The 57,371-nt window shown below is 55.4% G+C and carries 59 protein-coding genes, 4 tRNA genes and 1 rRNA gene (1 of these 64 running past the window's edge); 9 read left to right on the top strand and 55 right to left on the bottom strand.

Features of this window, described 5'->3' with window-relative positions; translation table 11 throughout:
* The 4 genes from AO242_RS07200 to AO242_RS07185 form a co-directional block, all read left to right on the top strand.
* Window positions 1-628, top strand: partial view of an ABC transporter ATP-binding protein gene (locus AO242_RS07200; RefSeq protein ID WP_099268186.1) — the 3' portion only. It extends 83 nt beyond the left edge of the window; the window shows 628 of its 711 coding nt (coding positions 84-711); the start codon falls outside the window, past its left edge; it ends in the stop codon at window positions 626-628.
* 1 nt (window position 629) lies between these two features.
* Complete coding sequence (locus AO242_RS07195) at window positions 630-1,895, top strand: ABC transporter permease (RefSeq protein WP_027901692.1); 1,266 nt, start codon at window positions 630-632, stop codon at window positions 1,893-1,895.
* Window positions 1,896-1,906: 11 nt separating this feature from the next.
* Window positions 1,907-2,428 carry a DUF3299 domain-containing protein gene (locus AO242_RS07190; protein ID WP_099268185.1) on the top strand — a complete coding sequence of 174 codons (522 nt, stop codon included), beginning with the start codon at window positions 1,907-1,909 and terminating at the stop codon, window positions 2,426-2,428.
* 257 nt (window positions 2,429-2,685) lie between these two features.
* Window positions 2,686-3,372, top strand: coding sequence for an OmpW/AlkL family protein (locus tag AO242_RS07185; protein WP_099268184.1), 687 nt, complete (start codon window positions 2,686-2,688; stop codon window positions 3,370-3,372).
* A gap of 203 nt (window positions 3,373-3,575) precedes the next feature.
* Here the strand turns inward: AO242_RS07185 and AO242_RS07180 are convergent, their stop codons facing one another.
* Window positions 3,576-4,505 (bottom strand): NAD-dependent epimerase/dehydratase family protein, encoded by a 930-nt coding sequence (locus AO242_RS07180; RefSeq protein WP_099268183.1) that lies wholly within the window; start codon window positions 4,503-4,505, stop codon window positions 3,576-3,578.
* Window positions 4,498-5,382, bottom strand: a complete 885-nt coding sequence (locus AO242_RS07175) for a sugar nucleotide-binding protein (protein WP_049827086.1) — start codon at window positions 5,380-5,382, stop codon at window positions 4,498-4,500. The genes AO242_RS07180 and AO242_RS07175 overlap by 8 nt, the downstream gene beginning before the upstream one ends.
* A gap of 286 nt (window positions 5,383-5,668) precedes the next feature.
* Between AO242_RS07175 and AO242_RS07170 the strand changes: the two genes are divergently transcribed.
* Window positions 5,669-9,991: a DNA glycosylase AlkZ-like family protein gene (locus AO242_RS07170; protein WP_099268182.1), complete on the top strand. Its 4,323-nt coding sequence runs from the start codon at window positions 5,669-5,671 to the stop codon at window positions 9,989-9,991.
* A gap of 303 nt (window positions 9,992-10,294) precedes the next feature.
* Here the strand turns inward: AO242_RS07170 and AO242_RS07165 are convergent, their stop codons facing one another.
* Entirely contained in the window at window positions 10,295-12,433 is a 2,139-nt protein-coding gene (locus AO242_RS07165) for a mechanosensitive ion channel family protein (protein ID WP_099268233.1), read from the bottom strand.
* Window positions 12,434-12,662: 229 nt separating this feature from the next.
* On the opposite strand from AO242_RS07165, the gene AO242_RS07160 reads away from it, so the two are divergent.
* The 3 genes from AO242_RS07160 to AO242_RS07150 are packed head-to-tail and all read left to right on the top strand — an operon-like array spanning window position 12,663 to window position 16,161.
* Window positions 12,663-15,014: an FdhF/YdeP family oxidoreductase gene (locus AO242_RS07160; protein WP_099268181.1), complete on the top strand. Its 2,352-nt coding sequence runs from the start codon at window positions 12,663-12,665 to the stop codon at window positions 15,012-15,014.
* Window positions 15,015-15,058: 44 nt separating this feature from the next.
* Complete coding sequence (locus AO242_RS07155; protein WP_099268180.1) at window positions 15,059-15,652, top strand: TetR/AcrR family transcriptional regulator; 594 nt, start codon at window positions 15,059-15,061, stop codon at window positions 15,650-15,652.
* 29 nt (window positions 15,653-15,681) lie between these two features.
* Window positions 15,682-16,161, top strand: a complete 480-nt coding sequence (locus AO242_RS07150) for a nuclear transport factor 2 family protein (RefSeq protein WP_099268179.1) — start codon at window positions 15,682-15,684, stop codon at window positions 16,159-16,161.
* A 212-nt stretch (window positions 16,162-16,373) separates the two neighbouring features.
* Here AO242_RS07150 and AO242_RS07145 read toward each other — a convergent pair whose 3' ends face one another.
* Window positions 16,374-16,910: a single-stranded DNA-binding protein gene (locus AO242_RS07145; RefSeq protein WP_027898315.1), complete on the bottom strand. Its 537-nt coding sequence runs from the start codon at window positions 16,908-16,910 to the stop codon at window positions 16,374-16,376.
* Between the two features lie 9 nt (window positions 16,911-16,919).
* The gene (locus AO242_RS07140; RefSeq protein WP_027898314.1) at window positions 16,920-18,314 is read right to left on the bottom strand and encodes an MFS transporter; all 1,395 of its coding nucleotides are present in this window, start codon (window positions 18,312-18,314) and stop codon (window positions 16,920-16,922) included.
* 191 nt (window positions 18,315-18,505) lie between these two features.
* On the opposite strand from AO242_RS07140, the gene uvrA reads away from it, so the two are divergent.
* Complete coding sequence (gene uvrA / locus AO242_RS07135) at window positions 18,506-21,340, top strand: excinuclease ABC subunit UvrA (RefSeq protein ID WP_099268178.1); 2,835 nt, start codon at window positions 18,506-18,508, stop codon at window positions 21,338-21,340.
* A gap of 95 nt (window positions 21,341-21,435) precedes the next feature.
* Here uvrA and bfr read toward each other — a convergent pair whose 3' ends face one another.
* From bfr to rrf, 50 genes are all read right to left on the bottom strand, one after another.
* Window positions 21,436-21,900, bottom strand: coding sequence for a bacterioferritin (gene bfr / locus AO242_RS07130; RefSeq protein WP_027898312.1), 465 nt, complete (start codon window positions 21,898-21,900; stop codon window positions 21,436-21,438).
* A gap of 154 nt (window positions 21,901-22,054) precedes the next feature.
* A complete protein-coding gene (locus AO242_RS07125) occupies window positions 22,055-23,503 on the bottom strand; it encodes a catalase (RefSeq protein WP_099268177.1) in 1,449 nt (482 codons plus the stop codon).
* Between the two features lie 181 nt (window positions 23,504-23,684).
* Entirely contained in the window at window positions 23,685-24,071 is a 387-nt protein-coding gene (gene rplQ, locus AO242_RS07120; protein ID WP_008145500.1) for a 50S ribosomal protein L17, read from the bottom strand.
* A gap of 42 nt (window positions 24,072-24,113) precedes the next feature.
* Window positions 24,114-25,115, bottom strand: a complete 1,002-nt coding sequence (locus AO242_RS07115; RefSeq protein WP_003176403.1) for a DNA-directed RNA polymerase subunit alpha — start codon at window positions 25,113-25,115, stop codon at window positions 24,114-24,116.
* 22 nt (window positions 25,116-25,137) lie between these two features.
* Complete coding sequence (gene rpsD, locus AO242_RS07110) at window positions 25,138-25,758, bottom strand: 30S ribosomal protein S4 (RefSeq protein WP_025262045.1); 621 nt, start codon at window positions 25,756-25,758, stop codon at window positions 25,138-25,140.
* An 18-nt stretch (window positions 25,759-25,776) separates the two neighbouring features.
* Window positions 25,777-26,166, bottom strand: coding sequence for a 30S ribosomal protein S11 (gene rpsK, locus AO242_RS07105; protein WP_002555466.1), 390 nt, complete (start codon window positions 26,164-26,166; stop codon window positions 25,777-25,779).
* Between the two features lie 30 nt (window positions 26,167-26,196).
* A complete protein-coding gene (gene rpsM / locus AO242_RS07100) occupies window positions 26,197-26,553 on the bottom strand; it encodes a 30S ribosomal protein S13 (protein ID WP_027898310.1) in 357 nt (118 codons plus the stop codon).
* A gap of 130 nt (window positions 26,554-26,683) precedes the next feature.
* A complete protein-coding gene (gene rpmJ / locus AO242_RS07095; protein ID WP_002555468.1) occupies window positions 26,684-26,800 on the bottom strand; it encodes a 50S ribosomal protein L36 in 117 nt (38 codons plus the stop codon).
* Between the two features lie 28 nt (window positions 26,801-26,828).
* The gene (secY, locus tag AO242_RS07090) at window positions 26,829-28,157 is read right to left on the bottom strand and encodes a preprotein translocase subunit SecY (protein ID WP_027898309.1); all 1,329 of its coding nucleotides are present in this window, start codon (window positions 28,155-28,157) and stop codon (window positions 26,829-26,831) included.
* Window positions 28,158-28,592, bottom strand: a complete 435-nt coding sequence (gene rplO, locus AO242_RS07085; RefSeq protein WP_027898308.1) for a 50S ribosomal protein L15 — start codon at window positions 28,590-28,592, stop codon at window positions 28,158-28,160. It lies immediately after the preceding gene.
* A 3-nt stretch (window positions 28,593-28,595) separates the two neighbouring features.
* A complete protein-coding gene (gene rpmD, locus AO242_RS07080; RefSeq protein WP_003186033.1) occupies window positions 28,596-28,772 on the bottom strand; it encodes a 50S ribosomal protein L30 in 177 nt (58 codons plus the stop codon).
* A gap of 2 nt (window positions 28,773-28,774) precedes the next feature.
* Window positions 28,775-29,275, bottom strand: a complete 501-nt coding sequence (rpsE, locus tag AO242_RS07075; RefSeq protein ID WP_003186035.1) for a 30S ribosomal protein S5 — start codon at window positions 29,273-29,275, stop codon at window positions 28,775-28,777.
* A gap of 3 nt (window positions 29,276-29,278) precedes the next feature.
* The gene (gene rplR, locus AO242_RS07070; protein WP_027898307.1) at window positions 29,279-29,629 is read right to left on the bottom strand and encodes a 50S ribosomal protein L18; all 351 of its coding nucleotides are present in this window, start codon (window positions 29,627-29,629) and stop codon (window positions 29,279-29,281) included.
* Window positions 29,630-29,639: 10 nt separating this feature from the next.
* Window positions 29,640-30,173, bottom strand: coding sequence for a 50S ribosomal protein L6 (gene rplF / locus AO242_RS07065; RefSeq protein ID WP_027898306.1), 534 nt, complete (start codon window positions 30,171-30,173; stop codon window positions 29,640-29,642).
* A 12-nt stretch (window positions 30,174-30,185) separates the two neighbouring features.
* Complete coding sequence (gene rpsH, locus AO242_RS07060) at window positions 30,186-30,578, bottom strand: 30S ribosomal protein S8 (RefSeq protein ID WP_027898305.1); 393 nt, start codon at window positions 30,576-30,578, stop codon at window positions 30,186-30,188.
* A gap of 213 nt (window positions 30,579-30,791) precedes the next feature.
* Window positions 30,792-31,097, bottom strand: coding sequence for a 30S ribosomal protein S14 (gene rpsN, locus AO242_RS07055; protein WP_027898304.1), 306 nt, complete (start codon window positions 31,095-31,097; stop codon window positions 30,792-30,794).
* A 13-nt stretch (window positions 31,098-31,110) separates the two neighbouring features.
* Window positions 31,111-31,650 carry a 50S ribosomal protein L5 gene (gene rplE, locus AO242_RS07050; RefSeq protein ID WP_004883677.1) on the bottom strand — a complete coding sequence of 180 codons (540 nt, stop codon included), beginning with the start codon at window positions 31,648-31,650 and terminating at the stop codon, window positions 31,111-31,113.
* A 20-nt stretch (window positions 31,651-31,670) separates the two neighbouring features.
* A complete protein-coding gene (gene rplX, locus AO242_RS07045; protein ID WP_002555478.1) occupies window positions 31,671-31,985 on the bottom strand; it encodes a 50S ribosomal protein L24 in 315 nt (104 codons plus the stop codon).
* 11 nt (window positions 31,986-31,996) lie between these two features.
* Window positions 31,997-32,365 (bottom strand): 50S ribosomal protein L14, encoded by a 369-nt coding sequence (gene rplN / locus AO242_RS07040; RefSeq protein ID WP_002555479.1) that lies wholly within the window; start codon window positions 32,363-32,365, stop codon window positions 31,997-31,999.
* A gap of 23 nt (window positions 32,366-32,388) precedes the next feature.
* Entirely contained in the window at window positions 32,389-32,655 is a 267-nt protein-coding gene (rpsQ, locus tag AO242_RS07035; RefSeq protein ID WP_002555480.1) for a 30S ribosomal protein S17, read from the bottom strand.
* A 2-nt stretch (window positions 32,656-32,657) separates the two neighbouring features.
* Window positions 32,658-32,849, bottom strand: coding sequence for a 50S ribosomal protein L29 (gene rpmC, locus AO242_RS07030; protein WP_002555481.1), 192 nt, complete (start codon window positions 32,847-32,849; stop codon window positions 32,658-32,660).
* Entirely contained in the window at window positions 32,849-33,262 is a 414-nt protein-coding gene (rplP, locus tag AO242_RS07025; protein ID WP_027898303.1) for a 50S ribosomal protein L16, read from the bottom strand. The genes rpmC and rplP overlap by 1 nt, the downstream gene beginning before the upstream one ends.
* Before the next feature lie 12 nt (window positions 33,263-33,274).
* Window positions 33,275-33,961, bottom strand: a complete 687-nt coding sequence (rpsC, locus tag AO242_RS07020; RefSeq protein WP_003176422.1) for a 30S ribosomal protein S3 — start codon at window positions 33,959-33,961, stop codon at window positions 33,275-33,277.
* A gap of 13 nt (window positions 33,962-33,974) precedes the next feature.
* Window positions 33,975-34,307, bottom strand: coding sequence for a 50S ribosomal protein L22 (gene rplV, locus AO242_RS07015; RefSeq protein WP_027898302.1), 333 nt, complete (start codon window positions 34,305-34,307; stop codon window positions 33,975-33,977).
* A gap of 13 nt (window positions 34,308-34,320) precedes the next feature.
* Window positions 34,321-34,596 carry a 30S ribosomal protein S19 gene (rpsS, locus tag AO242_RS07010; RefSeq protein WP_002555486.1) on the bottom strand — a complete coding sequence of 92 codons (276 nt, stop codon included), beginning with the start codon at window positions 34,594-34,596 and terminating at the stop codon, window positions 34,321-34,323.
* A gap of 16 nt (window positions 34,597-34,612) precedes the next feature.
* Window positions 34,613-35,437 (bottom strand): 50S ribosomal protein L2, encoded by an 825-nt coding sequence (rplB, locus tag AO242_RS07005; RefSeq protein WP_003317104.1) that lies wholly within the window; start codon window positions 35,435-35,437, stop codon window positions 34,613-34,615.
* Window positions 35,438-35,451: 14 nt separating this feature from the next.
* Entirely contained in the window at window positions 35,452-35,751 is a 300-nt protein-coding gene (rplW, locus tag AO242_RS07000; RefSeq protein ID WP_002555488.1) for a 50S ribosomal protein L23, read from the bottom strand.
* The gene (rplD, locus tag AO242_RS06995) at window positions 35,748-36,350 is read right to left on the bottom strand and encodes a 50S ribosomal protein L4 (RefSeq protein WP_020290705.1); all 603 of its coding nucleotides are present in this window, start codon (window positions 36,348-36,350) and stop codon (window positions 35,748-35,750) included. Before rplD ends, rplW begins: the two co-directional genes overlap by 4 nt.
* Window positions 36,351-36,362: 12 nt before the next feature.
* A complete protein-coding gene (rplC, locus tag AO242_RS06990) occupies window positions 36,363-36,998 on the bottom strand; it encodes a 50S ribosomal protein L3 (RefSeq protein WP_027898301.1) in 636 nt (211 codons plus the stop codon).
* Between the two features lie 81 nt (window positions 36,999-37,079).
* On the bottom strand, window positions 37,080-37,391 hold the full coding sequence (rpsJ, locus tag AO242_RS06985; protein ID WP_003186070.1) for a 30S ribosomal protein S10: 312 nt from the start codon (window positions 37,389-37,391) through the stop codon (window positions 37,080-37,082).
* Window positions 37,392-37,531: 140 nt separating this feature from the next.
* Window positions 37,532-38,725, bottom strand: coding sequence for an elongation factor Tu (gene tuf / locus AO242_RS06980; protein WP_027898300.1), 1,194 nt, complete (start codon window positions 38,723-38,725; stop codon window positions 37,532-37,534).
* Window positions 38,726-38,757: 32 nt separating this feature from the next.
* Window positions 38,758-40,860 carry an elongation factor G gene (gene fusA / locus AO242_RS06975; protein WP_027898299.1) on the bottom strand — a complete coding sequence of 701 codons (2,103 nt, stop codon included), beginning with the start codon at window positions 40,858-40,860 and terminating at the stop codon, window positions 38,758-38,760.
* A 30-nt stretch (window positions 40,861-40,890) separates the two neighbouring features.
* The gene (gene rpsG / locus AO242_RS06970; RefSeq protein WP_002555493.1) at window positions 40,891-41,361 is read right to left on the bottom strand and encodes a 30S ribosomal protein S7; all 471 of its coding nucleotides are present in this window, start codon (window positions 41,359-41,361) and stop codon (window positions 40,891-40,893) included.
* 122 nt (window positions 41,362-41,483) lie between these two features.
* Window positions 41,484-41,855 (bottom strand): 30S ribosomal protein S12, encoded by a 372-nt coding sequence (gene rpsL, locus AO242_RS06965; protein WP_002555494.1) that lies wholly within the window; start codon window positions 41,853-41,855, stop codon window positions 41,484-41,486.
* Between the two features lie 204 nt (window positions 41,856-42,059).
* Window positions 42,060-46,259 (bottom strand): DNA-directed RNA polymerase subunit beta', encoded by a 4,200-nt coding sequence (rpoC, locus tag AO242_RS06960; protein ID WP_027898298.1) that lies wholly within the window; start codon window positions 46,257-46,259, stop codon window positions 42,060-42,062.
* Between the two features lie 63 nt (window positions 46,260-46,322).
* The gene (gene rpoB, locus AO242_RS06955) at window positions 46,323-50,396 is read right to left on the bottom strand and encodes a DNA-directed RNA polymerase subunit beta (protein ID WP_027898297.1); all 4,074 of its coding nucleotides are present in this window, start codon (window positions 50,394-50,396) and stop codon (window positions 46,323-46,325) included.
* A gap of 219 nt (window positions 50,397-50,615) precedes the next feature.
* A complete protein-coding gene (gene rplL, locus AO242_RS06950; RefSeq protein WP_027898296.1) occupies window positions 50,616-50,981 on the bottom strand; it encodes a 50S ribosomal protein L7/L12 in 366 nt (121 codons plus the stop codon).
* A gap of 78 nt (window positions 50,982-51,059) precedes the next feature.
* The gene (rplJ, locus tag AO242_RS06945; RefSeq protein WP_027898295.1) at window positions 51,060-51,560 is read right to left on the bottom strand and encodes a 50S ribosomal protein L10; all 501 of its coding nucleotides are present in this window, start codon (window positions 51,558-51,560) and stop codon (window positions 51,060-51,062) included.
* A 195-nt stretch (window positions 51,561-51,755) separates the two neighbouring features.
* Window positions 51,756-52,451, bottom strand: a complete 696-nt coding sequence (rplA, locus tag AO242_RS06940) for a 50S ribosomal protein L1 (protein WP_032626524.1) — start codon at window positions 52,449-52,451, stop codon at window positions 51,756-51,758.
* Window positions 52,451-52,882 carry a 50S ribosomal protein L11 gene (gene rplK / locus AO242_RS06935; RefSeq protein WP_020290713.1) on the bottom strand — a complete coding sequence of 144 codons (432 nt, stop codon included), beginning with the start codon at window positions 52,880-52,882 and terminating at the stop codon, window positions 52,451-52,453. The genes rplA and rplK overlap by 1 nt, the downstream gene beginning before the upstream one ends.
* 118 nt (window positions 52,883-53,000) lie before the next feature.
* Complete coding sequence (gene nusG / locus AO242_RS06930; protein ID WP_020290714.1) at window positions 53,001-53,534, bottom strand: transcription termination/antitermination protein NusG; 534 nt, start codon at window positions 53,532-53,534, stop codon at window positions 53,001-53,003.
* Window positions 53,535-53,543: 9 nt separating this feature from the next.
* Window positions 53,544-53,912 carry a preprotein translocase subunit SecE gene (gene secE / locus AO242_RS06925; protein ID WP_027898161.1) on the bottom strand — a complete coding sequence of 123 codons (369 nt, stop codon included), beginning with the start codon at window positions 53,910-53,912 and terminating at the stop codon, window positions 53,544-53,546.
* A gap of 46 nt (window positions 53,913-53,958) precedes the next feature.
* Window positions 53,959-54,034 (bottom strand) — tRNA-Trp (locus AO242_RS06920).
* 177 nt (window positions 54,035-54,211) lie between these two features.
* Window positions 54,212-54,287 (bottom strand) — tRNA-Thr (locus AO242_RS06915).
* Window positions 54,288-54,312: 25 nt separating this feature from the next.
* Window positions 54,313-54,386, bottom strand: a tRNA-Gly gene (locus AO242_RS06910).
* Between the two features lie 25 nt (window positions 54,387-54,411).
* Window positions 54,412-54,496, bottom strand: a tRNA-Tyr gene (locus AO242_RS06905).
* 143 nt (window positions 54,497-54,639) lie between these two features.
* Window positions 54,640-55,077 carry a hypothetical protein gene (locus AO242_RS29635; protein WP_099268176.1) on the bottom strand — a complete coding sequence of 146 codons (438 nt, stop codon included), beginning with the start codon at window positions 55,075-55,077 and terminating at the stop codon, window positions 54,640-54,642.
* A 7-nt stretch (window positions 55,078-55,084) separates the two neighbouring features.
* A complete protein-coding gene (locus tag AO242_RS06895) occupies window positions 55,085-55,834 on the bottom strand; it encodes a pantothenate kinase (protein WP_099268175.1) in 750 nt (249 codons plus the stop codon).
* A complete protein-coding gene (gene birA / locus AO242_RS06890; protein ID WP_099268174.1) occupies window positions 55,824-56,786 on the bottom strand; it encodes a bifunctional biotin--[acetyl-CoA-carboxylase] ligase/biotin operon repressor BirA in 963 nt (320 codons plus the stop codon). The genes AO242_RS06895 and birA overlap by 11 nt, the downstream gene beginning before the upstream one ends.
* 454 nt (window positions 56,787-57,240) lie before the next feature.
* Window positions 57,241-57,356 (bottom strand): 5S ribosomal RNA (rrf, locus tag AO242_RS06885).
* Window positions 57,357-57,371 lie beyond the last annotated feature (15 nt).

Below are 57,371 nucleotides of genomic sequence, written 5' to 3'. Positions count from 1 at the left end.
CCTGGAACCGGGCGAAACACTGTTCCTCAAAGGCCCCAGCGGCAGTGGCAAGACAACGCTGCTGGGTTTGCTGGGCGGCGTGCAGAAACCCAATCGCGGCAGCATTCGCCTGCTGGGTCAGGAGCTCACCGAACTATCATCCGGTGAGCGTGATCGTTTTCGCGTCAATCACACCGGCTATATCTTCCAGCAGTTCAACCTGCTGCCGTTTCTCTCGGTGCGTGAAAACGTCGAGTTGCCGTGTCACTTCTCCAAAGTCCGCGCCGAACGTGCGAAACAGCGCCACGGCAGCGTAGAAAATGCCGCCGTTACACTGTTGGCTCATCTGGGTTTGAAAGACCCGGAGATGCTCAGTCGCCGCGCCGACTCACTGTCCATCGGCCAACAACAAAGGGTGGCAGCCGCACGAGCGTTGATCGGTCAGCCCGAATTGGTGATCGCGGACGAACCGACCTCCGCGCTGGATACCGACGCACGGGAAGCGTTCATCAAGTTGTTGTTCGCCGAATGCCGCGAAGCAGGCAGTAGCCTGTTGTTCGTCAGCCACGACCAGAGCCTGGCACCGCTGTTCGACCGCAGTCTGTCGTTGTCCGAACTCAATCGCGCCGCCGTCGCCGCAGAGGTTTGAGATGTATTTGTTTCGCCTAGCCATGGCCAGTCTGGCTAACCGTCGTTTCACCGCCTTCCTTACCGCATTCGCCATTGCCTTGTCGGTCTGCCTGTTGCTGGCGGTGGAGCGCGTGCGTACCGAAGCCCGCGCCAGTTTCGCCAGCACCATCAGCGGCACGGATTTGATCGTCGGCGCTCGCTCCGGCTCGATCAATCTGTTGCTGTATTCGGTGTTCCGTATCGGTAATGCAACCAACAATATTCGCTGGGACAGCTTTGAAGAAATCGCCCAAAGCAAACAAGTGAAATGGGCCATCCCGATTTCCCTGGGTGACTCCCATCGCGGTTATCGAGTGATGGGTACCAACGAAAACTACTTCGAGCATTACCAGTTTGGCCGCCAGCAACACCTGGAACTGGCACAAGGTCGGGCCTTTGCGACAGACCCCTTTGAAGTGGTGCTCGGCGCCGAAGTGGCCGATGCCTTGAAATACAAACTCGGCGACAAGCTGGTGCTGGCCCATGGCGTAGCGGCGATCAGTCTGGTCAAACACGACGACAAACCGTTTACCGTGGTCGGTATTCTCAAGCGTACCGGCACGCCAGTGGATCGCACGTTACACATCAGCCTCGGCGGCATGGAAGCGATCCATATTGACTGGCAAAACGGCGCGCCCGCTCACGGCAACGGACGCATTTCTGCTGATCAGGCGCGCAATATGGACCTGACGCCCAAAGCAATTACCGCGTTCATGCTGGGCTTGAACAGCAAGATCGCCACCTTCTCGATGCAGCGCCAGATCAATGAATTCCGCGGCGAGCCGTTGCTGGCGATCCTGCCGGGCGTGGCCCTTCAGGAACTGTGGAGCCTGATGGGTACGGCCGAAAAAGCCTTGTTCGTGATTTCGCTGTTCGTGGTCCTGACCGGTTTGATCGGCATGCTCACGGCCATTCTTACAAGCCTTAACGAGCGACGCAGAGAGATGGCAATTCTGCGCTCAGTGGGCGCCCGCCCCTGGCACATCGCAACGTTGCTGATCATGGAAGCCTTCGCCCTGGCACTCGCGGGAGTGGTCAGTGGCATGGTCCTGTTATACGTCGGCATCGCTTCTGCACAAGGCTATGTACAGAGCAATTACGGCCTGTTCCTGCCGCTTTCGCTGCCCAGCGAATATGAATGGACGCTACTCGGTGGCATTCTGGCTGCCGCGTTGTTGATGGGTGTTGTGCCTGCGTGGCGCGCCTATCGGCAGTCGTTGGCTGATGGCTTGTCGATTCGTTTATGAGGACGTTGAACATGCGGCGCCTGTTGTTGGTTTTGCTGTTGTCAGTCAGCTCACCGTTGTGGGCGGCCGAGCCGAAGGTGCTGACCTGGGAACAAATGATCCCGCCGGATGCGCCAAAAATCGCGCCGATCACTGCGCCCATTCATGACCTGTCGAAACTGTCCGATGCGCTGTCAGTGGAGTCAGCGCCCGCCGCGCATCAACAATCGCCCCACGCCCCAGTGGTCAAGGCGCTGGATGGCCAGAATGTGCGCTTGCCGGGTTATATCGTGCCGCTGGAAGTCAGCGAAGAAGGCCGCGTCACAGAGTTTCTGCTGGTGCCGTACTTTGGCGCGTGCATCCACGTGCCGCCACCGCCTTCGAATCAGATCGTGCATGTCACCAGCGAGCTGGGCGTGAAGGTCGAAGAGCTTTATCAGCCGTACTGGATCGAAGGTCCAATGCAGGTCAAAGCCTCGACCAGCGAGTTGGCCGACGCGGGCTACAGCATGGAGGCAGACAAGATCCTGGTTTACGAGCTGCCCGATAATTAGGCCTACCTGCGGGGGAGTTTGCCTTTAAATTCGCGCAATCCCGTGGGACAGGATTCAGCTGGGAAAGCAGGACTCCTGACAAAGCAGATGCAGCGGATGTGCCGGCCCTTTCGCGAACAAGTTCGCTCCTACCGGTTGGGCACAAAAGATCGTTTCAGGGGGCTTCATTGCGATTTCATTGAGCTGTGTCAAAGCCTTGGTTCAGACGCTCCGTACCATTGGCGACAGACAACTTGAATCGCCTTTTTGGAGCCCTCATGAACAAGACCCTGCTCAGCGCTTCCCTCTTCGCGCTGGCGCTCAGCGCCCCTTTCGCCGCTCAGGCTTATGAGGCGGGTGATTTCATCGTGCGTGCCGGTGTCGCGCACGTTGAACCAAATGAAGACAGCGGTGAGGTGAAACTCGACGGCACCAAAGTCTCCGGCACCAAGGCGACTGTTGATGGTGAGAACCAGCTTGGTCTGACGTTCGGCTACATGATTACCCCGCACGTGGGTATCGAATTGCTGGCGGCAACACCTTTCAGCCACACCGTTTCGGTCAAAGGTCTGGGCCCGGGCCTGGATGGCAAACTGGCAGATGTTAAGCAGTTACCGCCGACTCTGTCGCTGCAGTACTACCCGATGGAAGCGTCGTCGAAGTTCCAGCCCTACGCGGGTGTCGGCATCAACTACACCATGTTCTTTGACACCGACCTGACTGGCAATCGTAAAAGCCAGGGCTTCAGCAACCTGAAGATGAAAGACTCCGTCGGCCTGGCTGCACAAGTCGGCATGGACTACTTGCTGACCGACAACATTTTGGTTAACGCCTCAGTCTGGTATGTGGACATCGACACTGAAGCGACTGTCGACGGCCCTTCAGCCCTGAGCGTTGGCAAAACCAAAGTGAGTGTGGACATTGATCCGTGGGTTTATATGGTGGGTGTGGGTTACAAGTTCTAGGACGCTGACGCTGAGCCTGGACGTCGCGAACGCTGTACCCGTAGGACCGGCTTTAGCCGGGAGGGCATTGTCTCGGATGGAGGATATATTGCGAATGTACTGGCCCTCTCCCGGCTAAAGCCGGTCCTACAGGTGATGTGTTTACAGCCAAATATGCACCCACAAAAAAAGCACCTCACGGGTGCTTTTTTTGTGGGTCTGGATCAGCGACCGAGCAGTTTCGCCAGACCGACTTTCAACGGCGTCGGCTCATCCAGGGTAAACCGCTCCAGCAGGCGCTGATTGTTCGCTCGTGAGTGGCGGATGTCGCCGGAACGCGCGGTTTGATACGTCACTTGTGGCTGTTTGCCCACGACGTCTGCCAATGCCGCCAGCAACTGGTTCAACGATGTGGTCTGGTTCAGACCCACATTGACCGCACCCGACTCGACCTGCGGCAGATCCAGTGCTTGAGTCAGCAACTTGACCACGTCGCCCACGTAGAAGAAATCCCGTGTTTGTTCGCCATCGCCAAACACAGCGATGGGCAGGCCTTTTTCTGCACGCTCGGCAAAGATACTGATCACACCCGAGTATGGCGAGGAAGGATCCTGGCGCGGGCCAAAGATGTTGAAGAAACGAAAGATAGCCGGCTCCAGACCATGCTGGCGGCCGTAGAAGTCGAGGTAGTGCTCGCTGGACAGCTTGTCCGAGGCATAAGGCGTCAACGGCGCTTTGGGCGTGTCTTCGCTGATAGCTTCGCCCTCGCCATTGTTCCCATAGATCGCAGCACTGGAGGCAAAAACTACGCGCTTGATACCGGCCTCGCGCATGGCTTCACATACGTTCAACGTGCCGATGAAATTGCTTTGATGCGTACGCACCGGGTCGTCCACCGACGCTTGCACCGAAGCAACAGCTGCCAGATGCACAACCGCTTTGCAGCCTAGCGCAGCGCGCTTCACCAGATCGGCATCGGCAACATCACCCTCGATCAATTCGATACGGGGATTATCCAACGCAAGGTTGCTGCGCTTGCCGGTGGAAAGGTCATCGAGAATGCGCACCGAATGCCCTTGGGCCAGTAGTGCATCGGCCAGATGCGAGCCAATGAAACCGGCACCGCCGGTGATCAGGACGGGAAGATCAGACATGGCGGTAATAACGATCCAGAAGACTCGGCAACCCGGCACGCCATGCACGAGGTTTGACGCCGAAGGTATGAAGGATTTTCTTGCAGGCCAGCACGCCATGTTGAGGCTCGTCCGCTGCATCGGGACGTGCAGCGTGGGCCTGCGCAGTTGGTGACTCTATGGCCAGCGGATGCAACAAGCGGGCTTCGGTGAGAATCGCCTGCCCCAGCGCCAGCGGCGTCGTGGCCTCATGACCGGCGTAGTGGTAAGTACCCCACAACGGCGCTTCACAATCGAGCTGTTTGAGGACAGCAATCATGACCCGCGCGGCATCGTCTACGGGCGTCGGGTTGCCACGTCGGTCGTCGGCCATCAGCAGCTCTTGCGTCGATTCGGCGCGCTTGAGAAAACGCCCCAACACACCCTCGGCACTGTCATCGAGTAGCCAGCCGAAACGCAGCAGCAGGTGCTGCGGGCAGGTAGCTCGAACACTTTGCTCGATACGCAAGAGTGCCTGGCCACGTGCGCCCAACGGCACCGGCTCGTCTTTTTCACTGTAGGCCGTCGCCCGCGAACCATCAAACACCCGATAGCTGGAAGGCTGCAGTAACACAATGTTGTGATGCTGGCACAGCTCGGCGAGGCGCTCGACAGAGCGTTCCTGACTGGACAGGCGCGCGTCGCTTACGGATTCCGCCTGAAACCAGTCGAAATAGTAGGCAAGATTGATCAAGGCATCGGGGCGGGTGTCATCAAGCAGTTGCGTCAGACTCGCTGCATCCCATCCGTCTTGCGGTGGACGCGGTGCCAGGAAGCCAATGTCTTCCTCTGCACCCAGACGAATCAGCGCCTGCCCGAGGGCATTCCCGCCGCCCAACAGCATAAGGCGCATTCGCATAGAGTCAGCAGGCTCGGTATCAAATTCAGTTGAAATATTATGTGTAAAACGCCTGCAAACATATCACGTCGGCGCTTAACCCCCAACCGTTGAGGGCTGTGGGATTTTTCCTTTAGCTCCGCCCGACTCGTAGGACCGACTTTAGCCGGGAGGACTTCGGCACATCCACCCGATTTTCGTTGTCAACAAACCAGCTCTCCCGGCTAAAGCCGGTCCTACGGGCGGGCAGGCCTACACCGATCAAAGGCGCTTGCATCTTCCCCGTGCCACCCTCATTAATTTGCCCATGAACCTCCCGCTTATTCCCGACCCGGCACTCGACGGTTTTCATCCGGCGGTCAGTGCCTGGTTCCGCAATACCTTCCCCGCGGTGACGCCCGCGCAGGCGCAGGCGTGGCCGTTGATCAAGGCCCGGCGCTCGACGCTGATTGCCGCGCCCACCGGCTCCGGGAAAACCCTGACGGCGTTTCTGGCTGTGCTTGATGATCTCGTGCATCGAGGCCTTGAGCACGGCGGCGAGTTACCCGAGCAGACCTTCGTGGTTTACGTCTCGCCGCTCAAGGCCTTATCGAACGACATTCAGATCAATCTGCAAAACCCGCTGGCAGGCATCACGGAACAATTACAGCGCATGAATCTGCCGCCGTTGCGTATCAGCACTGCCGTGCGAACCGGGGATACGCCGCAGAAAGATCGCGCCGCCATGCGCAAGACCGCGCCGCACATTCTGGTGACTACGCCAGAATCGCTTTACGTATTGCTCGGCTCCGACTCTGGCAGACGCATGCTGGCCAGCACGCGCACGGTAATTGTCGACGAGATCCACGCCATCGCGGCCAGCAAGCGCGGCAGCCACCTGGCGCTGACACTGGAGCGGCTGCAAGCCCTGTGCAGCGAACCGTTGCTGCGCATCGGATTATCGGCGACGCAAAAACCCATCGAGCAGGTGTCGCGCTTTCTGGTGGGCGCGGACCCGATAGAGCGTCCGTGCACCATCGTCGATATCGGCCATGCACGGCCGCGGGACCTGGGGATCGAAGTACCGCCCGTGCCCTTGGGGCCGGTCATGTCCAATGATGTCTGGGAGCTGGTGTACGACCGCCTTGCCGAATTGGCACGTGAGCACCGGACCACGCTGATTTTCGTCAACACCCGGCGCATGGCTGAACGCATGGCGCGACACTTGAGTGATCGCCTGAGCCGAGAAGCAGTGGCTGCGCATCATGGCAGCCTTGCCAAGGAGCAACGGCTCGATTCCGAGCAACGCCTCAAACGCGGCGATTTGCAGGTGCTGATTGCGACGGCATCCCTTGAGCTGGGCATCGATATCGGCGATGTGGATCTGGTGTGTCAGATCGCTTCGCCGCGCTCCATCTCCGCCTTTCTGCAACGGGTCGGACGCTCCGGGCACCACGTCGGTGGCACGCCCAAAGGTCGGCTGTTTGCGACCTCCCGCGACGACCTGATCGAATGCGCCGCGCTTCTCGATTGCGTGCGGCGTGGCGAGCTGGATATTTTGCAGATCCCCAAAGCGCCGCTGGACGTGCTCGCACAGCAGATCGTCGCTGAAGTCAGCTTGCAGGAATGGCACGAAGACGCGCTGCTGGGAATGTTTCGTCGAGCGTCGCCCTACGCCGGGCTGGACGCTGATCACTATCAGGCATTGTTGAGTATGTTGGCCGAAGGCTATAGCGGAAGTCAGGGCGTGCGCGGCGCTTACCTGCATCGCGATGCCATGACCCGCACCTTACGGGGTCGACGAGGCAGCAAGCTGACCGCTGTCACCAGTGGCGGCACGATTCCGGATAACGCCGACTACAGTGTGATTCTCGAGCCGCAGGCGCTGAACATTGGCACCGTCAACGAGGACTTCGCGATCGAAAGCATCGCCGGGGACATCTTCCAGCTGGGTAACACGTCGTACCGCATCCTGCGCATCGAGAGCGGCCGCGTAAGGGTTGAAGACGCCCAAGGCCAGCCGCCCAACATTCCATTCTGGATGGGCGAAGCACCGGGCAGAAGCGATGAATTGTCGTTTGCCGTGGCACGCCTGCAAGGTCAGATTGACGAACTGTTAGGCGCCCACCCCGGCGATCTACAGCCTTGCACTGACTGGTTGATCGACACACTCGGGCTGAATCTGGCGAGTGCCGAGCAACTGGTGGATTACCTGGCGCGGACTCGCTCGGTACTGACTGCGTTGCCGTCGCAAGACACATTGATCATGGAACGGTTTTTCGACGAGTCCGGCGGTACGCAACTGATCATCCATACGCCGTTCGGCAGCCGACTTAACCGTGCCTGGGGCCTGGCGTTACGCAAACGCTTCTGCCGCACGTTCAATTTCGAGCTTCAAGCCGCCGCCAGCGAAGACGCGATTGTGCTGTCGCTGTCCACCAGCCATAGCTTCGAACTGGATGAAGTCTGGCGTTATCTGAACGCCAACACAGCGGAACATCTGCTGATTCAGGCCGTACTCGATGCGCCGCTGTTCGGCGTGCGCTGGCGCTGGAATGCCGGGACCGCGTTGGCGCTGCCGCGCTACACCGGCGGACGTAAAGTCGCGCCACAATTGCAGCGCATGAAAAGCGAAGACCTGATCGCAACGGTTTTCCCCGATCAGATCGCCTGCCTGGAAAACATCGTCGGCGAACGTGAAGTGCCGAACCATCCATTGGTGGAGCAAACCCTCGACGATTGCCTGCACGAAGCGATGGACACTGAAGGATGGCTGAAGCTGCTGCGGCGCATGGAACAGGGCGAAGTCCGGCTGATTGCGCGCGACCTGCCCGCACCGTCACCGCTGGCCGCCGAAATTCTCAACGCGCGGCCCTACGCCTTTCTCGACGACGCCCCCTTGGAGGAGCGTCGCACTCAAGCCGTGCTCAATCGGCGCTGGAGTGATCCGCAATCTTCGGACGATCTCGGCGCGCTGGATGCCGACGCTATTGCCGCAGTCAACGAAGAAGCCTGGCCTCAACCACAGAACATCGACGAGATGCATGAAGCGTTGATGAGCCTGAGTTGTGTCAGCAACACGGAGGCCGGCGCGAATGGGAGTTGGCTGAAATGGCTGGAATCCTTGGCCCGTTCCGGCCGCGCCACGTGTTTCGAGGTCGGCGCCGATGAGGGGTTGTGGGTGCCTTTGGAACGCCTCACATGCCTGCGGGCCATTTATCCACAGTCGAACATGCACCCACCGTTAAGTGCCCTGCCCGGCTTCGATGATGCATGGGACGCCGATGAGGCGATCGTTGAAGTGGTGCGCGCCCGCTTGAGCGGCTTTGGCCCGATGCCAACGCAGGACATCGCCGAGCCGTTGGCGTTGAGCGCCAGCAGCGTGGCTCAGGCGCTGGCTCGGCTGGAAAGCGAAGGCTACGTGCTGCGCGGACGCTTCAGCCCCGGAGCCACTGAGGACCAGTGGTGCGAACGGCATTTGCTGGCGAGGATTCATCGCTACACCGTCAAGCGACTGCGCCGGGAAATCGAGCCGGTATCATTACAAGACTTCATGCGCTTTCTATTCGACTGGCAGCATTTGTCCACAGCCACGCGCAGCCAGGGCCGAGCAGCGCTGCCGGAAATCATCAGTCAACTTGAGGGCTTCAGCGCTGCCGCCGGGGCTTGGGACAGCGACTTGCTGTCGGCCCGGATCAAGGATTACTCGTCACTCTGGCTCGATGAAATCTGCCGCTCGGGCAAGGTCGTCTGGACGCGACTGGCCGCCCACACTAAAACCGGCGCGGTGGCGTTGCGCAGCACTCCGATTGTTTTGCTGCCCCGCAGCCAGGTCAGCTTATGGAGCGGCTTGACCGAGCAGCCAGAGCCCGACGAGTTGTCGCCCAAGGCGCAGAAAGTACATGCGGCACTGACCCAGCAAGGCGCGATGTTTTTTGATGAACTGGTGAGCGAAGCGCATTTGCTACGCGCGGAACTTGAAATCGCGCTGCAAGAGTTGGTGGCTGCCGGGTTGGTGAATGCCGACAGCTTTGCCGGGCTCCGCGCCTTGATCACTCCGGCCAGCAAGCGCTCGGCGCACACCAGCCGACGTAATCGCGGAGCGTTTATTGGCGGCATGGACGATGCCGGGCGTTGGGCGTTACTGAAGCGTTCGACGCGTCCGGCCACTGTCGCCAGCAAGCGCCCACAACCTGTAGACCCGCAAGTGCTGGAGCATGTCGCGATGACTCTGTTGCGCCGGTATGGCGTGGTGTTCTGGCGATTACTGGAACGCGAAGCCGACTGGCTGCCAAGCTGGCGGGAATTGCTACGCACCTTTCATCGGCTTGAAGCACGGGGTGAAATCCGCGGCGGGCGCTTCGTCAGTGGTCTGGCGGGCGAGCAATTCGCACTGCCTGAAGCCATCCCGGTGCTGCGCGAGATTCGCAAACGTCCACTGGACGGCAGCCTGATCAGCCTGAGCGCCGTTGATCCGCTGAATCTGCAAGGCACGCTGCTGCCAGGCAGTAAAGTGCCCGCGCTGGTGGGCAATCGGCTGGTGTATCGCGATGGGATTCCGGCTGCAGCAGTGATTGCGGGCAAACCCCAGTATTGGCTGGAGCTGGAACCGGAAGCGATGGCGCAGGTGCGGGACAGGTTGTTGCGCTGACTTTGAAAAGCACCGATTCCCTGTGGGAGATTCTATGTTGGCCTGCAAGCTTGCTCATGCGCTATTGACCTTGTAGGACCGGCTTTAGCCGGGAGGGCAGTATTTCTGGCGATGGATTTTTAGCCGATGTACTGACGTCCTCCCGGCTAAAGCCGGTCCTACAGGCGGGTCGGCTAAAGCCGGTCCTACGAGGGGGCGCAGGAACTGTGGGAGCCGGGCTTGCCCGCGATGAAGAATGACTCGTCAGGCAGCTGCTCCGCGGCGCCTCGATCGCGAGCAAGCTCTGCTCCCACCAGTCAGAAGTCAGCCGGGTTTCACGGGCGGGCTCTCCGAGCCATCAACGTTCACCACATTGCCTTTGCCCGACGCGGGTTGCGCATCTCTGTCGACAGAAAGCTGCTGTACATGCCCCGCATTCGGGCTGATCACCGTCTGTGGATAAGTTTGCGCGAAGCGAACGTCATCGGATTTATCCACAAGCTTTTTCAAACGCTCGTTGAACGCACGGCCAACGGCGTACTGCCCGCCTGAAGAGGTCCGGAACTGCGCCGTGAGCACCACGCCGTTGAGGTCCATGCGATCCACACCGAAAACTTCCAGCGGCCCTTGCAGATTGCCCTTGAGCAGGATGTCTTCGCTGATTGACTGGCCGGCTTCACGAATCAGGGACAGCGCGCTGTCGATGTCGGAATCGTAGGTGAACTGCACCGAGAAGAACGCGTAAGCAAATTGCCGGGACTGGTTAGTCACTGCCTTTATCTGGCCGAACGGCACAGAATGTACAAAGCCTTTGCCGTCACGCAGACGCACGGTGCGAATAGTCAGGCTTTCAACCGTTCCCGAATGGCCGGTGCTGAGTACCACCCAGTCGCCAATGGAGAAGGTGTCTTCAATGATGATGAACAGACCGGTGATGACATCCTGCACCAATTGCTGAGAGCCAAAACCAATCGCCAGGCCGACCACCCCCGCACCCGCCAGCAGTGGCGCGACGTTGATGCCCAGGTTGGCCATGGTGGTGATGGCGCAGATCACCACCAAAATGATTTTTATCGCATTACGCAACAGCGGCAGAATCGTCTTGATTCGCGTACTCGGCTGACGAGACGACCGATGATTGATCGGAGTTTTCAGTGCTTCCTGAATCGCGGTGTCGAGCACCACCCACAGCATCCAGGTGACCATGAAGATCAGACCAATGCTGCTCAGCGATTCACCGATGGCTCGTCCCAGGCTGTTGCTCTGGGCAAACTCGAACAGCGAAAAACCCCAGATCTGACCGAGGATCTCGATAAACGCGACCGCCAGAACAATCCGCGTCAGCCCGTGGGCCAGATTCAGCAACCGCGCCTTGTAGATATGCCCACCACGCCCTTCAACCGTCGTGGGTTTGAACAGGTGCTGGAAAACCGTACTCAAAAACACCGTAGCAATCAGCAATACCGTTGTGAACAACGCGCAACGCAAAGCCTTCTGACTGTCTTCCCCTGCACCAATCAGATTCACCGCGGAAACCAGAATCATCAGCAGAATCGGCAGATACCAAAGGTTTGAGAACACCTTCAGAGACTCTTGCAGTGCGGGTCGTGCCAGGCGGCTGCTTAGCGAGCGATTGCGTATGAGATGCGCGATAGGGCGACGCACCTTGATTACCAACATGCAGAACACGACTGATGCAAACAGCCCGGTAAACACCGCAACGCTGGTAGTGACGTTGTTGCCAATCTGGCGAGCGATCTGCGGGCTGGTCAAGGCGTCGCTGAGGGCCGCCATAAACCCGATAACAAACAGCGGCTTCGGGCTGAAGCGGCGAATCATTCGCACCGCAGCACGCTTGTGCCCGTAGTTGAACATGACGATCACGCACAACAACACTGACGTGGAGACGATGCCGCTACTGGTGGAGTAAGCCAGACACAGCGCCAACGCACGCCCCACCGAAGCCGTCAGGAAGTGACTGGCGTATAGGGTCAGAGGCAGGCTGATCAACGCGGGCAAGGTGTAGGGCAATACATAGCCAAGCAACGCCTGACTGCGTTCACGTACCTGGAAAAACGGGCGGCGGCTGAGGCGCATGGCGACGAAACTGCCGAGCGTAGTCAATGCGGCGAAAGCGCCGATCCACACCACCGAGAGCATCAGGAAGTCGCCGACAACGCCCCACTTGGAACGCGAGGTCGGCTTGTTGACCAGCTTGTCCAGCTCATCGGCCGCCCGGTCTGCGCGCAGGCGCCAGCTGTCGAGCAGTCGGCCATCCAGCGACAGGGTTTCCTGCACATCATCAATGCTGGAACTGAGGACGCCAAGCAAACCGCCCTGCACGAGAATTTCCGGTGCAGCAGGTGTCTCGGGAGTATCAGGTGCTGCATCTGCAGACGCAGCAGGAGCGGCAGCCGCTTGCTCGGCAGCCTGCACGTTAAAGCTGCCAGCAACGAGCAGCATGCAAAGCAGGACGATGGACTTGAAGTTCAACAAAACGCGGGGCACTCCTCGATGGTCAGGGCTCTGTCTGTCAGGCAATAGGAACTGATTCGTATACGGCGGACAAGTTCGGTTTTCGCCTGCCAATCCAATGACAACCACTGGAGAAAGCACAGCGAACCTTCCATAGGCCCCCACGTCAGAGTTGCATAAGACGTTCAGCGCGGCTGTTCGGCAAGAGGAAACCCTGATGCTCATTCATCCCCGGACACGCTATAAACCTTACAAAATGGCAGCAGGAGGTTGGGGCTCCGCCATGTCGGTCATGAGTATTCTCTGGCGTGAACAGACACTGCTCAAAGGGACGGGTGCGCTGACCCGGCAAAACAAGCCGGGAGGCTTCGCCTGTGTCAGCTGTGCGTGGGCCAAACCCGGCAAACCTCACGCGCTGGAGTTCTGCGAAAACGGAGCAAAAGCCACAGCCTGGGAATTGACCTCACTGAAAACCGGCCCTGAGTTCTTTGCCCACCACTCAGTCACAGAGCTGCTGCAATTGCCCGATTACGACCTCGAGCAGAATGGCCGCCTGACCCACCCGATGCGCTACGACCCCAAAACTGACCATTACCGCGAAACCACTTGGGAGCAGGCTTATCTCGAGATAGGCACGCAGCTAAAAAACCTGGACCCGGATAGCGTCGCGTTTTATGCCTCAGGGCGCGCCTCCCTTGAAACCTCCTTCATGTACCAGCTCTTCGCCAGAGCTTACGGGACAAACAACCTGCCAGACAGCTCCAACATGTGCCACGAAAGCACCTCGGTGGGATTGCAGGAAAGCATTGGCGTCCCCGTAGGGACTGTGACGCTAGAGGACTTCAAGCAGACCGAGTGCATCTTTTTCTTTGGGCAGAATGTAGGCAGCAACAGCCCGCGCATGCTTCATGATCTGCAAGAGGCACGCAGTCGAAATGTGCCGATCATCACGTTCAACCCCATCCGGGAACGAGGACTGGAACGCTTCGTCAATCCGCAATCACCTGTCCAGATGCTCGGTCCAGACTCGACAGTGATCAGCACCCAGTACCATCAGGTAGCAATAGGCGGTGACATTGCAGCCGTCATGGGCATAGCCAAGGCATTGCTGGAAATCGACAAGACCGCACTGATCAAGGGCGAGCCTCCAGTGATTGATCAAACGTTCATCGGCCAACATACCGAAGGCTTCGCCGAATTTATCAATACGGTACGTAACTGCGGATGGGACACCCTGAAGGAACGCTCGGGGCTCACTCGTGAGGCCATGGAGGCGGCGGCGACGGTTTATGCCGCCAGCGAACGGACCATCGTTGTTTACGGAATGGGCATCACTCAACACCGTAAAGGGGTTGAAGCCGTACAGATGCTGGTCAACCTGCTGATGCTGCGCGGTAACATCGGCAAACCCGGTGCTGGTATCTGTCCGGTGCGCGGTCATTCCAATGTGCAAGGTCAGCGAACCGTCGGCATCACTGAAGACCCAGGCAAGGTGCCTGTGGATAACATTGAGAAGTCGTTCGGGTTTCAGGTCCCGAAAAACAAAGGGCGTGCGACCGTGGAAACCTGCGAAGGCATCGTTGACGGCAGCGTGCGCGGTTTCATCGGTCTGGGCGGTAATTTTCTCCGGGCGATTCCCGACACCTCACGCATGGAACCTGCCTGGAAAAATCTGCAACTGAGCGTACAAATTGCCACCAAGCTCAACCGCACCCACCTGGTTACGGCGAAAAACACTTGGCTGCTACCGTGCCTCGGCAAGATTGAAATCGACCGCCAGAACGGTCACGCACAAAGCTATAGCACAGAAGACAGCACTGGCTGCATTCATGGCTGGAAAGGCACCAGCGAACCGGCGAGCGAACAATTGCGCGCCGAGACCGCGATCATTGCGGGCCTGGCCGAAGCGACACTGACGGGAACCGAGCACATAGACTGGGATGCCTGGCGCAGTGACTACAGCAAGATTCGCCAGGCCATCGCGACCGTGTACCCGGAAATTTTTCATGATATGGAAACCCGGATGTGGCAAACCGGTGGCTTTCATAAACCGATCCCGGCCATTCAGCGTGAATGGAAAACCGAGAGCGGGCGTGCCCATTTCATCACTCCACAATCCCTTGATGAAGACAGTGACGTCAGCCCGGGATCTGATTTCCATGATGTTCTGCAACTGATGACGCTACGCAGCAATGACCAATTCAACACCACGATCTATGGCTATGAAGATCGCTTTCGGGGCGTCAGCGGTACACGTTCGGTGATTTTCATGAATCGTAACGACATCGTACGGCTCGGCTTTACCGCAGGTGATTGGGTATTGCTAAAGACAGCGGTAGAACCGGAAACACCGCGAGAAGCCGGGCCAATGCAAATCATCGCTTATGACATTCCCGAAGGATGCAGCGCGGCGTATTACCCGGAATGCAATCCGTTAGTGCCGCTTTGGCACTACGCAGAACGGAGTAAGGTCCCCGCCGCCAAATCCATCCCAATCACCCTTATCCGTGCAGAGCCAGACTCTGTGCAACGCAAACGGGCGATCCCGAAAACTGATCAGGTGGTTTAAGGGATACGTTTGACAGGGTAGAACGATCGTTCTACCCTTCGACCATGAATAAGACATCGACCACCGCTGTTCAGGACAAAATCCTGCAAACCGCCGAGCAACTGATCTACACCAACGGGATTCATGCCATGGGCATGGACTTGCTGGTGCGTACTTCCGGCGTGGCGCGCAAAAGCATCTACCGATATTACGCGACCAAGGAAGACGTGGCCGTGAACGCGCTTAGCGCGCGCGATGTTCGCTGGATGCATTGGTTTCGCACTGAGACCGATAAGGCCACGAGCCCTGAAGCGCGCATTCTGGAAATGTTCACCGTGCTCAAAGGCTGGTTTGAATCGGAAGGCTTTCGTGGCTGCGCATTTATCAATACGGCGGGTGAGATCGGCGACGCTGAAGATCCAATCCGTCAGTTGGCAAAAGCCCACAAACAGAAGCTTTTTGATTACGCACTGGAGCTCTGCCAGCAATTGAACATCGAACAGCCCGATGTGCTGGCCAAACAACTGCTGATCCTGATCGACGGCGCCATCACCCTTGCCTTGGTCATGGGCGACCACAATGCCGCCGACAGCGCCCGCGACATGGCGCAATTGCTCTTGAATGCCTTAACGAAAAAGCCTGCGCCCACTGCAAGCTGATCCCCCACTGTCCGTCCAGAGGTTTTGCCATGTCACCCAGCACTGAAACCCGCCCGCCTTTGCCGCCCTTCACTCGGGAGTCCGCCATCCAAAAAGTCCGCTTGGCCGAAGATGGCTGGAATGGTCGCGATCCCGAAAAAGTCGCATTGGCCTACACACTGGATACTAAATGGCGCAACCGCACAGAGTTCGCGACTAACCGGGACGAAGCCAAAGCCTTCCTGACTCGCAAATGGGCGAAGGAGCTGGACTACCGGCTGATCAAAGAATTATGGGCCTTCACCGATAACCGTATCGCCGTGCGCTACGCCTACGAATGGCACGATGACTCGGGCAACTGGTTCCGCTCATACGGCAACGAAAACTGGGAGTTCGACGTGAATGGCCTGATGGCCAACCGCTTCGCCTGCATCAACGACATGCCGATCAAAGAGTCGGAGCGCAAGTTCCACTGGCCGCTGGGTCGGCGTCCGGATGATCATCCGGGGTTGTCGGAGTTGGGGTTGTAACAGAAAGCTCCGTTGCCCATGGCACCGCGCTGACTCTCCGCAAACATTGGACCTGTAGGAGCTGCCGAAAGCTGCGAAGTTATCCTGAGACTGTCTGAATCGCAGCCATCGGCAGCTCCTACAACGTGCAATCTGTCATATGCACGCCCAACAAAAAGCCCGCAACGAATGAACGCTGCAGGCTTTTTCGTCAGCCAGACGAAGCGAGTTGGTTAGAACGGAATATCGTCATCAAAGCTGTCGAAATCGGCGGCCGGCTGTGGCGCTTGCTGCTGCGGAGCAGGACGGGATTCGCGCTGTGGCTGTTGCTGTGGCGCGGACTGCTGTGGACGCGATTGCTGAGGACGTGGAGCGGAATTCTGATAATTGCCGCCACCTTGCCCTTGAGGAGCGCCGTCGTTTTGTGGACGGCCGCCCAGCAGTTGCATGGTGCCTTGCATGTCGACGACGATTTCAGTCGTGTAACGCTTGATACCGTCTTTTTCCCACTCGCGGGTCTGCAGCTTGCCTTCGATGTAGACCTGGGAACCCTTGCGCAGGTATTCGCCAGCGATTTCGGCGACTTTGCCGAACATCGACACACGGTGCCATTCAGTCTTTTCGACTTTCTGACCGGTCTGTTTGTCAGTCCACTGTTCGCTGGTCGCCAGACTCAGGTTGGTCACGGCATTACCGTTAGGCAGGTAGCGAACTTCGGGATCCTGGCCGCATGTGCCGACCAATATAACTTTGTTAACCCCACGGGCCATAACGTTCTCCTAGGCTTCGCACGCTTGGGTGGCTGGGTTGACCATCCGTTCCAGAGACGCGCGATCCAATAGTTTTGTATCCAATTTGATATAGATGGCTGCCTCTTCGGCAACCACCACTGCATCCGTTACGCCTTCCACGGCCTTCAGTCTGTCCGCCAGGCCCGCATCACGCAGGGCTTCAGGCGACAAGGGCAGACGCAGGCTCGTCACGTAAGGCGGTTCACGCATGGTCACTGCAACCGCTAGCCAGATGGCGGCCATCGCAGCACCACCAAGGAACACCACGTCGAGCCCGCCATGCTGGAACAACCAGCCGCCGAGTATCCCACCTGCGGCCGAACCAAGGAACTGGCTGGTGGAATAAACCCCCATCGCCGTACCTTTTCCGCCAGCCGGTGAAACTTTGCTGATCAATGACGGCAAAGACGCTTCCAGCAGGTTGAACGCGACGAAGAATACCACTGTCCCGATGACCAGTGCTCGTAACGTGTTCCCAAACTCCCAGAAGAATAGTTCAGTGAGCATCAATACGGTGACTGCACCGATGAGCACACGCTTCATCTGACGCTTTTTCTCACCATAAATAATGAATGGGATCATTGCGAAAAATGAAATCAGCAGTGCCGTGAGATAGACCCACCAGTGCTCTTCCTTGGGCAAACCGGCTTTTGTCACCAGTGCCAGCGGCAAGGCCACAAAGCTTGACATGAGCATCGCGTGCAACACGAAGATACCCAAATCCAGTCGAAGAAGATCAGGATGACGCAAGGTCGGCCCTAACGCCTGACGTGCTACTCCCGATTCGCGGTGCTGCAAGGTGACGGTATTTTTCGGCACCACGAACGCAACAATGAAAATCCCCACCAAGGCCATCGCACCGGTTGCGAGAAACAGACCGGACAAGCCAAAGGCGCTGGTCAGGATCGGCCCGACCACCATGGCGATCGCAAACGAAAGACCAATAGTCATGCCGATCATGGCCATTGCCTTGGTGCGATGCTGCTCCCGGGTCAGATCCGAGAGCAAGGCCATGACCGCTGCGGAGATGGCACCGGCACCCTGCAGAATACGCCCGGCAATGATGCCCCAGATCGAATCTGCACTCGCTGCCAGGACGCTGCCCAAGGCGAAAATGATCAAGCCGAAATAGATAACCGGACGCCGTCCGATACGGTCGGAAATAATCCCGAAGGGAATCTGCAGGAACGCCTGAGTCAGGCCATAAGCGCCGATTGCGAGGCCGATCAACGCCGGGCTGGCTCCCGCCAGGTCCATGCCATAGGTCGCAAGCACAGGCAGGACCATGAACATGCCAAGCATGCGAAACGCAAATACCAGCGCAAGACCGCCTGCTGCGCGGGTCTCGCCGCCGCTCATTCTCTCGCTGTGGGGATCGTGCATGGAAAAACCTCGTGTGAACCGGCGGCGATTCTACCAGTCCCATCGATTGACGGGGTATATCGCGACGCTATGACACGCCTAGATGACACAGTCTTCATTTACGGCTAAGACAGCTATTCATATAGTGTGCATCCATCCAGTGTTTTTTCCGTATACTCCTACGTTTTCGACGCCCGCCGTGCGAGGCCATTTTGGACAAGATCCTGATTCGTGGGGCTCGAACCCACAACCTGAAGAACATTGACCTGACCCTGCCACGCGACAAGCTGATCGTCATTACCGGGCTTTCCGGTTCTGGCAAGTCATCGCTGGCATTCGACACCCTGTACGCCGAAGGGCAACGGCGCTATGTCGAATCGCTTTCCGCGTATGCCCGGCAATTCCTTTCCATGATGGAAAAGCCGGACGTCGATACCATCGAAGGCCTGTCGCCGGCCATTTCCATCGAGCAGAAATCGACTTCACACAACCCGCGTTCGACCGTGGGCACGATCACCGAGATCTACGACTACCTGCGCCTGCTTTATGCTCGCGTTGGTCAGCCTCGCTGCCCGGATCACGACATTCCGCTGGAAGCGCAAACCGTCAGCCAGATGGTTGACCTGGTAATGGCGCAACCTGAGGGCAGCAAATTGATGCTGCTGGCCCCGGTGATCCGTGAGCGCAAGGGCGAGCACTTGTCAGTGTTCGAAGAGCTGCGCGCACAAGGCTTCGTCCGCGCCCGGGTAGATGGCCGTCTGTGCGAACTCGATGAGCTGCCAAAGCTTGATAAGCAGAAGAAGCATTCCATCGATGTGGTTGTCGACCGTTTCAAGGTGCGTGCCGATCTGCAACAGCGTTTGGCGGAGTCTTTTGAGACAGCGCTGAAACTGGCTGACGGTATCGCCTGGGTTGCGCCAATGGATGACGAGCCCGGGGAAGAGATGATTTTCTCTGCCCGCTTCGCCTGTCCGATCTGCGGCCACGCCATCAGCGAACTGGAACCCAAACTGTTTTCCTTCAACAACCCGGCCGGCGCATGTCCGACATGCGATGGCTTGGGCGTTAAGCAGTTTTTCGACATCAAGCGTCTGGTAAACGCAGAGCTAACCCTGGCTGAAGGCGCTATACGCGGCTGGGACAGGCGCAACGTGTATTACTTCCAGATGCTCGGTTCGCTGGCCAAACACTACGATTTCAGCCTGGAAGTACCGTTCAAGGAACTGCCAGGTGATATTCAGAAAACCTTGCTCAATGGCAGCGGCTCACAGAATGTCGACTTCCGCTATTTGAACGATCGGGGTGACATCGTCAAACGCGCCCACCCGTTCGAAGGCATCGTGCCCAACCTGGAGCGTCGCTACCGGGAGACCGAATCGGCGACTGTGCGCGAAGAGCTGGCCAAGTTTCTCGGCACGCAGCCCTGCCCGGATTGCCGCGGTACACGCCTGCGTCGCGAAGCCCGTCACGTTTGGGTTGGCGAGAAGACGCTGCCTGCCGTTACGAACATGCCAATCGGTGATGCGACCGACTATTTCGGTGAGCTGAAGCTGACGGGACGTCGCGGTGAAATTGCTGACAAGATTCTTAAAGAGATCCGCGAGCGTCTCGAGTTCCTCGTCAACGTCGGTCTTGATTACCTGACGCTGGATCGCAGCGCTGACACGCTCTCGGGCGGTGAAGCGCAGCGTATCCGGCTCGCCAGCCAGATTGGCGCGGGTCTCGTCGGTGTCATGTACATCCTCGACGAACCCTCGATTGGCCTGCACCAGCGGGACAATGACCGGTTGCTGGGCACCCTCAAGCACCTGCGTGACATCGGCAACACGGTGATCGTGGTCGAGCACGATGAAGATGCGATTCGCCTTGCAGACTATGTGGTCGACATCGGCCCAGGCGCTGGCGTGCATGGCGGGCACATTGTCGCCGAGGGAACGCCGGACGAGGTCATGGCGCACCCTGACTCGCTCACGGGCAAGTACCTGTCAGGTCGGGTGAAGATCGCCGTCCCGGCCAAACGCACACCCCGCAATAAGAAGCTGTCACTGACCCTCAAGGGTGCTCGCGGCAACAACTTGCGCAACGTTGATCTGGAAATCCCCATTGGCTTGCTGACCTGCGTGACCGGTGTTTCAGGTTCGGGCAAATCGACGCTGATCAACAACACGCTGTTCCCGCTCAGTGCAACCGCACTGAACGGCGCCACGACGCTGGAAGCTGCGACCCACGACAGCATCAAAGGTCTGGAACATCTGGACAAGGTCGTGGACATCGATCAAAGCCCGATTGGTCGTACCCCTCGCTCCAACCCGGCAACTTACACCGGTCTGTTCACGCCGATTCGCGAGCTGTTCTCAGGGGTACCTGAGTCGCGCTCCCGCGGATACGGACCAGGGCGTTTCTCTTTCAACGTCAAGGGCGGCCGCTGCGAGGCGTGTCAGGGTGATGGCCTGATCAAGGTCGAGATGCACTTCCTGCCGGATATCTACGTACCGTGCGATGTGTGCAAGAGCAAGCGCTACAACCGCGAAACCCTTGAGATCAAATACAAGGGCAAGAGCATTCACGAAGTGCTTGAAATGACCATCGAAGAAGCACGCGAGTTCTTCGATGCGGTTCCAGCGCTGGCGCGCAAGCTACAGACCCTGATGGATGTGGGCCTGTCTTACATCAAGCTGGGTCAATCTGCGACTACGTTGTCTGGCGGCGAAGCTCAACGGGTGAAGCTGTCTCGCGAGCTGTCCAAGCGCGATACCGGCAAAACGCTGTATATCCTTGATGAGCCGACCACAGGCCTGCACTTCGCAGATATCCAACAACTGCTGGACGTTCTGCATCGTTTACGCGACCACGGTAATACCGTGGTGGTCATCGAGCACAACCTTGATGTGATCAAGACTGCCGACTGGCTTGTGGACCTTGGTCCGGAAGGCGGCTCCAAAGGCGGACAGATCATTGCCGTAGGTACGCCGGAGCAGGTGTCTGAAATGGAGCAATCCTACACAGGTCACTATCTCAAGCCTCTGCTGCTCAGGGACAAAGCCTGACATTGTCAGGCCGCTAGAATCAAAAAGCCCCTGTCACGTAAAAGTGCAGGGGCTTTTTTATGCGGCTTGTTTATACGGCTTGACTTGCCTACGAATCAGAATTGCGACTGCAGGTAGTTTTCCAGGCCGATGGTCTTGATCAGACCCAACTGCTTTTCGAGCCAGTAGGTGTGATCTTCTTCGGTATCGTTCAACTGAACACGGAGGATTTCACGCGTTACATAATCCTTGTGCAGCTCGCAGAGCTCAATGCCCTTGCACAGCGCAGCACGGACCTTGTACTCAAGACGCAGATCAGCAGCAAACATCTCTGGGACCGTAGTACCGACATCTAGATCGTCCGGACGCATGCGCGGAGTGCCTTCGAGCATCAAGATACGACGCATCAGAGCATCGGCGTGCTGTGCCTCTTCTTCCATCTCGTGATTGATACGTTCGTAGAGCTTGGTGAAGCCCCAGTCTTCGTACATACGCGAATGAACGAAATATTGGTCACGCGCTGCCAATTCGCCCACCAGCAGCGTATTGAGATAATCGATTACTTCCGGGTGGCCTAGCATCGCCCACGTCTCCTGCCTGAAAGTGCATAGTCTGAACCAACCGCTTGCGAAGGTCACTGTCCAAAGTGATAAAAATCGACAAAAAGCAGCGAAAAATCGGTGATCAGATACGAAAAACCGCCCAAATGAGGGCGGTTCCGTTTATCACTTAGACTTACATCAGCGATACGCCCAACGCTTTCGCAATACCCTCGCCGTAAGCAGCATCGGCTTTGTAGAAATGCTGCAACTGACGCTGCACGACATCGCTAGAAACATCGGCCATCGTGCCTGCAATATTGTTGATCAACAGTGCTTTCTGGTCGGCACTCATCAGGTTGAACAACTTGCCCGCCTGGCTGTAGTAATCGCCATCTTCACGATGATCATAACGATCAGCTGCGCCGCTAAGGGCCAGCGATGGCTCAGCATAATGCGGAGCCTGCTTCGGTGCATCTGAGTAGCTGTTAGGCTCGTAGTTTGGCCCTGAACCACCGTTAGTACCGAAAGCCATCGCACCATCACGCTGGTAGCTATGAACCGGATTCCGGGGTGCGTTGATTGGCAAGTGCTGGTGATTGGTGCCCACCCGGTAGCGGTGCGCATCGGCGTATGCGAAAACGCGCCCTTGCAGCATGCGATCCGGAGACAGGCCTACACCCGGAACCATGTTGCTTGGACCAAATGCCGCTTGTTCAACTTCAGCAAAATAGTTAAGCGGGTTGCGATTGAGCTCGATCTCACCGACTTCGATCAGCGGGTACTCTTTCTGCGACCAGGTTTTGGTCACGTCGAAAGGATTCTCGTGATGGGCTGCCGCTTGAGCTTCGGTCATCAATTGAATGCAGACGGTCCACTTCGGGAAGTCGCCTTGTTCAATGGCGGTGAACAAGTCCCGTTGAGCGTAATCAGGATCCGTTCCCGCAATGCGCGCAGCATCGGCCGGCGTAAGGTTCTTGATGCCTTGCTGGGTCTTGTAGTGCCATTTAACCCAGTGACGCTCACCAGCAGCGCTGATCAGGCTGTAAGTGTGGCTACCGAAGCCGTGCATGTGGCGATAACCATCCGGGATACCGCGATCTGAAAACAGGATGGTGACCTGGTGCAGCGCCTCAGGGGAATGAGACCAGAAGTCCCACATCATTTGCGCATTCTTCAGGTTGGTCTGCGGCTGGCGTTTTTGCGTGTGGATAAAGTCCGGGAATTTCAGCGGGTCACGGATAAAGAAAACCGGTGTGTTGTTGCCAACGATGTCCCAGTTGCCTTCTTCTGTGTAGAACTTCAGTGCGAAACCACGAGGATCGCGCTCAGTGTCAGCAGAACCACGTTCACCACCGACAGTAGAGAAGCGCAGAAAAATCGGGGTCTGTTTACCCACGGTATTGAACAGATTAGCACTGGTGTATTGGGTGATATCGCGGGTGAGAGTAAAGGTGCCGTGAGCGCCAGAACCTTTCGCGTGCACACGACGCTCAGGGATGTTTTCACGATTGAAGTGGGCAAGCTTCTCAATCAGATGAAAATCATCAAGCAGTAACGGGCCACGAGGACCAGCGGAACGGGAATTCTGGTTATCTGCTACAGGTGCGCCGCTGGCGGTGGTGAGAGTCTTGGGCTGGCTCATTAATAATTCCTCTGGCATAAACGACCGGCTAATCGGCATGGCAGGGATTATTGTCCACTTCTGTTACACAGCGAAATTTATTAAATCTTAGTCTTCGATAGTCACAGACAATACGAAATCACCGAATCCTGAAAACAAAAAACCGGGCACTAGGCCCGGTTCTTCGTTTCAGACTGACGTCTTACTCAGCGGATACAGCTTCGCCGCCAGCAGGACGATCAACCAGCTCGACATACGCCATTGGCGCGTTGTCGCCAGTGCGGAAACCGCACTTCAGGATGCGCAGATAGCCACCCTCGCGGGTTGCATAACGCTTGCCCAGATCGTTGAACAGCTTACCAACGATTGCTTTCGAACGAGTACGGTCGAAAGCCAGACGGCGGTTAGCCAGACTGTCTGTTTTAGCCAAAGTGATCAGCGGCTCAGCAACGCGACGCAGTTCTTTAGCTTTCGGCAATGTAGTTTTGATCAGCTCGTGCTCGAACAGCGACACCGCCATGTTTTGAAACATGGCCTTACGGTGGGAGCTAGTCCGGCTCAGGTGACGACCACTTTTACGATGACGCATGGTTCATTCCTTACCAAACACAACGTTCGGTGATTACGACGATCAGGCAGTCGCCTTGTCGTCCTTCTTAAGACTTGCCGGCGGCCAGTTGTCGAGGCGCATGCCGAGGGACAGACCACGGGAGGCCAGGACGTCCTTGATCTCAGTCAAGGATTTCTTGCCAAGGTTTGGAGTCTTCAACAGTTCTACTTCGGTGCGCTGAATCAGGTCGCCGATGTAGTAAATGTTCTCCGCCTTGAGGCAGTTGGCCGAACGTACAGTCAATTCCAAATCGTCAACCGGACGGAGCAGGATCGGATCGATCTCGTCTTCCTGTTCGATTACCACTGGCTCACTGTCACCTTTGAGGTCGACGAACGCAGCCAACTGCTGTTGCAGAATGGTTGCAGCGCGGCGGATAGCCTCTTCAGGATCCAGAGTACCGTTGGTTTCCAGATCAATAACCAGCTTGTCCAGGTTAGTACGCTGCTCGACACGGGCGTTTTCCACCACGTATGCGATACGGCGAACCGGGCTGAACGAAGAGTCAAGCTGCAAGCGACCAATGCTGCGGCTTTCATCTTCATCGCTCTGACGCGAGTCTGCCGGTTCATAACCACGACCACGAGCTACGGTGAGCTTCATGTTCAGGGCGCCGTTAGACGCCAGGTTAGCGATTACGTGATCGGGGTTAACGATCTCGACATCATGATCCAGCTGAATATCGGCAGCGGTAACCACCCCCGAACCCTTCTTCGACAAGGTCAGCGTAACTTCGTCTCGACCGTGCAGCTTGATAGCCAGACCTTTAAGGTTCAACAGGATTTCAATTACATCTTCCTGTACACCTTCGATGGCGCTGTACTCATGGAGTACACCGTCAATCTCGGCCTCGACTACTGCACAGCCGGGCATGGAGGACAACAGGATGCGGCGCAGCGCGTTGCCCAGGGTATGGCCAAAACCACGCTCGAGAGGCTCGAGAGTAATCTTGGCGCGGGTTGGACTGACAACCTGCACATCAATGTGGCGGGGTGTCAGGAACTCATTTACCGAAATCTGCATGGATGCACCTATTTTCTAGCCCTTACTTGGAGTAGAGCTCGACAATCAGGCTTTCGTTGATGTCGGCGGACAGATCACTGCGAGCTGGAACGTTCTTGAAAACGCCCGATTTCTTCTCAGTGTCTACTTCTACCCATTCTACGCGGCCACGTTGGGCACACAGATCGAGAGCCTGGACGATGCGCAGTTGGTTCTTGGCTTTCTCGCGGATAGCAACCACGTCACCGGCACGAACCTGATACGACGGAACGTTTACGGTTTTGCCGTTCACGCTGATCGACTTGTGCGAAACCAATTGACGGGATTCAGCACGAGTCGAGCCGAAGCCCATACGGTATACAACGTTATCCAGACGGCATTCGAGCAGTTGCAGCAGGTTCTCACCAGTAGCGCCTTTCTTGCCGGCAGCTTCTTTGTAGTAACCGCTGAATTGACGCTCGAGTACGCCATAGATACGACGAACTTTTTGTTTCTCACGCAGCTGGGTGCCGTAGTCGGACTGACGGCCACGGCGCTGGCCGTGGATACCTGGAGCTGCTTCGATGTTGCACTTGGATTCGATCGCGCGAACGCCGCTCTTCAGAAAGAGATCGGTGCCTTCACGACGAGCAAGCTTGCATTTTGGACCAATGTAACGAGCCATTTTCTACAGTCTCCTGGATTACACGCGGCGCTTCTTCGGCGGACGGCACCCGTTGTGCGGGATTGGCGTCACGTCGGTGATGCTGGCGATCTTATAGCCACAGCCGTTCAATGCACGGACAGCAGACTCACGACCTGGACCTGGACCTTTGACGTTAACGTCGAGGTTCTTCAGACCATATTCCAGCGCAGCTTGACCAGCACGTTCAGCAGCTACTTGAGCAGCGAACGGCGTGGACTTGCGAGAACCGCGGAAACCCGAACCGCCGGAGGTAGCCCAGGACAGCGCGTTACCTTGACGATCGGTGATGGTGACGATTGTGTTGTTAAAAGAAGCGTGGATGTGGGCGATGCCATCAACCACCGTCTTTTTAACTTTTTTACGAGGACGAGCAGCAGGTTTTGCCATGACTAAATTCCTGTCGTTGCGCTAATGCGATTACTTGCGGATCGGCTTACGCGGACCTTTGCGAGTACGCGCGTTAGTCTTGGTACGCTGACCGCGTACTGGAAGACCACGACGATGGCGCAGACCGCGGTAGCAGCCCAAGTCCATCAAGCGCTTGATTTTCATGTTGATTTCGCGACGCAGGTCACCTTCAGTGGTGAACTTCGCCACTTCGCCACGCAGTAGTTCAATCTGCTCGTCGCTCAGATCTTTGATCTTTGCCGCTGGGTTAACCCCAGTGGTTGCACAGATCTTGTGTGCAGTGGTGCGACCAACACCATAGATGTAGGTCAGCGAGATAACAGTATGCTTGTTATCTGGAATGTTAACGCCTGCAATACGGGCCATTCAGTGGGACTCCAATTGACAGCTACCTACGCCCCGGAAGCCAAGAAATAGGGCGCGAGATAATATCGCTGTAATAACAAATAATCAACCCAGCAGCGCACTAGCTGCTGGGCTTAAGCACAGATCACACTCAGCCTTGGCGCTGTTTGTGACGTGGTTCCGCGCTGCAAATTACTCGAACAACACCTTCGCGGCGAATAATCTTGCAGTTGCGGCACAGCTTTTTCACCGATGCACGAACTTTCATTACCAGCTCCTCGAACCTTATGGGTACATCAGCGCAACATGCCGCTGCCGTAGCCCTTCAGGTTGGCTTTCTTCATCAGGGATTCGTACTGGTGCGAAACGAGGTGCGATTGTACTTGGGACATGAAGTCCATCACAACCACTACCACGATCAGCAACGAGGTCCCGCCAAGGTAGAACGGTACGTTTGCTGCAACCACCAGGAACTGGGGCAGCAAGCAGACGGCCGTCATATATAGAGCACCGAACATGGTCAAGCGGGTCAGAACGCCATCAATATAGCGCGCAGACTGCTCACCTGGACGGATACCCGGAATAAAGGCACCGGACTTCTTCAGGTTTTCCGCTACGTCTTTCGGATTGAACATCAACGCCGTATAGAAGAAGCAGAAGAAAATAATCCCTGCACTAAACAGCAGAATATTCAACGGCTGACCAGGAGCGATCGACTGCGAGATGTCCTGCAACCAGCCCATACCTTCAGACTGACCAAACCAGGCACCCAACGACGCCGGAAACAGCAAAATGCTGCTCGCGAAAATAGCTGGAATAACGCCAGCCATGTTCACTTTCAGCGGCAAGTGGCTAGTCTGCGCAGCAAAAACCTTACGGCCCTGCTGACGCTTGGCGTAGTGAACAGCAATACGACGCTGACCACGCTCAATGAACACCACGAAACCGATAATCGCTACTGCCAGCAAACCGATAGCAACCAGGGCGAAGATATTGATGTCACCCATGCGAGCAGACTCGAAAGACTGCCCGATTGCTCTCGGAAGACCGGCGACGATACCTGCGAAGATCAACATCGAGATACCGTTACCAACACCGCGCTCGGTAATCTGCTCGCCTAGCCACATCATGAACATCGCACCAGCCACAAAGGTGGTGACAGCAACGAAGTGGAAGCCTATGTCTGCAGAGAACGCGACGCCCTGACCGGCCAGGCCAACGGACATGCCGATAGCTTGAACCAAGGCCAGGACAACGGTGCCGTAGCGGGTGTACTGGCTGATCTTGCGACGGCCAGCTTCCCCTTCCTTCTTCAACTGCTCCAGCTGTGGGCTGACGGCTGTCATTAATTGCATGATGATCGATGCCGAAATGTACGGCATGATCCCCAGTGCAAAAATGCTCATCCGCTCCAGCGCACCGCCGGAAAACATGTTGAACAAGCTAAGAATGGTCCCCTCATTCTGTCGAAACAGGTCTGCGAGTCGCTCCGGGTTAATACCTGGAACCGGGATGTGTGCGCCTATTCGGTAGACGATAATCGCCAGGAACAGAAAACGCAGACGAGCCCAGAGTTCAGACATACCGCCTTTGCCGAGCGCAGAGAGAGCACCTTGCTTAGCCATTTATTCCTCGAACTTGCCGCCAGCTGCTTCGATAGCCGCACGCGCACCTTTGGTGGCTGCGATACCTTTGATGGTGACAGCGCGATTAACTTCGCCGGACAGCATGATTTTCACACGCTGTACGTTTTGGTTGATCACGTTGGCATCCTTCAGGGACTGCACAGTTACAACGTCGCCTTCCACTTTAGCCAGCTCGGACAAACGCACTTCTGCGCGATCCATGGCCTTCAGGGAAACGAAGCCGAATTTTGGCAGGCGACGATGCAGCGGCTGTTGGCCGCCTTCAAAGCCCGGAGCAATAGTGCCACCGGAGCGGGAGGTTTGACCTTTGTGGCCACGGCCACCAGTCTTACCCAAACCACTACCGATACCACGGCCCGGACGATGCTTTTCGCGACGGGAACCCGGCGCTGGACTCAGATCATTGAGTTTCATCGATTAACCCTCGACTCGCAGCATGTAGTAAGCCTTGTTGATCATCCCGCGATTCTCAGGAGTATCCAGCACTTCTACAGTGTGACCGATGCGACGCAGACCCAGACCTTTAACACACAGTTTGTGGTTAGGAATGCGACCGGTCATGCTTTTGATCAGCGTTACTTTAACGGTAGCCATGATCAGAAGATCTCCTTGACACTTTTGCCGCGCTTGGCAGCAATAGACTCAGGAGATTGCATAGCTTTCAAACCCTTGAAAGTGGCGTGAACCACGTTTACAGGGTTAGTCGAGCCGTAGCACTTGGCCAATACGTTCTGAACACCAGCAACTTCCAACACTGCGCGCATAGCGCCGCCAGCGATGATACCGGTACCTTCAGAGGCAGGCTGCATGTACACCTTCGAAGCGCCATGGGCAGACTTCATTGCGTACTGCAGAGTAGTGCCATTCAGATCAACCTGGATCATGTTGCGGCGAGCAGCTTCCATCGCCTTCTGGATCGCAGCAGGCACTTCACGTGACTTGCCACGGCCAAAACCAACACGCCCTTTACCATCACCAACCACGGTCAACGCGGTGAAAGTGAAGATACGGCCGCCTTTTACAGTCTTTGCAACGCGGTTAACTTGAACCAGCTTCTCAATGTAGCCTTCGTCGCGTTTTTGGTCGTTATTTGACATAACTTAGAACTCCAGCCCGCCTTCACGAGCAGCATCAGCCAGCGCCTTGACGCGGCCGTGGTACTTGAAGCCAGAACGGTCGAAAGCCACTTGTGATACGCCGGCGGCTTTCGCACGCTCAGCAACCAGCTGGCCAACCTTAGTGGCCGCGTCGATGTTGCCAGTGGCACCATCACGCAGTTCTTTGTCCAAAGTCGAGGCGCTCGCCAGGACTTTGCTGCCGTCGGCCGAAATGACCTGGGCATAAATGTGCTGCGAAGAGCGGTGCACGCAGAGACGCACGACTTCTAGCTCGTGCATTTTCAGGCGTGCTTTGCGAGCGCGACGCAGTCGGGTAACTTTTTTGACGGTCATTTGCTATGCCCTACTTCTTCTTGGCTTCTTTACGGCGGACGACTTCGTCTGCGTAACGCACACCTTTGCCTTTGTACGGCTCAGGACGGCGGAAGTCGCGGATCTCAGCGGCCACTTGACCAACCAACTGCTTGTCGATACCTCGGATGAAGATATCGGTCTGGTTGGGAGTCTCAGCGGTGATGCCTTCCGGCAGGTCGTAATCCACTGGGTGCGAGAAGCCAAGAGCCAGGTTCAGCACTGTGCCTTTTGCTTGCGCTTTGTAACCAACACCGACCAGCTGGAGCTTACGCTCGAAGCCTTGGCTTACGCCCTGGACCATGTTGTTAACCAGTGCACGAGTGGTGCCGGCCATTGCGCGAGTCTGTTGATCGCCATTGCGAGCAGCGAAACGCAGCTCACCAGCTTCTTCAACAATCTCAACGGACGAATGGATGTTCAGATCTAGAGTGCCTTTGGCGCCCTTCACCGAAAGCTGCTGGCCGACGAGTTTAACTTCGACGCCTGCTGGCAACTTAACGGGGTTCTTAGCTACGCGTGACATGCTTATCCCCCCTTAGAACACTGTGCAAAGCACTTCGCCGCCGACACCGGCAGCGCGCGCAGCACGATCCGTCATCACACCTTTGCTGGTGGAGACGATAGACACACCGAGACCGCCACGAACTTTTGGCAGATCATCGACGGACTTGTACTGACGCAGGCCTGGACGGCTTACGCGCTTCACTTCTTCGATGACTGGACGGCCTTCGAAGTACTTCAGCTCGATAGACAACAGCGGTTTTGTTTCGCTGCTGATCTGATAACCCGCAATGTAACCTTCGTCTTTCAGGACTTTGGCTACAGCAACCTTCACAGTGGAAGATGGCATGCTTACGACGGGCTTTTCAGCCATCTGGGCATTACGGATACGAGTTAGCATGTCCGCTAACGGGTCCTGCATACTCATGGGCTAGACGCTCCTAATACAAAATAATTAGCCTTGCGGCTACAGCTTATCGCCGAGAATTCCGGGCAAATGAAAAACACGGGCTCAGGCGAGCCGGCAATTCTAGGCGTACCCCGGAAATGAATCAAGCCCCAATAGGGGCTTGATTCAAATTCAGGCTTGATTCCGACCAATCGCTTGCACGATAAGCCGGAACTTCGCGTGAAAGGCGTATTACCAGCTGGCTTTAACCAGACCTGGCACATCACCACGCATTGCAGCTTCACGCAGCTTGTTACGGCCAAGGCCGAACTTGCGGTAAACGCCGTGCGGACGACCAGTGATGCGGCAGCGGTTACGCATGCGCGAAGCGCTAGCGTCACGTGGCTGCTTCTGCAGAGCTACGGTAGCTTCCCAACGCGCTTCTGGACTTGCGTTCAGATCAACGATGATTGCTTTGAGCGCTGCACGCTTGGTGGCGTACTTGGCAACGGTGAGCTGACGCTTCAGCTCACGGTTCTTCATGCTCTTCTTGGCCATTTTCCTACTCCAATCAGTTGCGGAACGGGAATTTGAAAGCACGCAGCAGAGCGCGGCCTTCGTCATCGTTCTTGGCAGTGGTGGTCAGGGTAATGTCCAGACCGCGGAGAGCATCGATCTTGTCGTAATCGATTTCCGGGAAAATGATCTGCTCTTTTACGCCCATGCTGTAGTTACCACGACCATCGAAGGACTTGGCATTCAGGCCGCGGAAGTCGCGAACCCGAGGCAGGGAGATCGAAAGCAGACGATCCAGGAATTCATACATACGATCGCGGCGCAGAGTCACTTTGACGCCGATCGGCCAACCTTCACGGACTTTAAAGCCAGCGATGGATTTCCGAGCGTAAGTCACAACGACTTTTTGACCGGTGATCTTTTCCAGGTCAGCAACAGCGTGCTCGATGACTTTTTTGTCGCCGATCGCTTCGCCCAGACCCATGTTCAGGGTGATTTTGGTAACGCGCGGAACTTCCATCACGTTCGCGAGCTTAAGTTCTTCCTTAAGCTTCGGAGCGATTTCCTTCCGGTAAATCTCTTTTAGTCGTGCCATGGTCTTCTACCTAGCAGTGTTCAAGCATCAACCGCTTTTTGGGTCGACTTGAAGACACGAATTTTCTTGCCATCTTCAACTTTGAAACCAACGCGGTCAGCCTTGTTGGTTGCGCCATTGAAAATAGCGACGTTAGAAGCGTGCAGTGGCGCTTCTTTCTCGACGATACCGCCCTGTACGCCCGACATCGGGTTTGGCTTGGTATGACGCTTTACCAAGTTGATCCCACCAACGACCAGACGGTCGTCAGCGAGAACCTTGAGCACCTTACCGCGCTTACCTTTGTCTTTGCCGGCGATCACGATGATCTCGTCGTCACGACGAATCTTTTGCATGTCGGATCTCCTTACAGCACTTCTGGGGCGAGCGAGACGATCTTCATGAACTTCTCAGTACGAAGTTCACGGGTCACTGGCCCAAAGATACGGGTGCCGATCGGCTCTTGCTTGTTGTTCAAAAGAACAGCAGCGTTGCCATCAAAGCGGATGATGGAGCCGTCAGCACGACGAACGCCATGGCGAGTGCGGACTACAACAGCAGTCATCACTTGGCCTTTTTTCACCTTACCGCGAGGAATTGCTTCCTTGACGGTAACTTTGATGATGTCACCGATACCAGCGTAACGACGATGGGAGCCACCCAGCACCTTGATGCACATAACGCGGCGTGCGCCGCTGTTATCGGCCACATCGAGCATGGATTGAGTCTGAATCATATAATTTCTCCGACCCCTAGTCCTTAGACTTCCACAGCGCGTTCGAGAATATCAACCAGTGCCCAAGACTTGGTCTTGGCTACAGGACGAGTTTCACGAATCGTGACTTTGTCGCCGATGTGGCATTGATTGGTTTCGTCGTGCGCGTGCAGCTTAGTCGAACGCTTAACATATTTACCGTAGATCGGGTGCTTAACGCGACGCTCGATCAGAACGGTGATGGTCTTGTCCATCTTGTCGCTGACAACACGGCCAGTCAGCGTACGGACGGTTTTTTCGGCTTCAGCCATGATTACTTACCTGCCTGCTGGTTGAGCACAGTCTTCACGCGAGCGATGTCACGCTTAACTTGCGAGAGCAGGTGAGACTGCCCCAACTGGCCAGTTGCTTTCTGCATACGCAGATTGAACTGGTCGCGCAGCAGGCCGAGCAGTTGCTCGTTCAGCTGCTGTGCTGATTTTTCACGAAGTTCATTCGCTTTCATCACATCACCGTCCGTTTAACAAAGGAGGTGGCGAGCGGCAGCTTTGCAGCAGCCAGGGCGAAAGCCTCACGCGCCAGCTCTTCAGAAACACCCTCGATTTCATACAGGACTTTGCCTGGCTGAATCTGGGCAACCCAGTACTCCACGTTACCCTTACCTTTACCCATACGAACTTCGAGGGGCTTTTTGGTTACAGGCTTGTCCGGGAATACACGGATCCAGATTTTACCGCCACGTTTAACGTGACGGGTCAGAGCACGACGCGCTGACTCAATCTGACGGGCAGTGAGACGACCACGAGCAACAGACTTCAGCGCATATTCGCCGAAGCTGACTTTGCTACCGCGCAATGCCAAGCCACGGTTGTGGCCAGTCATCTGCTTGCGGAACTTCGTACGCTTTGGTTGCAACATTTGGCGTACCCCTTACTTAGCAGCTTTTTTACGAGGCGCAGGTGCTTGTGGTTTCAGTTCTTCTTGGCGACCACCAATTACTTCGCCTTTGAAGATCCAAACCTTTACACCGATCACACCGTAAGTGGTGTGAGCTTCGTAGTTGGCATAGTCGATGTCGGCACGCAGGGTGTGCAAAGGCACACGACCTTCGCGATACCATTCAGTACGTGCGATTTCAGCACCGCCGAGACGACCGCTCACTTGGATTTTGATGCCTTTGGCACCAATGCGCATGGCGTTCTGTACAGCGCGCTTCATAGCGCGACGGAACATAACGCGACGCTCCAGCTGCTGAGCTACGCTCTGCGCAACCAACATACCGTCGAGCTCCGGCTTGCGGATTTCTTCGATATTGATGTGCACAGGCACACCCATTTGCTTGGTCAGGTCCTGACGCAGTTTCTCAACATCTTCACCTTTCTTCCCGATAACGATACCAGGACGAGCAGTGTGGATGGTGATACGTGCTGTCTGAGCCGGACGATGGATATCGATACGGCTTACGGACGCGCTTTTTAATTTGTCTTGGAGATACTCACGCACTTTCAGATCAGCGAACAAATAGTCCGCATAAGTCCGACCGTCTGCGTACCAGACGGAGGTGTGCTCCTTGACGATTCCCAGGCGAATGCCAATGGGATGTACTTTCTGACCCATCTCTTCGACTCCGTTACTTGTCAGCAACCTTGACAGTGATATGGCAAGACCGCTTGACGATGCGATCAGCACGGCCTTTGGCACGTGGCATGATGCGCTTCAGCGAACGCCCTTCGTTGACGAAAACGGTGGAGACCCGGAGGTCATCAACGTCTGCGCCTTCGTTATGCTCGGCGTTGGCTACAGCCGACTCCAGCACTTTCTTCAGGATCTCGGCAGCTTTCTTGTTGCTGAAAGCCAACAGGTTGAGCGCTTCGCCCACCTTCTTCCCGCGGATCTGGTCGGCGACCAAGCGGGTTTTCTGGGCGGAGATTCGAGCGCCCGACAACTTAGCGGCTACTTCCATCGTTCCTTACCCCTTAACGCTTGGCTTTCTTGTCTGCCACGTGCCCACGATAAGTGCGGGTACCGGCAAACTCGCCTAGTTTATGGCCGACCATGTCTTCGTTCACGAGAACTGGAACATGTTGGCGACCGTTATGCACAGCAATGGTCAGACCGACCATTTGTGGCAGGATCATCGAACGACGCGACCAGGTTTTCACCGGTTTGCGATCGTTCTTTTCCGCCGCCACTTCGATCTTCTTCAGTAGGTGAAGATCAATAAAAGGACCTTTTTTCAGAGAACGTGGCACTGTCGTATCCCTCTATTTACTTGCGACGACGGACGATCATTTTGTCGGTACGCTTATTACCACGAGTCTTCGCGCCCTTAGTCGGGAAGCCCCACGGCGATACCGGATGACGACCACCAGAGGTACGACCTTCACCACCACCATGTGGGTGATCAACCGGGTTCATGGCAACACCACGAACGGTTGGGCGAACGCCACGCCAGCGCTTAGCACCAGCTTTACCCAAGGAACGCAGGCTGTGCTCGGAGTTCGAGACTTCGCCCAGCGTTGCACGGCACTCGGAAAGCACTTTACGCATTTCACCGGAACGCAGACGCAGGGTCACGTAGACACCTTCACGAGCGATCAGCTGAGCCGAAGCACCAGCGGAACGAGCGATCTGTGCACCTTTACCTGGCTTCAATTCGATACCGTGAACGGTGCTACCAACTGGAATGTTACGCAGTTGAAGAGCGTTGCCCGGCTTGATTGGAGCCAAAGCGCCTGCAATCAGCTGATCGCCAGCACTCACGCCTTTAGGGGCGATGATGTAGCGACGCTCGCCGTCTGCGTAAAGCAGCAATGCGATGTGAGCAGTACGGTTTGGATCGTATTCGATACGCTCGACAGTGGCAGCGATGCCATCTTTGTCGTTGCGACGGAAATCGACCAGACGATAATGCTGCTTATGACCACCACCGATATGACGGGTAGTAATACGGCCATTGTTGTTACGACCACCAGACTTCGATTTTTTCTCGAGCAGCGGTGCGTGAGGAGCGCCTTTATGCAGCTCCTGGTTGACCACCTTGACCACAAAACGGCGGCCAGGGGAAGTCGGTTTGCATTTAACGATTGCCATGATGCACCCCTTCCTTACTCAGCACTGCTGCTGAAATCGAGATCTTGGCCTGGCTGAAGGGAGATAACTGCCTTCTTCCAGTCATTACGCTTGCCCAGACCGCGAGCAGTGCGCTTGCTCTTACCCAGAACATTCAGGGTAGTAACACGCTCTACTTTCACGCTGAACAGGCTTTCGACGGCCTTCTTGATTTCCAGCTTGGTTGCGTCAGTAGCAACCTTGAAAACGAACTGACCTTTTTTATCTGCGAGAACCGTAGCCTTTTCGGAAACATGCGGGCCAAGCAGAACTTTAAATACGCGTTCCTGGTTCATCCCAGCAGCTCCTCGAATTTCTTCACGGCCGACACAGTGATCAACACTTTGTCGTATGCGATCAGACTAACTGGATCGGAACCTTGTACGTCACGTACATCTACGTGCGGCAGGTTGCGAGCAGCCAGGTACAGATTCTGGTCAACAGCATCAGACACGATCAGGACGTCAGTCAGGCCCATGCCAGTCAGCTTGTTCAGCAGATCTTTGGTTTTCGGTGCTTCAACAGCGAAGTCCTGAACCACGACCAGACGATCAGTACGAACCAGTTCAGCAAGGATGGAGCGCAAAGCTGCGCGATACATCTTCTTGTTGAGCTTCTGAGAGTGGTCCTGAGGACGTGCTGCGAAAGTGGTACCGCCGCCACGCCAGATTGGGCTACGGATAGTACCGGCACGAGCACGGCCAGTACCCTTCTGACGCCATGGACGCTTACCGCCACCACGAACATCGGAACGGGTCTTTTGCTGCTTGGTGCCCTGACGACCGCCAGCCATGTAGGCTACGACTGCCTGGTGAACCAGTGTCTCGTTGAACTCGCCGCCAAATGTCAGTTCGGAAACTTCGATTGCTTGAGCGTCATTTACATTTAATTGCATGTCAGCTTCCCCTTAACCGCGAGCCTTGGCTGCTGGACGTACAACCAGGTTGCCGCCAGTAGCGCCAGGAACAGCGCCCTTGACCAACAACAGATTGCGTTCAGCGTCCACGCGCACTACTTCCAGGGACTGCACGGTCACGCGCTCAGCGCCCATATGACCGGACATTTTTTTGCCCTTGAATACACGACCAGGAGTCTGGCACTGGCCGATAGAGCCTGGGACGCGGTGGGATACGGAGTTACCGTGGGTGTTATCTTGCCCGCGGAAATTCCAACGCTTGATCGTACCCTGGAAGCCTTTACCCTTGGACTGACCGGTTACATCAACCAGTTGACCAGCAGCGAAGATTTCAGCGTTGATCAGGTCGCCTGCTTGGTACTCGCCTTCTTCAAGACGGAATTCCATGACGGCACGACCAGCGGCAACGTTCGCTTTAGCGAAGTGGCCAGCTTGAGCAGCTGTAACACGCGAAGCACGACGCTCGCCTACAGTGACTTGCACTGCACGATAGCCATCGGTCTCTTCAGTTTTGAACTGGGTGACGCGATTCGGCTCGATCTCAATGACCGTAACCGGAATGGAGACACCTTCTTCGGTGAAAATACGGGTCATACCGCATTTACGACCGACTACACCAATAGTCATGTTGTAAACCTCATGAGTGTACGGGGCTTTCACCCGCTATGGCCGCCCATTTCAGAGCGTTACACGACTAAGACCCAAGTCTTAGCCGAGGCTGATCTGCACTTCCACACCGGCTGCAAGATCAAGCTTCATAAGCGCGTCAACGGTTTTATCCGTTGGCTGGACGATATCCAGAACGCGTTTATGAGTACGGATCTCGTACTGGTCGCGCGCGTCTTTGTTGACGTGCGGGGAAACCAGAACGGTGAACCGCTCTTTACGTGTCGGCAGTGGGATAGGACCACGCACCTGAGCACCAGTACGTTTCGCGGTTTCCACGATTTCCTGGGTGGATTGGTCGATCAGGCGATGGTCAAAAGCCTTCAACCTGATACGGATTTGCTGGTTTTGCATTGGATTCAGACTCCAGATTGCTGTTCCCACCGAGCGCAATACGCCCGTTAAAAGGAGGCGCAATTCTATAGACGAGGTAACGGGGTGTCAACCCAATAAAAAAAGCCCCCGCAAGCGGAGGCTTTTTTTCAAATCATTGCTTACGCGATGATTTTGGCTACGACGCCAGCGCCGACGGTACGACCGCCTTCACGAATTGCGAAACGCAGACCATCTTCCATTGCGATTGGCTTGATCAGGGTAACGCTAACTTTCACGTTATCACCTGGCATAACCATCTCAACGCCTTCCGGCAGTTCGCAGCTACCAGTTACGTCAGTAGTACGGAAGTAGAACTGTGGACGGTAGCCTTTGAAGAAAGGAGTGTGACGACCGCCTTCTTCTTTGCTCAGAACGTAGATTTCAGCTTCGAACTGAGTGTGCGGCTTAACAGTGCCTGGCTTAACCAGAACCTGACCACGCTCAACGTCGTCACGCTTGGTGCCACGCAGCAGAACGCCACAGTTCTCACCAGCACGACCTTCGTCCAGCAGCTTGCGGAACATCTCAACGCCAGTGCAAGTAGTTTTAGTGGTGTCACGCAGACCCACGATCTCTACTTCTTCCTGGATTTTGACGATACCACGCTCAACACGACCGGTAACAACAGTACCGCGACCCGAGATCGAGAATACGTCTTCGATTGGCATCAGGAACGGCTTGTCGATAGCACGAACTGGTTCTGGGATGTAGCTGTCCAGAGTCTCAACCAGTTTCTTGACGGCAGTGGTGCCCATCTCGTTGTCGTCTTGGCCGTTCAGAGCCATCAGAGCAGAACCGATGATGATCGGGGTGTCGTCGCCTGGGAAGTCGTAAGTGCTCAGCAGATCGCGCACTTCCATCTCAACCAGTTCCAGCAGCTCTGCGTCGTCAACCATGTCAGCCTTGTTCAGGAAGACAACGATGTACGGAACGCCAACCTGACGGGACAGCAGGATGTGCTCGCGAGTCTGAGGCATCGGGCCGTCAGCAGCCGAACAAACCAGGATAGCGCCGTCCATCTGAGCAGCACCAGTGATCATGTTTTTTACGTAGTCGGCGTGACCTGGGCAGTCAACGTGCGCGTAGTGGCGAACGGCCGAATCGTATTCAACGTGAGCGGTGTTGATGGTGATACCACGTGCTTTTTCTTCTGGCGCGCTGTCGATTTTATCGAAATCGACTTTAGCCGAACCGAAAACTTCGGAGCAAACGCGAGTCAGAGCAGCAGTCAGAGTGGTTTTACCGTGGTCAACGTGACCGATGGTGCCAACGTTGACGTGCGGTTTGTTACGTTCAAATTTTTCTTTAGCCACGACAGTGAACTCCTAGCCTAAAGGGGCTGAAATCAGCCTTGTTTTTTAACGATAGCTTCGACGACATTCGACGGAGCTTCGGAGTATTTGGAGAATTCCATGGAGTAGCTCGCGCGACCCTGAGACATGGAGCGAACGTCGGTCGCATAACCGAACATCTCACCCAACGGTACTTCGGCGCGAATCACTTTGCCAGAAACCGTATCTTCCATACCCTGGATCAGACCGCGACGACGGTTCAGGTCACCCATCACGTCGCCCATGTAGTCCTCAGGTGTAACAACTTCAACCTTCATGATCGGCTCAAGTACAACACCGCCACCTTTGGTAGCCAGTTGCTTGGTCGCCATGGAGGCTGCCACCTTAAACGCCATCTCGTTGGAGTCGACGTCGTGGTAAGAACCATCGAAAACGGTAGCCTTCAGGCCGATCAGCGGATAGCCGGCAACAACACCGTTCTTCATCTGCTCTTCGATACCCTTCTGGATAGCAGGGATGTATTCCTTAGGAACAACACCACCCACTACTTCGTTTACGAATTGCAGACCTTCCTGACCTTCGTCAGCAGGAGCAAAACGGATCCAGCAATGGCCGAACTGACCACGACCGCCGGACTGACGAACGAACTTGCCTTCGATCTCACAAGCCTTCGTGATTTTCTCACGATAGGAAACCTGTGGTTTACCGATGTTGGCTTCAACGTTGAACTCACGGCGCATCCGGTCAACCAGGATGTCCAAGTGCAACTCGCCCATGCCAGAGATGATCGTTTGACCAGTCTCTTCATCAGTTTTTACGCGGAAAGACGGGTCTTCCTGAGCAAGTTTGCCCAGAGCGATACCCATTTTTTCCTGGTCATCCTTGGTCTTAGGCTCAACGGCAACCGAAATAACCGGCTCCGGGAAGTCCATACGAACCAGAATGATTGGCTTGTCAGCCGAGCAGAGGGTATCACCAGTGGTGACGTCCTTCATGCCGATCAGAGCCGCGATGTCACCAGCGCGAACTTCTTTGATCTCTTCACGCGTGTTCGCGTGCATTTGCACCATACGACCAACACGCTCTTTCTTGCCTTTAACCGAGTTGATCACGCCGTCGCCGGAGCTCAACACGCCCGAATAAACACGAGCAAAGGTCAAAGTACCCACGAATGGGTCAGTAGCGATCTTGAACGCCAGAGCCGAGAACGGCTCGTTGTCGTCTGCGTGACGCTCCATTTCAACAGTCTCGTCATCCGGGTCGGAACCCTTGATGGCAGGAATGTCTACAGGCGCAGGCAGGTACTTGATCACTGCGTCGAGAACCAGGGGAACACCCTTGTTCTTGAAGGAAGAACCGCAAACTGCCAGAACGATTTCGCCAGCGATAGTACGCTGACGCAAAGCGCCTTCGATTTCCGCGATGGTGAGTTCTTCACCTTCGAGGTATTTGTTCATCAGTTCTTCGTTGGCTTCAGCGGCAGCCTCAACCATGTTGCTGCGCCACTCGTCAGCCAGCTCTTGCAGCTCAGCCGGGATAGCTTCGCGACGAGGGGCCATGCCCTTGTCAGCGTCATCCCAGTAAACAGCTTCCATGGTCATCAGATCGATCTGACCCTGGAAATTGTCTTCAGAGCCGATAGCCAACTGAATTGGCACCGGAGTGTGACCCAGACGCTGTTTGATCTGACCGATCACGCGCAGGAAGTTCGCACCAGCACGGTCCATCTTGTTCACATAAACAAGACGTGGAACGCCGTATTTGTTGGCTTGACGCCATACGGTTTCCGACTGAGGCTCAACACCCGAAGTACCGCAGAACACAACGACCGCGCCATCGAGTACGCGCAGAGAGCGCTCTACTTCAATAGTGAAGTCAACGTGACCCGGGGTATCGATGATGTTGAAGCGATGTTTTTCGAACTGCTTGACGGAGCCAGCCCAGAATGCCGTCGTAGCAGCGGAAGTAATGGTAATACCCCGCTCCTGCTCTTGCACCATCCAGTCCATGGTCGCGGCGCCATCATGCACCTCGCCCATTTTGTGGTTTACGCCAGTGTAAAAAAGGACGCGCTCGGTGGTGGTGGTTTTACCAGCATCCACGTGAGCAACGATACCGATGTTACGGTAGCGGTTAATCGGAGTAGTACGAGCCATAAAGCCCTCGCAAAATTAGTGACGCTGAAATTAGAAGCGGTAGTGCGAGAAAGCTTTGTTAGCTTCAGCCATACGGTGCACGTCTTCACGCTTCTTAACTGCAGCACCTTTACCTTCAGCGGCGTCCAGCAGTTCGCCAGCCAAACGCAGAGCCATAGACTTCTCACCGCGCTTGCGCGCGAAGTCTACCAGCCAGCGCATTGCCAATGCATTACGACGGGACGGACGAACTTCGACCGGAACCTGGTAAGTAGCACCGCCTACACGGCGCGACTTCACTTCGACCAGCGGAGCGATGGCGTCGAGAGCTTTCTCGAAGATTTCCAGGGGATCGCTGTTCTTGCGTTCTTTAACCTTTTCCAGCGCGCCATAAACGATACGCTCGGCAACGGCTTTTTTGCCGCTTTCCATCACGTGGTTCATGAACTTGGCCAGAATTTGGCTTCCGTATTTTGGATCGTCAAGCACTTCGCGCTTGGCTGCTACGCGTCTTCTTGGCATGGATAAGCCCTCAAACGGTCTTCAGGTAGCTCGGGACCACCACTCACTCTGGAGTGCGCCCGACCTTACTCTTATCGACTCAGAAAAATAGAAATCTGCAATTTGTCACAGGAAGCCAAATACTACTTAGGCTTCTTGGTACCGTACTTCGAACGACCCTGGTTACGACCTTTAACGCCGGAAGTATCCAAAGAACCGCGAACGGTGTGATAACGAACACCTGGCAAGTCTTTTACACGACCGCCACGAATCAGTACCACGCTGTGCTCTTGCAGGTTGTGACCTTCACCACCGATGTACGAGGAAACCTCGAAACCGTTGGTCAGGCGCACGCGGCATACTTTACGCAGTGCCGAGTTAGGTTTTTTCGGCGTGGTGGTATACACACGAGTGCATACGCCACGACGTTGCGGGCAGTTCTGCAGCGCAGGTACGTCGGATTTCTCGACGATACGCTTACGCGGCTGACGTACCAGCTGGTTGATAGTTGCCATCTACTAGCTCCACTGTTGTCTTGCGACGCTATTGTCTTGCAAGAAAAGCAAAATGGCAGGACGCGAGTCCCGCCAAATTTAGGGGTACAAGAGTCTAAAGAGGATCCTGTCCCCAGTCAAGACAAAGCCCCGACGTCCTTTCTCGTCAAGCGACAGAATTTACCTGCCACTTGATGAGACTGGAGGCCGAGGCCTTACTCTTTTTTAGTTACCGCTTGAGTTCAACGCTTCAGTCAATGCTGCTTCGACTTCGCTAGCGCTCACACGCAACGGTTTGTCGACTTCACGGCGACGCTTGCGCTCGCTGTGATACGCCAGACCTGTACCAGCCGGGATCAAACGACCCACAACCACGTTTTCCTTCAGGCCGCGCAGATAATCGCGCTTGCCTGTTACTGCTGCTTCGGTCAGTACACGGGTTGTCTCTTGGAAAGACGCCGCGGAAATGAACGACTCAGTGGACAACGAAGCCTTGGTGATACCAAGCAGTACACGGGTGAACTTGGAAACGAATTTCTCTTCCGCGTTCAGACGCTCGTTCTCGACCAGTACGTGAGTCAGCTCCATCTGATCACCTTTGATGAAGGTGGAATCGCCAGACTCGGAGATTTCAACTTTACGCAACATCTGACGCAGAATGGTCTCGATGTGCTTATCGTTGATCTTCACGCCCTGCAGACGGTAAACGTCCTGGATCTCGTTAACGATGTACTTGGCCAGCGCACTCACACCCAGCAGACGCAGGATGTCGTGTGGATCGCTAGGACCGTCGGAGATAACTTCTCCGCGGTTAACCTGTTCGCCTTCGAAAACGTTCAGGTGGCGCCACTTCGGAATCAGCTCTTCGTACGGATCGCTACCATCGTTCGGGGTAATAACCAGACGACGCTTGCCTTTGGTTTCCTTACCGAACGCAATGGTACCGCTGACTTCTGCAAGGATCGACGCCTCTTTCGGACGACGAGCTTCGAACAAGTCGGCAACACGCGGCAGACCACCGGTGATGTCTCGAGTTTTCGAAGTTTCCTGCGGGATACGAGCGATAACATCACCGATCGCAACCTGCACACCATCCGCCACACCAACGAGTGCGTTAGCTGGCAGGAAGTACTGAGCAGGAACGTCAGTACCTGGCAGCAACAGATCCTTGCCATCAACACCAACCATTTTCACAGCCGGGCGAATATCTTTGCCGGCTGCCGGACGGTCTTTGGCATCCAGAACTTCAATGTTGGTCATACCGGTCAATTCGTCTGTCTGACGCTTGATCGTGATGCCCTCTTCCATGCCCACGTAGGTCACGGTACCTTTCATTTCGGTGACGATTGGGTGAGTGTGCGGATCCCACTTGGCCACGATCGAACCTGCGTCGACCTTGTCGCCTTCCTTCACCGAAATCACTGCACCGTAAGGCAGTTTGTAACGCTCACGCTCACGACCGTAGTCATCAGCGATGGCCAGCTCGCCCGAACGGGACACAGCTACCAGGTGGCCGTCTACTCGCTCAACGTGCTTCAGGTTGTGCAGACGGACTGTACCGCCATTTTTCACCTGAACGCTGTCAGCAGCAGAGGTCCGGCTTGCCGCACCACCGATGTGGAACGTACGCATGGTCAGCTGGGTACCCGGCTCACCGATGGACTGGGCAGCAATAACGCCGACCGCTTCACCGATGTTTACCTGGTGACCACGAGCCAGATCACGGCCGTAGCACTTGGCGCAGATGCCGTAACGGGTTTCACAGCTGATCGGCGAACGAACAATTACTTCGTCGATGCTGTTCAGCTCGATGAACTCAACCCACTTCTCGTCTACCAGCGTACCGGCAGGCACGATGACTTCGTCGGTGCCAGGCTTGAATACGTCACGGGCGATTACTCGACCCAGTACGCGCTCACCCAATGGCTCAACAACGTCGCCGCCCTCAATGTGTGGAGTCATCAGCAGACCGTGTTCGGTACCGCAGTCGACTTCGGTAACAACCAGATCCTGAGCAACGTCAACCAGACGACGAGTCAGGTAACCGGAGTTAGCTGTCTTCAAGGCGGTATCCGCAAGACCCTTACGAGCACCGTGAGTCGAGATGAAGTACTGAAGTACGCTCAAACCTTCACGGAAGTTCGCGGTGATCGGCGTCTCGATGATCGAGCCGTCCGGCTTGGCCATCAGACCACGCATACCCGCCAACTGACGAATCTGTGCAGCCGAACCCCGTGCACCGGAGTCAGCCATCATGTACATCGAGTTGAAGGATTCCTGATCAACTTCGACGCCGTGACGGTCAATAACGCGCTCTTTGGACAGGTTCGACATCATCGCTTTCGAGACTTCGTCGTTCGCCTTGGACCAAAGGTCGATTACCTTGTTGTACTTCTCGCCCTGAGTTACCAGGCCCGAGGCGTACTGACTTTCGATCTCTTTAACTTCTTCGGTAGCTGCGTCGATGATGCGAGCTTTCTCATCAGGGATAACGAAGTCGTTAACACCAATGGAAACACCCGAAATAGTCGAGTAGGCAAAACCGGTATACATCAACTGGTCAGCGAAGATAACGGTCTCTTTCAAACCAACCACGCGGTAGCACTGGTTGATCAGCTTGGAGATCGCCTTTTTCTTCATTGGCTGGTTGACCACGTCATACGACAGGCCGGCCGGAACCACCTGGAACAACAGCGCACGGCCGACAGTGGTGTCGACAATACGGGTGTTCTTGACGCTGCCACCATCACGATCATTGATCGTTTCGTGGATCCGGACTTTAACCTTGGCATGCAGCGCGGCTTCGCCGGCACGGAATACGCGGTCAACTTCCTGCAGATCCGCGAACACACGACCTTCGCCTTTGGCGTTGATCGCTTCACGAGTCATGTAGTACAGACCCAATACAACGTCCTGCGAAGGAACGATGATTGGCTCACCGTTAGCTGGCGACAGAATGTTGTTGGTCGACATCATCAACGCACGCGCTTCGAGCTGGGCTTCCAGCGTCAGCGGTACGTGTACAGCCATCTGGTCGCCGTCGAAGTCGGCGTTGTACGCAGCACAGACCAGCGGGTGCAGCTGGATAGCCTTACCTTCGATCAGTACTGGTTCAAAAGCCTGGATGCCCAGACGGTGAAGCGTTGGCGCACGGTTCAGAAGCACTGGGTGTTCGCGGATAACTTCTGCGAGAACGTCCCAGACTTCCGGCAGCTCGCGCTCAACCATCTTCTTGGCAGCTTTGATGGTCGTAGCCAAGCCACGCATTTCCAGCTTGCCGAAAATGAAAGGCTTGAACAGCTCGAGAGCCATTTTCTTCGGCAGACCGCACTGGTGCAGACGCAGGGTCGGACCAACGGTAATTACCGAACGACCCGAGTAGTCAACACGCTTACCGAGCAAGTTCTGACGGAAACGACCCTGCTTACCCTTGATCATGTCAGCCAGGGACTTCAGCGGACGCTTGTTCGAGCCAGTAATGGCGCGACCGCGACGGCCGTTGTCGAGCAGAGCATCGACAGCTTCCTGCAACATACGCTTTTCGTTGCGCACGATGATGTCCGGAGCGGACAGATCAAGCAGGCGCTTCAAACGGTTGTTACGGTTGATCACTCGACGATACAGATCGTTGAGGTCAGAAGTCGCAAAGCGACCGCCGTCCAGCGGAACCAATGGACGCAGATCTGGCGGCAGAACCGGCAGAACGGTCAAAACCATCCACTCAGGCAGGTTGCCCGAACCCTGGAAGGCTTCCATCAGCTTCAAACGCTTGGACAGCTTCTTGATCTTGGTTTCGGAGTTGGTTTGCGGAATTTCTTCGCGCAGACGACCAATCTCGTGTTCAAGATCGATAGCGTGCAGGAGCTCGCGAACAGCTTCAGCACCCATGCGGGCGTCGAAGTCATCGCCGAACTCTTCCAGAGCTTCGAAGTACTGCTCATCATTCAGCAGCTGACCTTTTTCAAGGGTGGTCATGCCTGGATCGATTACGACATAGCTCTCGAAATAGAGAACACGTTCGATATCACGCAGGGTCATGTCCATCAGCAAGCCGATACGGGAAGGCAGCGACTTCAGGAACCAGATGTGGGCAACAGGCGATGCCAGTTCGATGTGAGCCATACGCTCACGACGGACCTTGGCCAGTGCAACTTCAACGCCGCACTTCTCGCAGATCACACCACGGTGTTTCAGGCGCTTGTACTTACCGCACAGGCACTCGTAATCCTTGACCGGACCAAAGATCTTGGCGCAGAACAAGCCGTCGCGCTCAGGTTTGAACGTACGGTAGTTGATGGTTTCCGGCTTTTTAACTTCACCGAACGACCACGAACGGATCATCTCAGGCGATGCCAATCCAATACGGATTGCATCGAACTCTTCGACTTGACCCTGGTTTTTCAGCAAATTCAGTAGGTCTTTCAAGGCCTTTCCTCCTGGCGGAGCAGAGGGCAGTCATACCGACCCACCCTCGATTCGCGTCACGTGTTATTCGGTTTCCAGATCGATATCGATGCCGAGCGAACGGATTTCTTTGATCAACACGTTGAAGGACTCGGGCATGCCCGGCTCCATACGGTGATCGCCATCCACGATGTTTTTGTACATCTTGGTACGGCCGTTCACATCGTCCGACTTCACTGTGAGCATTTCCTGCAGAGTGTAGGCCGCGCCGTATGCTTCCAGCGCCCACACCTCCATCTCCCCGAAACGCTGACCACCGAACTGAGCCTTACCACCCAGCGGCTGCTGGGTAACGAGGCTGTAAGAACCAGTGGAACGCGCATGCATCTTGTCGTCCACCAAGTGGTTCAGCTTCAGCATGTACATGTAGCCAACGGTAACCGGACGCTCGAACTTGTTGCCGGTGCGACCATCGAACAGCTGCATCTGGCCGCTCTCTGGCATATCTGCCAGTTTGAGCATTGCCTTGATTTCAACTTCCTTGGCGCCGTCGAACACAGGCGTAGCCATTGGCACACCATTACGCAGGTTCTTCGCCAGATCCAGGATTTCTTTATCGCTAAAGTCTTCCAGCTTCTCTTGACGGCCACCGATCTCGTTGTAGATCTCGGTCAGGAACTTACGCAGTTCAGCAACTTTACGCTGCTCTTCGAGCATGCGGTTGATCTTCTCGCCCAAGCCCTTGGCCGCCAAGCCCAGGTGAGTTTCGAGAATCTGACCAACGTTCATACGCGAAGGAACGCCCAACGGGTTGAGAACGATGTCGACCGGAGTGCCATTGGCATCGTGCGGCATGTCTTCAACTGGCATGATCACGGAGACCACACCTTTGTTACCGTGACGACCGGCCATCTTGTCGCCCGGCTGGATGCGACGACGGATTGCCAGGTAAACCTTGACGATTTTCAGAACGCCTGGAGCCAGGTCATCGCCCTGCTGCAGTTTGCGTTTCTTGTCTTCGAACTTGTCATCCAGAAGACGGCGACGATCAACGATGTAAGCCTGAGCCTTCTCGAGCTGCTCGTTCAGAGCATCTTCAGCCATGCGCAGCTTGAACCACTGGCCGTGCTCAAGACCGTCGAGAACTTCGTCGGTGATGTCCTGGCCTTTCTTCAATCCAGCGCCGCCTTCGACCTTACGGCCAACCAGAGCGGAACGCAGACGTTCGAAAGTAGCGCCTTCAACGATACGGAACTCTTCGTTCAAGTCCTTGCGGATCTCGTCCAGCTGAGTTTTCTCGATAGAGAGTGCGCGAGCGTCACGCTCAACACCATCACGGGTGAAGACCTGAACGTCAATGACAGTACCCTTGGTACCGGTAGGTACACGCAGGGAGGTGTCTTTAACGTCGCTTGCCTTCTCACCGAAGATAGCGCGCAGCAGTTTTTCTTCTGGAGTGAGCTGGGTCTCGCCTTTAGGTGTGACCTTACCTACCAGAATGTCGCCAGCACCAACCTCAGCACCTACGTAAACGATACCGGCTTCGTCCAGTTTGTTCAGTGCAGCTTCACCCACGTTCGGGATGTCTGCAGTGATTTCTTCAGGGCCAAGCTTGGTGTCACGCGCCACACAGGTCAGTTCCTGAATGTGGATCGTGGTGAAACGATCTTCCTGAACAACACGCTCGGACAGGCAGATGGAGTCTTCGAAGTTGAAGCCGTTCCATGCCATGAACGCGATGCGCATGTTCTGACCCAGAGCCAGTTCACCCATATCGGTGGACGGACCATCAGCCATGATGTCGCTACGCTCAACACGATCACCCTTGCTCACCAGCGGACGCTGGTTGATGCAGGTGTTCTGGTTGGAGCGGGTGTACTTGGTCAGGTTGTAGATGTCGACACCAGCTTCCCCGGTTTCAACTTCATCATCAGCAACACGAACCACGATACGGCTTGCATCAACAGAGTCGATCACGCCGCCACGACGAGCCACGACGCAAACGCCGGAGTCGCGAGCCACGTTGCGCTCCATGCCAGTACCTACCAGCGGCTTGTCAGCACGCAGAGTAGGAACAGCCTGACGCTGCATGTTGGAACCCATCAACGCACGGTTGGCGTCGTCGTGCTCGAGGAACGGGATCAGCGAGGCCGCAACCGAAACTACCTGCTTCGGCGATACGTCCATCAATGTCACGTCTTCTGGAGCCTTGACGGTGAACTCGTTCAAGTGACGTACGGCAACCAGCTCGTCGATCAGGACCTTCTTGTCGTTCATTGCCGCAGAAGCCTGAGCAATGACGTGATCGGCTTCTTCAATAGCTGAGAGGAAAACGATTTCGTCAGTTACCAGAGCGTCTTTAACAACACGGTACGGACTTTCAAGGAAGCCGTACTGGTTGGTGCGCGCATAAGCAGCCAAGGAGTTGATCAGACCGATGTTCGGACCTTCCGGCGTTTCAATCGGGCATACACGACCGTAGTGAGTCGGGTGTACGTCACGAACTTCAAAGCCAGCACGCTCACGAGTCAAACCACCAGGGCCGAGTGCAGAGACACGACGCTTGTGAGTGATCTCGGAAAGCGGGTTGTTCTGGTCCATGAACTGCGAAAGCTGGCTGGAACCGAAGAACTCTTTAACAGCAGCGGCAACTGGCTTGGCGTTGATCAGGTCCTGAGGCATCAGGCCTTCGCTTTCTGCCATAGACAGACGCTCTTTGACTGCACGCTCAACACGCACCAGGCCAACGCGGAACTGGTTTTCAGCCATCTCGCCAACACAACGAACACGACGGTTACCCAAGTGGTCGATGTCGTCGACGATGCCTTTGCCGTTACGGATATCAACCAGCGTCTTGAGAACGGCGACGATATCTTCTTTGCACAGAACACCCGAACCTTCGATCTCGGTACGACCGATACGACGGTTGAACTTCATCCGGCCAACAGCAGAGAGGTCATAGCGCTCTGGACTGAAGAACAGATTGTTGAACAGAGTCTCTGCTGCATCCTTGGTAGGCGGCTCGCCTGGACGCATCATGCGGTAGATCTCAACCAGCGCTTCGAGTTGATTGCTGGTGGAATCGATCTTCAGCGTGTCGGATACAAACGGACCACAGTCGATATCGTTGGTGTACAACGTTTCGATGCGAACAACCTGAGCCTTGGCGATTTTTGCCAGGATTTCAGTGTTCAGCTCGGTGTTGCACTCAGCAATGATTTCGCCGGTAGCCGGATGCACGATGACCTTGGCAGTGGTGCGACCCAGGACGTAGTCCAGAGGCACTTCCAGTTGCTTGATACCGGCTTTTTCCAGCTGGTTAATATGACGAGCCGTGATACGGCGACCTTGCTCGACAATAACCTTGCCTTTGTCATCCAGGATATCCAGGACGGCAATTTCACCGCGCAGGCGCTGAGGAACCAGTTCCAGACTAAGGTTCTCACCATGAACGTGGAACACGTTGGTGGTGTAGAACGCGTCAAGAACCTGTTCTGTCGTGTAGCCAAGCGCGCGAAGCAATACCGACGCAGGCAGCTTGCGACGACGGTCGATACGGACGAATACACAGTCCTTTGGATCGAACTCGAAGTCCAGCCACGAACCGCGGTAAGGAATGATACGAGCGGAATAAAGCAGCTTGCCGGAGCTGTGCGTCTTGCCGCGGTCGTGGTCGAAGAACACGCCCGGGGAACGGTGCAGCTGGGAAACGATAACGCGCTCGGTACCATTGATAACAAAGGTACCGTTCTCAGTCATCAGGGGGATTTCACCCATGTAGACTTCTTGCTCTTTGATGTCCTTGATCGCTTTGTTCGACGATTCTTTGTCGAAAATGATCAAACGGACTTTTACTCGCAGAGGTACAGCGTAAGTCACACCGCGCAGCACGCACTCTTTGACATCAAATGCCGGTTCGCCCAAGCGATAACCTACATACTCCAGCGCAGCATTGCCGGAGTAGCTGATGATCGGGAAAACGGATTTGAAGGCTGCATGCAGACCGACGTCGCGGAACTGATCTTTGGTAGCTCCCGCTTGCAGGAATTCGCGATACGAATCCAGCTGGATGGCCAGGAGATACGGCACATCCATTACGTCCGGCAACTTGCTAAAGTCCTTGCGGATACGTTTTTTCTCAGTATATGAGTAAGCCATCAGCGTTCCCCAGCTTGGTCACCTGCTTGTTTGGCTCCTCCCGACGGGAGCAGCCAGAAAATCGTGCAAACCCCTTGGTTTGCGCCACCATTACCGGTGGTTTTACACGCTATGAATGCCGGCCGAGCCAGTCATCTATAACGGAAAAAGGCCGGTGGCAAGAGCCACCAGCCATCAGCCTTTCGCTTAACGCTTGGGCTGGACACTCAAAGTCGATACTTACTTCAGCTCGACTTTAGCGCCTGCTTCTTCCAGCGTAGCTTTGGCTTTGTCAGCAGCGTCTTTCGCAACTGCTTCCAGAACCAGAGCTGGTGCGCCGTCAACTACAGCCTTGGCTTCTTTCAAGCCCAGACCGGTCAGCTCACGTACAGCCTTGATGACGTTAACTTTCTTCTCGCCAGCTTCCAGCAGCATGACGTTGAATTCAGTTTGCTCTTCAACAACAGCGGCAGCAGCAGCTGGACCAGCAGAAGCAGCAGCGGCAGTAACACCGAACTTTTCTTCGAATGCTTTGATCAGCTCAACAACCTGCAGAACGGACATTTCGCCAACTGCGTTGAGGATATCGTCTTGAGAGATAGACATGAATCTAATTCCTGAATTGGGGGACGGCCTACGCGACCATCGAAATAAACAAAAATACGCGAAAGGAGGTACGGAGCCTTAGGCTGCGGTAGCTTCTTTTTGGTCGCGAATAGCCGCCAGAGTACGAGCCAACTTGCTGGTAGCGCCTTGAATCACGCTCATCAGCTGGGAAATTGCTTCGTCACGGGTCGGCAAGGTTGCCAGTACGTCGATCTGATTAGCTGCGAGGAACTTGCCCTCGAACGCAGCTGCCTTGATCTCGAACTTATCCTGACCCTTGGCGAACTCTTTGAACAAACGGGCAGCAGCGCCAGGATGTTCGTTGGAGAACGCAATCAGGGTCGGGCCGGTGAACGCATCGTTGAGGACACTGAAATCAGTACCTTCAACAGCGCGCTTGAGCAGGGTGTTACGTACAACACGTACGTAAACGCCAGCTTCACGAGCCTCTTTACGGAGTCCGGTCATTGCGCCTACTGTCACGCCACGGGCATCAGCCACGACAGCAGACAGAGCGACTTTGGCAGCCTCGTTGACTTCAGCGACGATGGCCTTCTTGTCTTCGAGTTTAATTGCCACGGGTTTAACTCCTGCTTGTTACCGTTTCATCTGACCTGAGCCAAATGTCGTTTTGGTGTCTGATTCGGTAAGGAACCGGGAGCACCATCTGCGTAGGCTTGTATTTTAAGACTTGCGCCGCCTACGGTCTTGGATAGCCCCCGCCAGGCAGGGACCCCAATTTTTTCATTGGTGCGGCGAGCGCACCAATTTGTCTTACGCGTCCAGGGAACCCTGGTCTATCACCAGGCCTGGGCCCATAGTGGTGCTCAAGGTTACGCGCTTAACGTAGATGCCTTTCGAAGAAGCTGGTTTGATACGCTTAAGATCAGCGATCAGAGCTTCAACGTTTTCTTTCAGTTTGACTGCGTCGAAACCGACCTTGCCAACTGAAGTGTGGATGATGCCGTTTTTGTCGGTGCGATAACGAACCTGGCCAGCCTTGGCATTCTTGACGGCGTTAGCAACGTCAGGAGTAACAGTGCCGACTTTAGGGTTAGGCATCAGGCCGCGAGGACCGAGGATCTGACCCAACTGACCAACAACACGCATCGCGTCCGGGGAAGCGATAACGACGTCATAGTTCAGGTCGCCGCCTTTCATTTCGGCAGCCAGATCGTCCATACCAACGCGATCAGCGCCAGCAGCCAGAGCGGCTTCTGCAGCAGGACCCTGGGTGAACACAGCAACGCGAACAGTCTTGCCAGTGCCGTGCGGCAGCACAGTAGCGCTACGAACAACCTGGTCAGATTTACGCGGGTCTACGCCGAGGTTTACAGCAACGTCCACGGACTCGCTGAACTTGACGGTCGACAGCTCGGCCAGCAGGGTAGCTGCGTCGGTGAAGCTGTAAGATTTGCCCGGCTCGATTTTAGCCGCGATAGCTTTTTGGCGCTTAGTCAGCTTAGCCATTACACACCCTCCACGTTAAGGCCCATGCTACGAGCGGAACCGGCGATGGTACGCACGGCCGCTTCCATGTCAGCAGCAGTCAGATCCGCATTTTTTGCTTTAGCGATATCTTCCAGCTGTGCACGAGTCACGGTGCCAACTTTAACGGTGTTCGGACGTGCCGAACCGCTAGTCAGACCAGCAGCTTTCTTCAGCAGAACCGAAGCAGGGGTGCTCTTTGTTTCGAAAGTGAAGCTACGGTCGCTATAGACAGTGATGATCACTGGAGTCGGCAGACCTGGCTCAAGACCCTGAGTACGGGCGTTGAAGGCCTTACAGAATTCCATGATGTTCACGCCGTGCTGACCCAGGGCCGGACCAACTGGCGGGCTTGGGTTAGCTTGAGCAGCTTTCACTTGCAGCTTGATGTAAGCGGTAATTTTCTTGGCCATGAGGCACTCCAATTACGGGTTCAAACGCCAATAAAGGCTCCCCGGTTACTTGCACGTTTATCCCAGTGACGAAAAAACCCCACAGCCTACGGCTACGGGGTATGGGATTCTCGCTCAGCTAGACCTTTTCGACCTGACTGAACTCCAGCTCCACCGGAGTAGAGCGACCGAAAATGAGCACTGCAACTTGAATGCGGCTCTTCTCGTAATTAACTTCTTCGACAGTGCCATTGAAATCTGCGAACGGACCGTCTGTGACGCGAACGACTTCACCCGGCTCAAACAGAGTCTTGGGTTTAGGCTTGTCGCTACCATCAGCCACGCGACGAAGAATCGCGTCAGCTTCTTTATCTGTGATTGGAGCAGGCTTGTCAGCCGTACCACCAATGAAGCCCATGACACGAGGGGTATCCTTGACCAAGTGCCAAGTACCTTCATTCATGTCCATTTGGACCAGCACATAACCTGGGAAGAATTTACGCTCACTTTTGCGCTTCTGGCCGTTACGCATCTCCACCACTTCTTCAGTGGGAACCAGAATTTCGCCGAAGCCATCTTCCATGCCAGCCAGCTTCACACGCTCGATCAACGAGCGCATTACATGCTTTTCGTAACCCGAATAAGCATGCACTACGTACCAACGCTTAGCCACGGGACACCCTTAGCCAACAATCAAGGAAACAAGCCAACCGAGCAGGGAATCAAGCCCCCACAACAGCAACGCCATAACCAGAACAACAGCCACAACAATCAACGTGGTCTGAGTGGTTTCTTGGCGAGTCGGCCAAACGACTTTGCGAATTTCAGCACGAGCCTCCTTTGCCAAAACAAAGAAAGCCTTGCCTCTAGCAGTCTGCAAACCAACAAATGCAGCAACCCCAGCCAGCACAAGCAGGACCAGGACGCGATACAAAATAGGTTGAGCTGAGTAGTATTGATTACCGACAACTCCAACCACTATCAGAGCGACCACAACCAGCCACTTGAGCAGATCGAAGCGAGATTCTTGGGCTTCAGCCTTGAGAGTCATCTACGGTAATCCTGTGAAAAGAAAGCCAGATACAATCTAGTGAATCTGGCAGGTCAGGAGGGAATCGAACCCCCAACCTACGGTTTTGGAGACCGTCGCTCTGCCAATTGAGCTACTGACCTAAAAGCAAAATCAGGCCGACTAATATGCCAGCCCAACAAGAATTTTTCAACAGCCTTTTGGCTTCGCCTTCACACCCAACAGGGATAAGCAGTGAACACCAGCCAACTGATCGCCTTGAAATGACAGCAAACCGATCAGTAAAACAAAGGCAGATATTTGCATATCTGCCTTTATAATGGAGCTCTTGAGCGGATTTGAACCGCTGACCTCACCCTTACCAAGGGTGTGCTCTACCAACTGAGCTACAAGAGCAAACTCTTTGGACATACAACAAATCTGGAGCGGGTAGCGGGAATCGAACCCGCATCATCAGCTTGGAAGGCTGAGGTTCTACCACTAAACTATACCCGCCTAACTTGCTGCACAGCCTGAAATATGGTGGAGGGAGAAGGATTCGAACCTTCGAAGTCGTAGACGTCAGATTTACAGTCTGATCCCTTTGGCCGCTCGGGAACCCCTCCTGAACGAGGCAGCATTCTCAACTCATGCTACCCTTCTGTCAACCTTTTTCTCAGTAAAAACCTGAGGTTACATGCGTTGACTAACGCTTTGCACTCCCTGACAAATTATCAAGCACTGCGAAGCGGGCGCCATTCTATGCAAACTACTCTCCGGTTGCAATGCCTTCGCACAACATAATTTTGCTTTTTAGCTCGGGGAAATCTTTTGACAGCGCCTCCAGGAGACTATCCCCCACAAGTCGGCGACTGGCAGGATCTATTTTGACCCAGTACGTATTAACACCTCCAAGATGCTGTACGTGAGATTGCGTCTGAACATCCAGGCTTATGAGCCTCTGTTCAATCGTACGAGCCTCATCCTGTCGCAAGAAGCCACCAAGGTAGAGGCACTTGTCTTGCGCCTCTCGATCTGACACTTGATCACTCTCAACTCCGGACTCACTTAGCAGATGTATATTCTGCTGCTCAGCCCGATGCAGGGATAACGGCAAAATCTCTTTGGCCCTTAACGGAGCTTCCTGCTGATGCCACACGTAGTAAAAGCCATTCAACATCAGCAGCAAAAGAAATAACCACCGCATAGAAACCTCAGAGCAAAGGACAGGCTAATGCAAGCCCGACAAACACCAGGTCAGGCACAAGCCTCGCGCCGGGCGTAACCCCCGTGACCAACTCTGCATCTCCCCCGGTTACAAAGACAACAAAGTCATCCCCCCAGTATTGATGTGCAAGCTCCAGTTGAGACACAGCAAAGCCTCTCAACATAAGGGCGCAGCCTCGCTCTACCGCCTCTGCAGTCGAACGCCCGGGAGCAAAGCTCGAGTGCGCCTCTTCAGCCACCGCATCGTCATATCGAATACGACGAGTATGAGTTCGCAACTGCCCGCGCATCAACGGCATGCCTGGGCAGATAAACCCCCCAAGGTGCTCACCCTGAGCATTGACAAAGTCCGAGGTCACCGCTGTGCCCAAATCAAGCACGAGACAGGACCTGCCTACGGTTGCGTAGGCACCTACCAGCGCCAACCACCGATCAAGCCCCAACCGCTCATAGGCCTCATAACCATTCTTGACACCCGCAAGCACCCTGGCCGAACTCGCGCACTGAGTTTGAAGGCCAAATGACTCCGCAATCCTGAGAGTCAGCTTCTGCGTCTCCTCCGCACTACGGACACTCACCATACGACTATGCCGAATACTCAACCCGGGGGTAGAAGCGATAGCCTCAACGAGCCTCTCATCAGAGTCGACAACACCACCCGCTAGCACGACAGGTAGATCCTGACGAATAACACGCCACTTTATGAAGCTATTCCCGCAATCCAGCTCAAGTATCATCACGCAACCTCAAGCTGAGCTCTCCACCACTGAACACTTTCTCGTCACTCCCAACCTTCAATCGCAACGCACCCTGCGAATCGATGCCCAGGACGACGCCGTCGACTGCCTGGCTCCCCGCAAGCAAACTCACAGCACAGCCTTGCCATAGATGATTTGCCTCCCACTCAGACCTGAATACCTCAAAGCCCGAGGCCTGATGCACCGACAGATACTCTTCGATATTGCAGGTTAATTTACCCGCGAGCTCATTACGGTTCGCCATGGACCCGACCTCCAACCTCAAAGAGGTCCACAACTGATCAACCTCTTCCGTGACACGCATATTCACGTTAATGCCAATGCCAATAATCACGTGACAGACATCTGCAGGATCCCCCACTAACTCCAGCAGTATTCCGGCAATCTTGCGACGCCCTACCAGGACATCGTTTGGCCATTTCAAACCAGCGCCCTGGACACCCATATCGCGTAACGTTTTCAAAACCGCGAGACCAATCAACAAGCTCAATCCTTCTAACTGACGCATTCCACCATCAATGCGCAGCGCCAGGCTGTAGTAGATATTCTCACCAAAGGGGCTGACCCACTTGCGCCCTCGACGACCTCGGCCAGCAGTCTGGCGCTCTGCCAAAACCACAAAGGGCGGCGGGGAATTCTCAGCAATCAGCTTTACGGCCGCCGCATTGGTCGAGCCTATTGAGTCGTAGACGACAACAGGCCATGCACTCGCCCTGCCAGCGACAGCAGATATTTCGCCAGCATCCAGAAGGGATATAGGGCTTTCGAGCCTGTAGCCACGCCCCTTAACCTTGTGAACATCAATATCCAGCTCAGACTCCAACTGCTGGAGTTGCTTCCACACAGAAGTACGACTAACTCCGAGAGCCTCACCCAGAGCCTGCCCTGAATGAAATTTCCCATCCTTGAGGAGCTTTAACAACGTCAGCATTTAAAGGTCGCCATTCAATAAGGCTCGCATCATAGCCACGCAAACCGAAGATGCATAGAAACTGCTTGTGGTTAATTTTGGATCTGAACGTGCTGCTGGAGGATGCGCGAGACAGGAGACCGGATTATCCGGAAGGGCAACATATCAGCCGGTATATCCGCAGCTTGTGTATCGCCTGACATATAGCCTTCCCGAATGAATTCGGTCCTACCGAGGTTCGCGCATGGACGGTAGGAGCGAACTTGTTCGCGAGGGGGCGGTACATCCGCAGCTTATGTATCGCCTGACATATAGCCTTCCCGAATGAATTCGGCCCTACCCGGTAGCGAGTGGTGTGCCAGGTTCAACGCGTGGTCGTCCGTCACGGGCAAGCGCGCTCCTACGGCTAATCCTTTTTCTTCGCGCACAAACAAAACCCCTGAACGCGTAAGCGATCAGGGGTTCTGGAATTTAATCTTGACGATGACCTACTCTCACATGGGGAAACCCCACACTACCATCGGCGATACATCGTTTCACTACTGAGTTCGGGATGGGATCAGGTGGTTCCAATGCTCTATGGTCGTCAAGAAATTCGGTTGCCGG

This window comes from Pseudomonas sp. ICMP 561, from assembly GCF_002699985.1.
Taxonomy (GTDB): Bacteria; Pseudomonadota; Gammaproteobacteria; order Pseudomonadales; family Pseudomonadaceae; genus Aquipseudomonas; species Aquipseudomonas quasicaspiana.
This window is presented reverse-complemented; position numbering and strand designations above follow the sequence as displayed.

Bases quoted from the DNA above. Each gene is read 5' to 3' on its own strand.
- AO242_RS07195 (WP_027901692.1), top strand. From the start codon at position 630: ATGTATTTGTTTCGCCTAGCCATGGCCAGTCTGGCTAACCGTCGTTTC.
- AO242_RS07190 (WP_099268185.1), top strand. From the start codon at position 1,907: ATGCGGCGCCTGTTGTTGGTTTTGCTGTTGTCAGTCAGCTCACCGTTG.
- AO242_RS07185 (WP_099268184.1), top strand. From the start codon at position 2,686: ATGAACAAGACCCTGCTCAGCGCTTCCCTCTTCGCGCTGGCGCTCAGC.
- AO242_RS07180 (WP_099268183.1), bottom strand. From the start codon at position 4,505: ATGTCTGATCTTCCCGTCCTGATCACCGGCGGTGCCGGTTTCATTGGC.
- AO242_RS07175 (WP_049827086.1), bottom strand. From the start codon at position 5,382: ATGCGAATGCGCCTTATGCTGTTGGGCGGCGGGAATGCCCTCGGGCAG.
- AO242_RS07170 (WP_099268182.1), top strand. From the start codon at position 5,669: ATGAACCTCCCGCTTATTCCCGACCCGGCACTCGACGGTTTTCATCCG.
- AO242_RS07165 (WP_099268233.1), bottom strand. From the start codon at position 12,433: ATGCTGCTCGTTGCTGGCAGCTTTAACGTGCAGGCTGCCGAGCAAGCG.
- AO242_RS07160 (WP_099268181.1), top strand. From the start codon at position 12,663: ATGCTCATTCATCCCCGGACACGCTATAAACCTTACAAAATGGCAGCA.
- AO242_RS07155 (WP_099268180.1), top strand. From the start codon at position 15,059: ATGAATAAGACATCGACCACCGCTGTTCAGGACAAAATCCTGCAAACC.
- AO242_RS07150 (WP_099268179.1), top strand. From the start codon at position 15,682: ATGTCACCCAGCACTGAAACCCGCCCGCCTTTGCCGCCCTTCACTCGG.
- AO242_RS07145 (WP_027898315.1), bottom strand. From the start codon at position 16,910: ATGGCCCGTGGGGTTAACAAAGTTATATTGGTCGGCACATGCGGCCAG.
- AO242_RS07140 (WP_027898314.1), bottom strand. From the start codon at position 18,314: ATGCACGATCCCCACAGCGAGAGAATGAGCGGCGGCGAGACCCGCGCA.
- bfr (WP_027898312.1), bottom strand. From the start codon at position 21,900: ATGCTAGGCCACCCGGAAGTAATCGATTATCTCAATACGCTGCTGGTG.
- AO242_RS07125 (WP_099268177.1), bottom strand. From the start codon at position 23,503: ATGAGCCAGCCCAAGACTCTCACCACCGCCAGCGGCGCACCTGTAGCA.
- rplQ (WP_008145500.1), bottom strand. From the start codon at position 24,071: ATGCGTCATCGTAAAAGTGGTCGTCACCTGAGCCGGACTAGCTCCCAC.
- AO242_RS07115 (WP_003176403.1), bottom strand. From the start codon at position 25,115: ATGCAGATTTCGGTAAATGAGTTCCTGACACCCCGCCACATTGATGTG.
- rpsD (WP_025262045.1), bottom strand. From the start codon at position 25,758: ATGGCTCGTTACATTGGTCCAAAATGCAAGCTTGCTCGTCGTGAAGGC.
- rpsK (WP_002555466.1), bottom strand. From the start codon at position 26,166: ATGGCAAAACCTGCTGCTCGTCCTCGTAAAAAAGTTAAAAAGACGGTG.
- rpsM (WP_027898310.1), bottom strand. From the start codon at position 26,553: ATGGCCCGTATTGCAGGCGTTAACATTCCAGATAACAAGCATACTGTT.
- rpmJ (WP_002555468.1), bottom strand. From the start codon at position 26,800: ATGAAAGTTCGTGCATCGGTGAAAAAGCTGTGCCGCAACTGCAAGATT.
- secY (WP_027898309.1), bottom strand. From the start codon at position 28,157: ATGGCTAAGCAAGGTGCTCTCTCTGCGCTCGGCAAAGGCGGTATGTCT.
- rplO (WP_027898308.1), bottom strand. From the start codon at position 28,592: ATGAAACTCAATGATCTGAGTCCAGCGCCGGGTTCCCGTCGCGAAAAG.
- rpmD (WP_003186033.1), bottom strand. From the start codon at position 28,772: ATGGCTACCGTTAAAGTAACGCTGATCAAAAGCATGACCGGTCGCATT.
- rpsE (WP_003186035.1), bottom strand. From the start codon at position 29,275: ATGTCAAATAACGACCAAAAACGCGACGAAGGCTACATTGAGAAGCTG.
- rplR (WP_027898307.1), bottom strand. From the start codon at position 29,629: ATGACCGTCAAAAAAGTTACCCGACTGCGTCGCGCTCGCAAAGCACGC.
- rplF (WP_027898306.1), bottom strand. From the start codon at position 30,173: ATGTCACGCGTAGCTAAGAACCCCGTTAAGTTGCCAGCAGGCGTCGAA.
- rpsH (WP_027898305.1), bottom strand. From the start codon at position 30,578: ATGAGTATGCAGGACCCGTTAGCGGACATGCTAACTCGTATCCGTAAT.
- rpsN (WP_027898304.1), bottom strand. From the start codon at position 31,097: ATGGCCAAGAAGAGCATGAAGAACCGTGAGCTGAAGCGTCAGCTCACC.
- rplE (WP_004883677.1), bottom strand. From the start codon at position 31,650: ATGGCACGACTAAAAGAGATTTACCGGAAGGAAATCGCTCCGAAGCTT.
- rplX (WP_002555478.1), bottom strand. From the start codon at position 31,985: ATGCAAAAGATTCGTCGTGACGACGAGATCATCGTGATCGCCGGCAAA.
- rplN (WP_002555479.1), bottom strand. From the start codon at position 32,365: ATGATTCAGACTCAATCCATGCTCGATGTGGCCGATAACAGCGGCGCA.
- rpsQ (WP_002555480.1), bottom strand. From the start codon at position 32,655: ATGGCTGAAGCCGAAAAAACCGTCCGTACGCTGACTGGCCGTGTTGTC.
- rpmC (WP_002555481.1), bottom strand. From the start codon at position 32,849: ATGAAAGCGAATGAACTTCGTGAAAAATCAGCACAGCAGCTGAACGAG.
- rplP (WP_027898303.1), bottom strand. From the start codon at position 33,262: ATGTTGCAACCAAAGCGTACGAAGTTCCGCAAGCAGATGACTGGCCAC.
- rpsC (WP_003176422.1), bottom strand. From the start codon at position 33,961: ATGGGTCAGAAAGTACATCCCATTGGCATTCGCCTGGGAATCGTCAAG.
- rplV (WP_027898302.1), bottom strand. From the start codon at position 34,307: ATGGAAGTAGCCGCTAAGTTGTCGGGCGCTCGAATCTCCGCCCAGAAA.
- rplB (WP_003317104.1), bottom strand. From the start codon at position 35,437: ATGGCAATCGTTAAATGCAAACCGACTTCCCCTGGCCGCCGTTTTGTG.
- rplW (WP_002555488.1), bottom strand. From the start codon at position 35,751: ATGAACCAGGAACGCGTATTTAAAGTTCTGCTTGGCCCGCATGTTTCC.
- rplD (WP_020290705.1), bottom strand. From the start codon at position 36,350: ATGCAATTAAATGTAAATGACGCTCAAGCAATCGAAGTTTCCGAACTG.
- rplC (WP_027898301.1), bottom strand. From the start codon at position 36,998: ATGACTATTGGTGTAGTCGGTCGTAAATGCGGTATGACCCGTATTTTC.
- rpsJ (WP_003186070.1), bottom strand. From the start codon at position 37,391: ATGCAAAACCAGCAAATCCGTATCAGGTTGAAGGCTTTTGACCATCGC.
- fusA (WP_027898299.1), bottom strand. From the start codon at position 40,860: ATGGCTCGTACTACTCCGATTAACCGCTACCGTAACATCGGTATCGTT.
- rpsG (WP_002555493.1), bottom strand. From the start codon at position 41,361: ATGCCAAGAAGACGCGTAGCAGCCAAGCGCGAAGTGCTTGACGATCCA.
- rpsL (WP_002555494.1), bottom strand. From the start codon at position 41,855: ATGGCAACTATCAACCAGCTGGTACGTCAGCCGCGTAAGCGTATCGTC.
- rpoB (WP_027898297.1), bottom strand. From the start codon at position 50,396: ATGGCTTACTCATATACTGAGAAAAAACGTATCCGCAAGGACTTTAGC.
- rplL (WP_027898296.1), bottom strand. From the start codon at position 50,981: ATGTCTATCTCTCAAGACGATATCCTCAACGCAGTTGGCGAAATGTCC.
- rplA (WP_032626524.1), bottom strand. From the start codon at position 52,451: ATGGCTAAGCTGACTAAGCGCCAAAAAGCTATCGCGGCTAAAATCGAG.
- rplK (WP_020290713.1), bottom strand. From the start codon at position 52,882: ATGGCCAAGAAAATTACCGCTTACATCAAGCTGCAAGTGAAAGCTGCT.
- secE (WP_027898161.1), bottom strand. From the start codon at position 53,912: ATGACTCTCAAGGCTGAAGCCCAAGAATCTCGCTTCGATCTGCTCAAG.
- AO242_RS29635 (WP_099268176.1), bottom strand. From the start codon at position 55,077: ATGCGGTGGTTATTTCTTTTGCTGCTGATGTTGAATGGCTTTTACTAC.
- AO242_RS06895 (WP_099268175.1), bottom strand. From the start codon at position 55,834: ATGATACTTGAGCTGGATTGCGGGAATAGCTTCATAAAGTGGCGTGTT.
- birA (WP_099268174.1), bottom strand. From the start codon at position 56,786: ATGCTGACGTTGTTAAAGCTCCTCAAGGATGGGAAATTTCATTCAGGG.